The following is a 57,671-nucleotide window of genomic DNA, read 5'->3' on the forward strand; positions in this document are numbered from 1 at the left end:
CAGCGTGAGCAGCAGCACGCGGCACATGGCATCGTCCATGGCGGGATGGCTCAGGGCAGGAATACAGCGACGCACAATCCCCCCCATACCCGTCCGGGCAGAAATCTCTTCCGCCGGGCCCTTGCCCGCCGCAGCACGGGCGTCCGCACGCACCCCGGCCTCACGCGCCTCCCAGACCATCTGGTTGCCAAAGGGATACGCAAACGCCGCCACCAGCACGGGCAGCGCGCCCAGCAGCACATCCCCTGCGGGCAGCGTGCCCGCCTGCTCAAGGTTAATGAGCAGCACCCCGGCAAAAACCAGCAGCGTGAACCCTAGTGCCCGCAGCGGCACCCGCCGTCCGAACAGCAGCAGCACCACAGGCGTGGCCAGTATGGTCATCTGCCACGTTGCCGCCACCACCCAGCCGGGAGCATAGCTGGCGCTGAAGCTGATAAGCGCGTAAAACACGCCAAATCCCACGCTCCCCGCCACGGTCCAGAACACAAAATGCCTGCGGTACAGCCCAAGGGCGGCCAGACCCAGCGCACCGCGTCCCGTCACTCCCAACCACAGACAGAGCAGTGCCAGCATCCACGCGTAGCGCAGGGCAGCGGTCCACACCCAGTGGCCGCCATCCAGACTCATGGCGCGGTTGAGCACAAAGGTGGAACTGAAAAATAAGGCTGCAAGAATGCCCATCAGGATAATGCGTGCCACAAATCCTCCGCCATGCAAGGTGTCCTGCGCATTGCTCTGTGTCGGGTTGAATACACGACCAGCACCATCGCACGGGTCAGAGATGCCGTCAACATGATGGTAAAACTACACTTTTGTCCCCTGCCTCCATCTCCGTGCAACACTCTGTCGGCAAGGTACATGCACATCCGCCAGCCTGTCCCATGAAATAGATCAGGCAAATACCACAAGCATTGTTTCATCAATATTTGCGATGAGACAATCAGCCGTTCCCCGGCTATGCTCTGCGCATGTCATGCCTTCACGCCCACGCATCGCAGCCGGTCCCGCCAGCCGCATCCTCAGGCAGCCCCTACGCACCTCAGGCGCCGGATTTCCTGTGCCCTGCGGAAGCGGCTCATCCCGGAGTGTCTGCCGAATCTGCCCCCGCACGTGGCAGAAACGTGCATTCCGTCTACGAACAAGGTTCCGGCCACTGCAACGAAGATGCCCTGCTCTGCGCATCCCCTCTTTATGCCGTTTTCGACGGCGCTTCCTGCCTGTGCGGGAATATGTACAAGGGGGCTTCCGGCGCGTGGTGGGCCGCCAACACGGCCCGCAGTGTCTTCGCGGACGCGCGGTATGCAGATATGCCGCTGAATCAACTGGCAATGCGGGCAAACCGTGCCGTGGGCGCTGCCATGCGGCAACACGGGGTGGATACGGGCGATCCTTTGCGGGTCTGGTCCGCAAGCATGGCGGCCTTCCGCGTAAGGGAAGATGTGCTGGAGTATGTCCAGATAGGCGACAGCCTCATCCTGTGCATCACGGACAAGGGCTGCTTCCTGCCCGCCCCCTACCACAACCACGACAGGGAAACCCTCTGCCGGTGGCGGACTCTGGCGGAACAGGGTGTGCGCAACCTGCGCATTGCGCTGCATGACCATATCTGCGCCGTGCGGCAGGGCATGAACAGAACCTACGGAGTGCTGAACGGCGATGACCGGGCACAGGACTTTCTGCATTGGGGCACGGTTCCGCTGCACGGCGTACGTCACGTGCTCACCTTTACGGACGGTCTGCACCTGCCTGCGGAATCCCCTCAGGATGCACCGGATTTCAGTGCACTTGCCGCCTTGGTCAGCCGGCAGGGGCTGCACGGGCTCCATGCCGCCGTACGCCATGCGGAATGCGGCGACCCGCAATGCCTGCGCTACCCCCGCTTCAAAACGCACGACGACATAGCCGCCGTAGCCGTCACCCTGTAGCCCGCGGGAAATAACTTTCCTGCCTCACCGCAGAACGGCAGGGCGCGGCCCCGTACCGTCTCACGCCATGGCAGGGCAGCTATTTTCCGCCCGGCCCGCTTCAGTTGGTCCCGTCCGGCCGTGCATCATCAGCATCGTCCAGCACCGCCGCCGTCCACAGCACGGCCTCGTTACGCAGCTCGGCTGCACGCCGCATGGGAATGCCCAGCCAGTTGGCGGACGTGGCAGAGGTGTCCCACCGGGCATCCTCCAGTGCGCTCAAAAAATCCAGCACGTCGCGCACAAAGTTCTTTTTGCCGCAGTAAGCTTCCTTGATGAAGCCGTCCAGCGGCAACTCCGTCACCAACTCCGCCATAGGCTTGCCCAGCAGGTAATCAAGCCGGGAAAACAGGCCGATGAGAAACATGGTCTCCGGCCCGTAGGTACCCAGAACCCCCTCTTCCGCCATGCGGTAGAGAAACCGCGCCCGCTGCACAGACCAAAACGAAACCTCCTGCGCCCCCGGAGAAGGGTTCAGGTCCGCCAGCAGCACCACCATGAGCCATTGACGCACCATCCGCTCCCCCAGCACCACCAGCGCCTGATCAAGCGCCCGCACGGAGGAACGCAGCCCCATGGCGGCGGAGTTCACATAGCGCAGCAGCCTGTAGCTGAGCGAAACATCCTGCTTGATGAGGTCTGCAAGACGCTGCACATCATACGCGCTGTGCAGTTCCTTCAAAATCTCCAGCTTGACCATCTGGGCGGAAGAGACCTTGCGGCCGGCAAACAGCTCCGGCTTGCCGAAGTAAAATCCCTGAAACAGCGCAAAACCCATATTCCGGCACAGCGCATAGGTCTTTTTGCTCTCCACCTTTTCCGCCAGCAATTGCAGGGGCAACTTCTTAAGCTCCCCCACCAGCGGAAAAAGGTCGCTCGGCGGCACGGTCAGCACGTCCACCTTGACCAAATCCACCACTTCCAGCAGCGGCGCAAGATGCGGCTGCCCCGCATAGTCATCCAGCGCGAGCATATACCCGACGTCCTTCATGGCGCGCAGGGCGTCCAGCAGTTCGGCTGTCACCTCCCGCACCTGCCCTATCTCCGCGATGCACCGTTCCGGCGACAATGCCAGAACAGCAGCGCCCTGCAGCAGTCCCACAGGAATATTCACAAAAATGCGTGCATCCTGCGGAATACTGTCGCGCATAAGGCCATAACCGTCAGCAATGACCCGCGCAGAGGCAACCCCGGCATCGTCAAACTCCGCCCTGCCCGCATCGGCACTGTGCCGGAAGAACAACTCATAGCCCCACACACCCTGCTCCCTGTCAAAGACAGGTTGCCTCGCGGTGAATATGGGCTCGGAGCACTGAGGAGTCCCGGGCGAACACGGCAGCTTCATTTTTGCCCCCAAAGGTGACTTCGGCGTCTATGCGGTTCCGTAAAACCGAAACAATTGCTGACCTGTTCAGTCTACACGGTTTGCGGGAAAAAGAAACGGGAACCCGTCAAAGAGTCCCCGGCAGGTTCATCGAAAGCTGGAAGCGTCTATGTCCAGCCGGGCCAGAATCTTCTGCAACGCCACGCGCGAAAGACCGGATACACGCGCCGCCTCCGATATGTTGCCCCCCGTGGAGGCAAGCAGGTCACGCACGTAATTCTTGGTAAACTCGTCCGTCACCCTGCCCTTGGCTTCCTTATACGGCCCCATCCCGCCCGCAACAGATGCCCGCCCGCCCGCAGACGACACAAACGAGGGCTGCGCCCCCTGTTCCACATGGTACACCAGCCCCATGTCCACCGTGTCGCCCACGCAGAACACCACCAGCCTGCGCACGTAGCTTTGCAGTTCACGCACGTTGCCGTGCCACGGCTTCGCGGTCAGATAATCCAGCACCTCCGGCGTCACGGACTTTTCCGCAACCCCCATGTCCCGGCAGGCAAGTCGCAGAAAATGGTGCACAAGCAGCGGAATGTCCTCGGTGCGCTCCCGCAGGGGCGGCACGGAAACCGAGAGCACGTTCAGACGGTAGTACAAATCTTCACGAAACGTCTTGTCCGCGATGCGGGCTTCCAGATCCTGATTGGTAGAAGCCACCACCCGCGTGCTCACAGAGATGGAGGTGTTGGACCCCACGGGGCGTATCTCGCCGTCCTGCAGCACGCGCAGCAGCTTTATCTGTATGCTGGCGGAAATATCACCGATTTCGTCCAGCAGCAGGGTGCCCCTGTCCGCAGAGGCAAACAGCCCCTTGCGGTCCTGATCGGCTCCGGTAAAGGCCCCCTTCATATGGCCGAACAGCTCGCTCTCCAGCAGGTGCTCCGGTATGGCCGGGCAGTTCACAGCCATGAACGGCATCTCCGCCCTGTTGCTCATGCGGTGGATAAGCCGGGCCACCAGTTCCTTGCCCGTGCCCGATTCGCCGCGCACCAGCACCGTGTAGTCAGACCCCGCCACCGCCTGCACCACATAGCGCAGACGCTGCATAACGGACGACTCCCCCACCAGTTCACCCGTGGAACCGCTGTCCACCATCTGGCGCAGCCGCTTGTTTTCCACAAGCAGCGTGGCCCGCTCCATCCCTTTGCGGACAATATGAAAAAGCTGGTCCGGCTCAATGGGCTTGGTCAGAAAATCATACGCGCCCGCCTTGAGTGCCTGCACCGCCGTCTCTATGGTTCCGTGGGCGGTCAGCATGACCATGGAAATATCCGGCTGCAGCTTCAGCGCATTGGTGAGCAGCTCCATGCCCGTCATCTCCGGCATGCGCAGGTCGGTCATCATAATGTGAAAACCGCCCCCCTGCAGCATGGCAAGGGCCTGCGCGCCGCTGTGGGCCATTTCCACCCGCAGGTCTTTGAACCGGCCGGTAATGAGCCGGGCCAGACCACGGGCAAAATCCTTCTCATCGTCCACTATGAGCATGCCAAGGCTTATTCTCTGGCCTTCCGCAACAGCTACAGACATATCCGCTCCTCGCGCAAAATCACTGGTCCCCGCGTACCAGCGGCAGACGCACCTCAAACCGTGCGCCGCCCAGAACAGGGTCGTTGCCCACGTCAATGGCTCCGCCCGCCTCGGCCACTATGCCGTAGACAATGGTCAAACCAAGCCCCGTGCCCGCCCCCGGAGCCTTGGTGGTGAAAAACGGGTCAAAAATCCGCCCCATGTCGTCGCCCAGAACACCGGGCCCGTTGTCCTTGACCACCACATGCGCCATGCCGTTTCTGGCATGCAGTCCCATAAAGACCTGCCCGCCGGATTCCGGCACGGCATCCAGCGCATTCAGCACAAGGTTGGAGAGCACCTGTTCCAGCTTGCTCTCCGCCATGGCCACAATGGCTGTTCCGGGCGTGGCATCCGTCAACAGGGTAATGCCCTTCTTGGAAGCCTGCACGGAAAATACCTCTGCAATGCCAGCAGCCACGCGTCCCGCATCACATGTGGCATCGGAAGAAGGCTTGGGCCGTGCAAAATTGAGCAGGTCCGTGAGCACGCGCTGTGCCTGCCGCGTATGCCGCAGAATCACATCCACGTCCTGCAGCTGCTGTTCTTCCGCCATATTCTGGCGCAGCAGTTCCGCATAGCACAAAATCACACCCAGCGGGTTGTTAATCTCATGGGCCAGACCGGCGGCAAGCTTGCCCACGGTTATCATCTTCTCGCTCTGCTGCACCCGTGCCAGCATACGCTTCTCACGCGTGGTCTCGCGGGCGTACACAACGATGCGTCCGCCTCCGTTGGGCCTGCCGCCCGCATCATCAGGCGGCGCCGGAGAAACAATGGGATACATGTTCAGGGCAAAGCTTCTGCCCCCCTCCAGCGTCACGTTCTCCACGTGGGTTCTGCCGCTTTGCAACGCGGCAGCCATGTGGCAGTCCCCCTTGCCGCCTGTGCAGCCGAACAGGGGAAGCAGCGCGCCGTCCGTCACCACGCCGCCGGAAAGTTCGCTGGCAAGGTCACGCGCCGCCTGATTCGCCATAATCAGCCCGTAAATGGAATCCATGAGCACCAGCGGGTCGGAAATGCCTTCCACAATGGACTGCAACGTAGCCTTCTGCCGCGTCAGGTTGTCCAGTGCGGTCAGGTTCTCCGCCGCCATGCCGAGCTGCCGCCCCAAAGCCTGCAACAGGTCGTGGTCCTGCCGCTTCGCAACCCGCCGGTCCGCCCAGTGGATGCAGAGCATGCCCTCTGCCGTGCCTTCGCTGGACTCCACAGGTATGAACGCGCTGTCCTCGTCCAGACAGGTGCGGCTGTCCGTGAGCAGGTCCACCCAGTTATCGGGCAGCCGGGGCCTTTCCGCCTCGTCAGGCCATGAAAAATGCCGCTGCGAGGAAAAGGTGCAGACATACGAAACGCTGGAAGCCCGGAAACGCCTGCCTATTTCCGGCAGGGTGAGCCGCCACAGGTCCGCGCGTGAATTGCTGGAACGCATGTCCGCCAAAAGCCGCACAAACAGCTCCACGTCTGCCCTGCGTTCCTGCGCCTCGTGCATCAGGTCGCCCGTGCGTTCCTCCACCATATCGCGCAGTCGGTCCGCATACCCTTCTAGTTGCCTGCGCGCTTCCAGCAGATGGCTGTTCAGCTCCTGCATGCCCGCTTCCAGTTCCTCAATCTCGTCCCGCTCAACCAGCTTGTTCAGCAGCTCCGTGCCCCCGGTCACTTCAAGGTTGTCCCGGAACATGGTGGAGAGCCGCTTTATGTTCTTCACCACCAGCACCTTGAAAAGCAGGTTGGTCACGGAAAAAAAGACCATAGCGGCAAGGGCGAAAAAGCCGAAATACCCAAAAATGGTACGCTGCAGCCGCGCCACCCCGTTGGTAACGGAAAGCCCCACCAGATCCACTCCCCCTATGGTGTTCACCACATGGTCGAATCCGCGGTTGCCGTAGGTATTTATAATTTCCTGCGGGGCGGTCTCGGGGTGTCCGTGGCAGTACATGCACTCCTCGGTAAACACCACGGGCCGTGCCATGATATAGAATTCGGCCCCGTCCACATCCCGGTATCCCTGCCACAGCCCTGCGTCCTCGTTGGCGCGAAAATAGTCAATGAGCTCGCGTTCCAGCGTATTGGCTTCGTAGTCGGGATTACGGGCAGAGATGGCCACCCGGCGGTACAGCTGGCCTTCCACGTTGCGCATGCCGTCCATAATCTCGCGAGAGATGTAGGAGGAACTCATGGCCTCTATGATAAATTGGTCGGGCACCACGCCGTACATGCGCGGCCGCAGATTGGACCGCACATAGCGCTGTATGGAATCCACCTGCAGGAAGATAAGCCGGGCTTTATCGCGCACTTCTTCTTCAAGCACGGTGCGCATGTGCAGATAAAAGCCCCCGGCAAAGCAGACCCCCATAAGCAGGGTGGCTACGGAGAGGCCGCTGAGAAATTTGGCCTGAAGCGTGAATGGGCGGGGAAAATGCATACGGAACCTTCGGGAAAAACGTCATCCGCACTTACCGGAATGCGGCCTTGCACCGAGCGCAGAATGCCGGTCACAAGAAACGGCCCTGGGCCTATTTCCCGGAGGCTGCGCCCCCCGGCCCCGTGGGCATAAAGCGGATGGTGTTGCTGGTTTCTCGGTTGGCGTCGCTCACCACTTCAAGATCACTATAGTAGTAGGCACTGGCGTCAATCTGGTTATCGTCCAGCACAGCGGCCATGTACTCAAGCTTGTCACAGGAGCGGGTAAGGGCAGGAAGAAGCACGTTGGAGAAAAGCAGCAGTGCCCCTATCCCCAGAACAAAGCGTTTCATGCGGGCTGCACGTGTCGGTGTATTCATCTGTCTATCCCCCGTCTGGCGGCACCCTTCCGGTACCGATAAAAAAGGGGGAGGCCGTAGCCTCCCCCGTCAGTTCAGAGAGGCGCTACTAGATCTTTGCGGTGATCTCGGGGAACACCAGATAGAACATGATGTAGGCCATGGTCAAGGTCAAAGCAAGGTTGAAGCTCTGACCGCAGGCATACAACACCAGCGGCTTGCCGCCCTTGAAGTAGTGAGCCAGTTCGCGGAAGTTGGTGGCAAGACCAATGGCCGCGAAGGAGAGAGCAAAGAACCAGTCGCGGAAGATACGGGTACCGCCGCGCACCACGCCGTGGTCAACGGCAGCCGCACCAAGGTCCGCTCCAAGCGAGCCGTCGATAACTGAGAAGATGATGGATGCGGACATGAAGCCGATGACGAACTTGGGGAAGCGGTGCCAGATTTCCATCCAGCCCACAGACTTGCCCGCTTCGCACTCCACCTTGGTGCACCAGTACACGGCCACGCCGAAGGCGGTAACACCGATAAGCACGTTCTGGATCATCTTGATGGTTGCAGCAACGTACAGAGCCTTTTCGCCGAGGAACGCGCCTGCAGCAGCCACTGCGCCGGTGGCGTCAATGGTACCGCCCATCCATGCGCCGCCCAGAATTTCCGGAATGCCCACAGCCTTGATAAAGGCGGGCATGGCGATCATCATAATGGCGGTGAACACCAGAGAAAGGCCGATTGCCAGCGTCAGTTCTTCCTTCTTGGCGCGGCAGGCGGCTGCCGTGGCAATGGCGGAAGAGGTACCGCACACAGACATGTCGGCGGAGATGACGATGTTCAGGGTCTTGGAGGGCATCTTCAGCACCTTCTGGCCGAAGATGAAGGTAGACACCAGCACGACGGGGGTAACAACCCATGCCACAAAGATGCCGGGCACGCCGATGGCGATAATCTTGTTGAAGAGCACTTCGCCACCCAGCAACACAAGGCCGGTCTTGATGAAGTATTCAACCTCAAGGGCCTTCTTGGCAAAATTGGGGGTACCCACGGTGTTGGCAATGAGCATACCGATGATGATGCCCCACGCTTCCGCGCCAATCCCGTACTGCTTGGCAACAGACTGACCACCCATCATGTAGGCGAGCACTGCCACCAGATACACCATGGCGAAGCCCTTCATGAACCCGGGGGTGTCCTTGCCCATGAACTTTATGCCCACGCTGAAGAACAGGGCCAGCACGCCGCAAAAGATGATCAGCGTAAGGAAGCGGTTGTAGGGCTTGTGCGCAGTCTTTTTCTTGGCATCGCCTTCAGCCTTCTGGGCTGCGCGCCATTCGCCAATCTTCTTGCCGGCCTCATCGTTCAGTGTGGCGTCCTGGAAGCCGGCATCCGCAGCAGCGGCCTGTGCGGCCTGCGCCAGCACAAAGGAGTTGGCGGCCTTGGCCTTGGCGTCCTCAAACTTGGGCATAGCCTTCGCGTTCATAGCGTCGGCGCGCTCCTGCGACATATAGAACGCGTCAACCGGGTTTTCCTTCCAGGAACCGGGCTTGGCGGTCCACTTGCTGAAGAACTTGCCTATGGCGCTGTCGGTGGACTTCAGCTTGCCCTTGGCATCCTTGGCCTGATGCCATTCAATGGTCTTAAAGGGCGCACGGGCGGCCTCCGTTTCCATTATGGCGTTGCTCTTGGCAATCTTTTCCTTGAACTCGCCCACGGGGGTAAAGTTGAAATACAGGAAAAACGACAGGGCAATGAGGAAGAAGCCGAGCCAGATGGCCCAGTAGTCTTCCTTGGTCCACAGGTCGGACCAGGAAGACTGGGCCTTATCGACTACTACACTGGATTCTTGCTGAGACATGGATGTCATCTCCTCCTTCGAAACGGTATTTGAAAAATACAAGCAATCTGGATGGCCGGACCGCATGCATGTGGCAACCACACGCCGCACACCCATCCAGCCCCGATTTGGAACACCCCGCCTACTACAAACCATGTGCCAAGAGGCGCAATCTCGATAACCCGCTAAAATAATGCGACTACATCACCAGACCACGCTTATCAGCCCGCAAACACGGCATTGCGGTGCAAACTCGTGTTTACACCGCATCCGGCAATGCGGCTATGCACCTCACGACAAAACGCAGGGCAGGCGTTCAAAAACGGCGTGCCCACCCGCTCAATTTGTGAAACTGCACACAACGCGCTCTCATAAAAATCTGCTTGCCAAGGTCGTGTCATTTCGCTAAGAAAGCACCTCGGCACAAGGCGGAGCATTCCGCCAAACTGCCCTTCCGTGCCCAAGTGGTGGAATTGGTAGACACGCTAGGTTCAGGGTCTAGTGAGGGTTCCCTCATGGAGGTTCGAGTCCTCTCTTGGGCACCACGGAAAAAGTGAAAGGCTCCGGCGCATGCCGGAGCCTTTTTCGTTGGCCTTCTTCCACCTGCTGCTGCATGCCCCCCCCCTCAACCATACCCGCACCCGGCAAATACTGCCCCGGAATGCATTTTGCTTATTTGACGCAGGCCCATATACATACAACGATATTGGAGCAGCGTCATGAGCATTACCCTTATTACAACCCCCAACTACTGGAAAACGTCCCGGAAGAACACGTCCGCAACTCCCGCGGCCAAGGAAACGTTTGCCGCGCTGTTTGATGAAAAGCCCAACGGCACGGCAACCTCCCTTTCTGAACAGCAGGCAGCAACGGCGGGAACAGACAAGGCACCTTCCATTGAATATTACGCCGCACAGGCACGGGCGCACCGCGAAGCCCAAGTGGCGGCTGATATCTCCGGCAAAGGGGAATACACACCTTATTTCATACCGCGCACCAGCCCTCTGCCGTCCGGTGTAACCGCCGCAGAGGCGGATACCCGCCCGGAATTTTTTCAGGGCCGGGAGGTGGTGGGATACATGAACGAACTGCCGGTAACGGAAGAAAGTCCCGAAGAAGAAGCAGCCGCCGTGGCTGACCTTACAGCGCGCATGCTCGCAAGGGGGCAGCGGGAAGATGAACTTGTCTTCATCAAGGTGAACAAACCGGTCTTTGAAGAGCCTACAGGCCCCCTCATCGGACACCATGTGGCCACGGCAGTAATGCTCACAATCCCCCTCCTGCAACCCGAAAGCCTGCCCAGGGCCGCTGCCGAACTGCAGCACGCCTTCAACACAAAGCATCCCGCGTAGCTGCCAAGGTGCGGGTGGCACTCTGCCGCAGCTCCTGCGGCATCTGGGCGCACCACAGCGCTACATGGTAAACATGAGCATGTTGGGACGGGGAGAGATGTCCGGCACCACGGCAAATTCGCGCTCGGCGTTTTCCCGCATGCGCTCCATGGTCTCACCGGCTATCAGCCTGCCGAACAGGCGGTTGCCATACGTAAAGTTCGCCGCGTAATACAGAGCGAACTTCTTATACAGCTTAATGGCGCGGGTGGGTATATTCCACCGTTCCAGCGCCTCAAAAAAATCGAACAAGGTTTCGCGATATGTCTCCGGTGTGGGAACAAACCCGCGCGTCCACTCCGCGAAGACCCACGGGCGGGCAATACCCATGCGCCCCAGCGCCACACCGTCGCAGCCGGTTTCGTCCAGCATCTTCCGGCAATCGTCCACGGTAAACACGTTGCCGTTGCCAAAAACAGGCACGGTCACGGCCTCCTTCACCAGACGTATGTGGTCCATCAGCGGCGGCCTGCTGCGCCTGTCCGGGGCTACGCGCGGGTGAAAGGTCAGCGCGTCCGCCCCCGCCTGCTCCAGCATCCGGGCAAAAGCCACGGCGGGTGCCGGGTCAGGCTGCCAGCCGGTACGCAGCTTCACGGTCACGGGAATATCCACTGCGGCGCGCACCTTCTCCACCATGCGGCAGGCCCGCTCCGGGTCGCGCAGCAGGTCAGCCCCGCAGCCCTTGTAGACAATGGGAGCCACAGAGCACCCCATATTCAGGTCCACTCCCCAGAACCCTTCCGCCTGAATCCGCTCGGCCGCCAGCGCCATATCGTCAGGGTCCGCCCCGAAAATCTGACAAACCAGCGTGCCAAGCTCCTCCTGCCGCCAGCTGAACACGGGAGAAACAGACGGCTTTTCCGTAGGCACGGCACGGGCGCTGCACATGCCCGTAAACTGCAACCCCCAGCCCCCGAACCGGCCGGCCACCTCGCGGAAGGCCGCGTGTCCCAGCCCCGCCATGGGCGCAAGGCACAGGCGGCTTTCCAGTTGCCGCCCCCGTATGGTCAGGGGTTCTCGCAACCGCGCCGCAAGAGAAGCGGCGGCACCACTTGCGCCGCCGCCGGAACGGCTTTCGCCGTCAACATCCGCAGAAATTCCTGTCATGCCCGCACCCGATAATCAGGCGGTTCCCGCTTTTGGCAGGCCGCGCTCCAGCACCACTTCGCCATCCAGCGTCAGCACGCGAAACACCCCGTCCTCATACAGCCCGTACGAGGGTTCGTTGCCCTCCTTGGGCAGCGAGCACGAGCCGGGATTCCATATCCCCACCCCGCCGCGCTCACGCGCCTGCGGCACGTGGGTATGCCCGTACACCAGCACGTCACCGCCATTCAGGGGCGGCATGTTGTCTTCGTGCCACAGGTGCCCGTGGGTCAAAAACAGCCTGTGCCCGTCCACGAACAGCCACGAAAAATCGCTCCGTGCAGGAAACTCCAGCAGGGTCTGGTCCACCTCGCTGTCGCAGTTGCCGCGCACGGCGATAATCCTGTGCTTCCACAGATTCATGAACGCCGCCGTGGCTCTGGGATCATAGCCTTCCGGCAGGGGGTTACGCGGGCCGTGATACAGCACGTCGCCCAGCACAACCACGGCATCCGCCGTGTCCGCCCCGGCAGAGGCAAAAACGGTCCTTGCACGAGGCAAGGCCCCGTGTATATCTGAAATAAAAAGAATTTTCATGAAGATACGAAGATGTTCCTATATGACTTCAATGCGGATGCGGCGCGGTTCCTGCGCCTCACGCCGGGGAATGTAGATGCTAAGCACACCGTTGGCAAGCTGTGCGCCTATATGACGCGTATCCATGTTGTCCGTCAGCGCGAACTGCGCATGGTACTCCACATCGCCAAACTCCATGGCGTGCACCCGCTCTCCGTTGCACAGCCCATGATTGGACCGCCCCTGAATGGAAAGCTCGTCATCCTCCACGTGCACGGAAAGGGCTTCCCGCGAAACGCCGGGCATGTCCAGATAAAGGTAGAAGCCGTCCTCGCGCTCCACAAAATCCGCTGCGGGACGTATTCTGGGCGCTTTTCCGCAGCGCTCCGGTGTCTGGTTCTGATGCATATGGCCCCCTGAAAGACTGCTGAAAACGGCACCTGCCATGAATGGCGCAACGCCTTTGCACCGCATCGCGCACACGCCGTACGCGGCACAGCGGCACAACGTTGGCCCCCGGCATCACGCCATGTCTGCCCAGCCTGTAAAAATGGATTCTCTCAATACTCCATCAGCTAGCGCGACTCAATGCGAATAGCCTGCGGGCGCACCGCAGAGGTTTTGGGCAAAACCACCTCCAGCACGCCGTCCTTCATGGTGGCGCGCACATCCTCCGCGCTCACGGGCACATTCACCCGCACCACGCGCTGAAACGGCCCCGTAGGCCGCTCCTGCCGGTAGTACTTCCCCTGCACGGGCTTAAGCTCCCCCTTCAGCACAAGCATCTTGTCCGTAAGGGTCAGCTCCACGTCCTCAAGGCGCGCGCCGGGAATAAGCGCACGCACCACCACGGTCCCGTCGCTTTCTCCGATATACAGGGGCGGAAAGGCCACCTGCCTGCCGCCCGCCGCATAGGGCTGGCTCACCTCGCCCATCATGCGGTCCAGCAGATGCGGAAAATCATAAAAAGAACCGAAGTCCATGACCACTCCTCCTCGGCTCTCTGCCGTTCCTGTGCCGTTCCTGCACCGTTCCTGCACGGAAAAGACGCATCGCAAACCCCTGCGCCCGCCCCGCCCGCTACTCCTTCACGCTCCGCACGCCCCGCGCCCAGCCGTCCGCGGGCACGCCTTCTTCTACCAGCATCACGGGAATACCTTCCCGCACGGGATACACCACCCCGCAGACGGCGCAGGCAAGCCCTTCCACCTCGTGGTCCCGCTCAGGGGCAACCACGGGGGCAATGGCGCCCCGGCACTTGGGGCAGGCCAAAATTTCCAGCAAATCCGAATTCATGGGCACAAAAAACTCCTTGCAGCACGGTGTTCCGGGTGCGGTGCGCACTCCGCCACCGCCTCGCGGTCCACAGGGCCGGATGACGATGCTGCCGCATCATACGCGCATGGCGTCCATTCCTCAAGGGGCCACTTACCCGGGTGCTGCAAAACTCCTTTCCGCAGGCATTCAAAAACAACGGGGCACCGGGGGCAAGACAGACAGACAAGGCAGGCGCAAAGAACTGCAACATTCACGGGGCGCACGGCAGACTCCCCTTTCTCCCCCCCCTGCGCACAGGTCAGGCGGATTTGACAGAGCCAACCCTGCAACGTACAGCCAAAGAACAGCGGCTCCCCCCACGGCAACAAAGAGCATCACGGCGCAGACCCAAGGGAACACCCATGACACGCACCTACACCGACCTGCACACCCACTCCACCGCCTCCGACGGCAGCGACTCCCCCGAAGAACTCATCACCCTTGCCGCACGGTCAGGCGTAACCACCCTCGCCCTCACCGACCACGACACCACCGACGGCGTGGAAGAGGCCATGGAAGCCGGCAGACGGCACGGCGTGCGCGTCATTCCCGGCTGCGAACTCAGCGTCCGCACGGAACTGGGCGAACTGCACATTCTGGGATTGTGGGTCACGCCGCAAGCCCCCGTGCTCAGGCGCGCCATGACCGAACTGCGCAACCACCGCGATGCACGCAACACGCACATCGTGGACAAACTCCAGGAACTGGGCATGCGCATCACCTACCCGGAGGTGCTCGCCATGGCGGGAGAAGGCTCGGTGGGCCGCCCGCATATCGCGCAGGTGCTCATGCGCAAGGGGTACGTGCGTTCCATGATGGAAGCCTTCGACCGGTTTCTGGGCGAACGGGGCCTCGCCCACGTGCCCAAAAAAGTGCTCTCCCCGGCAGAGGGTATATCCCTGCTCAAGGAAGAAGGTGCCACGGTATCGCTTGCCCACATGTTCCTGCACGGCTACCCGGACCCGTGGCTGGAAGAGATGGTGGCCCAACTTGCCGCGCTGGGGCTGGACGCCATAGAAGCATACCATAGCGAGCACGACGGCAGAGCCACCCGCAAGGCTGTGGACCTTGCCGTCCGTCACGGGCTTGCCCTTACCGGCGGTTCGGACTATCACGGCGCGGTCAAGCCCAACATTATGCTCGGCAGGGGAAAGGGCGGGCTGTACGTCCCGGATTTTGTGCTGGAAAACCTGCACGCCCTGCGCAGCGCACAGGGGCTTCCGGTCTGAACATACGCCCCCGCATATCACGCCAGACACACTGCCATACCCACCGCCATAGCCACCACCATACCCACCACCATACCATGATGACTAACGGAAAGACCTCCATGCCCCATACGCCCCCGCCCCATTCCGCCCCCGCGCATCCGCAACTGCCGGAACTGCTCTGCCCCGCCGGAGACATGGACAGGCTGGACGCCGCCCTCGCCTACGGGGCAGACGCCTGCTACCTTGGCGGCACATCGCTCAGCCTGCGCGCGGGCACCGGAGGCTTCAACGCCGCCGCCCTGTCCGAGGCATGCACCAAGGCCCACGCCCGCAACGCGTCCATTTATTTCACGCTGAACATCCTGCCCCATCAGACCCACCTGCCGGATGTAGCCGCCACGCTGGACATGCTGGCGCACTCCGCCGTAGACGGCATCATCATCGCAGACCCCGGTGTCCTGCGCATGGCCCGGCGCATAGCCCCGCACAAACCCGTACACCTAAGCACGCAGGCGAACACCGCCAACAGCGAGGCCGTGGGCTTCTGGCACGATCTGGGCATCTCCCGCGTCAACCTTGCCCGCGAACTGAACGCCCCCACCATGCGCCAACTGGTACGGGCCTTTCCCGATATGGAATTCGAAGTCTTCGTACACGGAGCCATGTGCCTTGCCCTGTCGGGCCGATGCCTGCTTTCCGCGTGGCTGAACGGACGCCCCGCCAATCTGGGTGAATGCACCCATCCCTGCCGGTTCGAATACCGCGGGGTTTCCGCTGCCAATTCAGGCTATTCGGGCGGCTCAGGCGGCTCAGGCGGTTGCAGCAGTCATGGCGGGCACGGCAATTCCGGGTACTCCGGGGCTTTCCCTACCGGAAACACCGTGGAGAACGCACAGGGCATACTTCATAGCTCCTGCATGGCAACAACGGGCATCCCCACAGCAACAGCCATCCCCCCACTGGCCGTGGAAGAAAAAACCCGCAGCGGGGCCGCCATGTGGGAAATAACCCGCGAGGAGCCGTACAGCGCGTTCTGGGCACCGGAAGATCTCTGCCTCGTCAAATATCTGCCGTGGTTCGTGCGCACGGGCATAGCCTCCCTGAAAATCGAAGGGCGCATGAAAACCCCCGGATACGTGGCCCACGTGGCAGATACCTACCGCACCGCGCTTAATGATGTCGCTGCGGGCAGGTTCCGCCCGCACCTCTACCTGCACGAATTGCAGAACACGGCCTCGCGCAATCTGGGCACAGGCTTTTTCCTGCCCGGCGGCAGACGCCGCTCCCTGCCCCCCCTGCCCGCCGGGGAACGCCGCCCCATTGTGGCGCAGGTGCGGGAACGGCTGGCGGACGATGCATGGCGCATAGCAGTGCGCTCACCGTGGGATGACGACCGCCCCGTGCAGCTCATGCTCCCCGGCCTGCGCAGGCCGGAAATATCCCCCGGAACATACGCCTTCGAAAACCACCGGGGCGAGGCCTGCCATCGCCTGAACCCCGGCACCGAGGCCCTGCTCCGCTGCACCGACCCCGCCATGTCCGAGCTGGAACCGGGGCTGTTCATCCGTTAGCATCTGTGCAGCACGGCATTTTTTGCAACCATCCCGGCAGGAGAACACAGCGGAACCAACCCCGCCCCCTGTTCCGGCCTTGCCATGCCACCCTGCCAACGCTAGAGTCGCGCCATGAAAGACCAGCACAACAGCGAGGAAACCCCGCCACGCCTCTCCCCGCGTGAGGATCATGACGTCCGCAGCTTTTTTGACAACGCTGCAGAGGGCATGTTCCGCAAATCGCGCACGGGCACCTTTCTGCTGGTCAATCCCGCTCTGGCCCGCATTTTCGGGTACGCCTCTCCCGGCGACATGCTCCGCCGCTTCCCGGAAGAACGCGCAAGCATCCTGCTGGATGCTCCCCGCTTTCTCTCCATGCTGGAAACCTTGCGGGCGCACGGCAGCGTGCGCGACTTTGAAATGCAGTTCCGCCGCCGCGACGGCAGACTGGTCTGGGCACTCATAAACGCCCGCGCGGTGTACACCACAAAAGGCTCCATCCGCTATTACGAAGGCTCGCTGGTAGACATAACGCAGCGCAAAGAAGCAGAATTCCAGCGTCTCTTCATTGAGGAGCAGACGCGGCAGTCTCAGCGGCTGGAGGCCGTGAGCATCCTTGCGGGCGGCATGGCGGCAGACTTCGGCACCCTGCTCGCCCCTCTGGTGCGCAACGCAGAAGAAGCCCTGTACCGCGTGCCGGAAAACCACCCCGCGCACGGCAACCTGAACGCCGTGCTCGCCGCCGCCAATCGCGCCACCTCACTCATGCACCAGTTTCTGGCCATCAGCCGCCAGCGCGAGGGAGAAAAGCAGCCCATTCCCATTTCCCCGGTGATAACGGAAACGCTGGACGACCTGCGCCCCGCCCTGCCTCAGGGAGTGCGCCTGCACGAAGACCTTGCGGTCCAGCCCGATACCGTTCTGGCAGACGCCGCCCACATCCGGCAGGTGCTGGAAATCCTCATGAGCAACGCCGTACGGGCCGTGGACAACAACGGCGACATAACCGTAAGCCTGCGCAACGTGGAACTGGACGAACGCACGGCCGCCTTCCGCGCGGATCTCAGTCCGGGCCATTATGTGCGTATGACCGTGCAGGACACCGGCTGCGGCATGAATGAGCAGACCGCCGCCCGCATCTTCGACCCCTTTTTCACCACGGTGGAAGGGGCACAGGGACTGGGCCTTTCCGTTGCACACGGCATCGCCCGCGCCCATGACGGCGGCATCACCGTGCTTTCCGAGCAGGGACTCGGCTCCACCTTCTGCCTGTATCTGCCCTGCCACGCGCGCGAGGTGGACCAGAGCCAGCCCCTCGGCCCCGCGCCCCGGCTGGGCAGCGAACGGATTCTGGTGGTGGACCCGGACCCCGGCGAACTGCGCAAGTGGCGCGGCCTTCTGGCACCGCTGGGCTACCGTATGGATACCATTTCCGGCAGTGTAGAGGCCCTGCGGGTGTTCATGGAATCCGCCGCCACCATAGACCTTGTGGTCACGGCCTTCTCCCTGCCGCAGATGAACGGCCTTGAACTTGCCCGCACCCTGCTGGGCATCCGCCCCGAGGTGCAGGTCGCCCTGTGCCGCGACCCGGCAGACCCGGTCACGCCGGACCTCGCCCGTGAATCAGGCGTCTGCTGCGTGGCCCGCAAGCCCATGGACACGCAGTCCCGGCTGCGCCTTCTGGAAACCGCGCTGGATGCAAGGCAGGAATAACCCATGGCACGCATTCTCATCATAGACGGCGACTCCGCCTTCCGCGACACACTGGGAGCCATTGTCACGGGCCTCGGCCATCATGCAGACCACGCCGCCACGCTGGCCGAAGCAATGGCCCCCTCAACCTCACGCGGCACAGACATCATCTTTCTGAACGCCCGCCTTGAGGACGGCAGCGGACTGGACGCCCTGCCCCGCCTGCGCAACACCCCCGGCAAGCCGGAAATCATCATCGTCACAGACGCCGCCACCCCGGACGGAGCGGAACGCGCCATCCGCAACGGTGCGTGGGAGTATCTCTCCAAGCAGGGCACCGTGGACCGCATGGTTCTCCCCCTGCTCCGCGCGCTGGAATATCGGGGCCGCAAGCCCAGCAAGCGGGAGGAGGTGCGCCTCAAACGCGACTCCATCATCGGCAACGGCGCGGGCATTACCCGCTGTCTGGATATCGTGTCCGAGGCTGCCGCGTCAGACGCCTCAGCCCTGCTGTACGGAGAAACCGGGGTAGGCAAAGAGGTCTTTGCCCGCGCCATCCACGAAAACAGCCAGCGTCATAGCGGTCCCTTCGTGGCGGTAGACTGCGCCTCGCTCTCGCGTACCCTCGCGGGGTCCACCCTGTTCGGGCATCGTAAGGGCGCGTTCACCGGAGCGGACAAGGACCGCGACGGCCTTGTGGCACAGGCCCACCGGGGAACGCTCTTTCTGGACGAGGTGGGCGAACTGCCGCTGGCCATGCAAAAGATTTTCCTCCGCGTCCTGCAGGAGCACCGTTTCCGCCCCGTGGGGGGCCGCGCGGAAATCACTTCCGATTTCCGCCTCATCTGCGCCACCAACCGCAATCTGGAAGAAATGGTCTCGCGCGGAACCTTCCGCAGCGACCTGCTTTTCCGCATGCGCACCGTGGTCATGCACATCCCCCCCCTGCGGGAACGTACCGAAGACCTCCCGGAACTGGCGGAACACTATACCCGGCGCCTCTGCGGCAAGTACGGCATGCCCATGAAAAGCCTGTCCACAGACCTGCACGCCGCCCTGCGGGAATATCTCTGGCCCGGCAACGTGCGCGAACTCATCCATACGCTGGAACGGGCGGTCCTCGCCGCACAGGATGACCCCAAACTCTTCTCCCGCCACCTGCCGGACCACGTGCGCATCAGCATTGCCCGCGCCGCCGCCAGCGATGCCGAAGCACTTTCGTTGACCGCCCCCCCTGCGCTGCATGGGGAACCTCGGCCGTCTGGAGAAATCAGGCCGTCTGCGGAACTGCGGGTGCCTGTAAATGCCCATCCCTCTGCGTCGTCTGCCCCGTATGCGGAACCTCGCCCCTTTACGGAATCTGCGGCGACTGCAACAGCCGCAATGACGGGGTCACCCGCGACGACATCGACGACGGGTGCACCTGCGGCAACCCGGACAACGTGGGCACTCGGGGTGCCTGAGACGTCAGAAGCATCCCGAATTTCTGAGTCATCCCGAATTTCTGAGCCATCCCGGTCACCTGAAGCGTCCCGGACACATGAGGCATCCCGGACACACCAGACATACCGGACAGCAAGGGAAGATGCGGCATATGGGGCACCCGGACCATCCGGACCATTCGGACAATTCGAATCGCCCGAATCGCCCGGACCATCAGAACCGTCAGAACCGTCCGGACCATCAGGCGTATCAGGAATAGTGGTCGCATCCGGAGCCCCGCGCCCCGTCTCTCCGGCTGCAGCTTCCCGGCCCGCCACGCCCCACGCGCCGCATGTCCCGCATATGGCCCCCCGGCCTGACGAGGCAGACTCCTTTGCCTCGCCCCATCGTCCTTACGAGGCAAGCTCATATACTCCGCCCCGTCGCCCTGACGAGGCAAGCTCCTATACGGTGCCCCTTCGGCCCGATGATGCAGACTCCTTTACCCCGCCCCTCCGTCCCGGTGCCTCCTGCCGTTTGGGCGATGCCATGGAAGAAGAAACGGCACACGGCCACCCGCACCTGCAACACGCGGCCATCTCTTCCCATACCCGGCACGTCCCTTGGGGAACAGACACACAGTCCGGAATCCCGGACAATCACGCTGCCTCAAAATCCTCTATCCCGGACAAAAACCCTGCCGCCCTCCCGCAGCCCGCAACCGTCCCGCCGCTACACGGCCATTCCGTCCAACCTTCGTCCAGTTCTCTTCCACCTTTCTTCCAGTTTCGGGATTCCGTGTTCACGGCCTACCTTACGCAACTCATGGATACCGCTCAGGGCGACATTGCCACTGCCTGCACGCTTTCCGGCCTGTCACGCTCCCATCTGTATGATCTTCTAAAAAAACACGGCGTTGCCACCATACGCAAACGCCGTCCCTGACCGCAATTCAGGCTCCCCCTGCCCTGTCCTACCCTTGCCCTGCCTTTACCCGGCCCCTCGCCCGGACTCGTCAGCCCCTCTTCCGCCCTTCTTCCGGCCTTCGTCAGCCCTTCTTCCGGCCTTCATCCGGCCTTCATCCAAATCTCGTCCTATCCCCCCTTCGCCGCTTGAGTTCCCCCTCGCCCGCTCCCGCTCGGCTCCGGCTCTGTTCCTCGCCTGCCCACGTCAGCCCTCGCCCCGGCTCCATACAAGCCTCCGCAGGATTTCACCCCCCCCACGCCCACTCGGCGTGCCCCAAAATCCGCCATCGCGGATAATTTTATCCGCGATAGCGGACACTCTGTACTCTTGGTTCCGGTTTGACCCCGCAGATGGCAGACTGTTTGAAAAGAGGAATCACTCCTGATGAACTATCCTTTTATTTTGCATAGATAGACATCATGGTACGGTTCTTGGAGTACTGAGCGCGAAGACACCGGTCTGTCTTCGCCGCTACCTCCCCACATGGCGGACAAAGTACGGGGAAGGTATGCGGCATGCCGGAATAACGCCCGGCACATGCAGACGCCCCGCTCTCTGGACAAGGGTGGGGCAGAAACGTAGCGCGCCGCCCAAAAGGGCGGCGCGATATCTTTTCACAGAGATGAAAAAATCTGAATGATGGGGCACCGGCAGTAACCGGTGTCCGAAAAACCGCTACAGACCTCTGGCTTCCAGCAACTCCAGCATACGGTCGCTCAGCCGTTGCAAGTCCGGCTTGGCAAACTGGGCGTCCGCTCCCACAGCCTGCCCCTTGTGCTCCAGCTTTTCCGTGATCAGCGAGGAGAACAGGGCAACCGGCAACACCCGCAGAACCGTACTATCCTTAATGCGCTTGCACAGGTTGTGCCCGTCCATCTGGGGCATCTCTATGTCCGAAATGACCCCTTGAACATACTCTGTCACCGGGCATCCTTCCTCTTGCGCACGGACCATCTGCCGTTCCAGAAACTCCCAAGCATCGCGCCCGTTCGTAAACTGCACCACTTTAAAATTACATGCCTCAAGCAGGGTCTTCACCAGATTGCGCACACTGCCGGAATCATCTGCGTGCACAATGGTATACACCTTACCGCAATTGCGTACCGCCGCGTTCGGGTCCATGCGGATGGCAAGGCTGGAATCCAGATCCGCCACAATCATCTCCAGATCCAGCAAAAAGACCACCCGCCCCTCCAGCCGGACCACGCCGGTTATGGCGTTCTGCGTGGTGCGCTGCAGAAACTCGCTGGGGGCTTCCACCTCTTCCCAGCTCATGCGGTGGATACGGTTGACGCCGGAAACAAGAAACGCGGAAACGACCTCGTTGAATTCTGTTACAATAACCTTGGGTTCAGCAGACTGAATCCGATGCCGCCCCAAATAGGTGGCAAGGTCTATAAGCGCCACCAAGGTATTATCCCTGTGCTTGAAAGCCCCCATCACCGCCGGGTTCGGCATTTCGGGCATGGAAGTAACCGGCTGCTTACGCAGTATTTCCAGCACTTTTGCGACATTCACTCCGTAATGCGCCCGATAACCGTCCTCTTCATCAATGAAGAACTCTACGATTTCAAGTTCGTTGGTCCCTGACTCAAGCAGAATATTGGTTTGCGACATAGCCCCGCCGTTCAGGAAAAAGTCAAAGGAAAACGCCTAGTTCCCACCCGCGGAAAGCCAGCCTTTCCGCCGCGCGTCTTCGTGCAGTAGTCATACTACACCCAAACCGCCTGCATCGGCAATGTAGTATTAGGCGCTGTCCACACATTCTAAACGCCGCATCAGCTATCATCCTGCACTGCGACGCAAAAAACTAAGGCAGGGCGACAACGCGTCCTGCATTAACGGCGTGAACTGTAGAGATGCTCAGCATGGCTCCAGTCAACCAGACTATGCAGAAAGGTTTCCGCATAGCGGGCGCGATCGTCCCCGTAATCCTTATGGTAGGCAAGCTCCCACAGGTCCAACGCCAGCAGCGGCTGCCTGCCCGTCAGCAGGGGAGAGGTGGCAGCCATGGCATGCATGAGTGAGACGCTCGCACCATCGGAGACAAGCCATAACCAGCCTGCCCACAGACGGTTGGCGGCGCGGGCAAGAAACACATCCCGAAAGGCTTCCCATGAACCGAAGGACGCCACAATAGCATCCATGAGTTGTGCTTTGGGTCTGCCGCCCCCTCCGGGCTTCATGCTACGCCAGTACAGCGCGTGGTTGTGGAGTGTGCACAGGCATTCGGTCACGCGCCGAACCTCGGGCCGACCGGAATCAAGCCGCGCCACATGGCGGACCACGGCCTCCAGCCCCTGTCCGGCAACGGGCATATTGCTGATCAGCGCTTCCAGTTCCAGCTCCACGTCCCGTATACTGTCCGAGCCAAGGCTGCCGCAGTGCTGGCTTACGGTCCGTGCGGATAAAAACGGCTCCAGCGCAGTCACCGTGTAAGGCGGCAGTGATTCTGCCATCAGTTGCACCGCCAGCCGTCCTTCCTGTCTTCCAGCCAGACGACCTGCCCGGCTTTCCGCCTGAACAGCAGGCTGCATCCGCACCTGATGCTCTCCCCGTGCTGCCGCTCCTGAAACGGTTGCCGGTGCCAGAACATCGGCTACCACCCGCACCAGCCCTCCGGCAATTTCCTGAAGCCCTGTTGCCGGAACGGCTGAAGCGTGTCCGGGCATCGTTAAGGCGGAAGCGTTCATCGGCCCTGTAATTGTGAGTGCATGCATGTTTTCCCTCCCCTTGGGACATACCTGAGTGTGTACGGTCGGTTGAATGCCTGCCCGAACAGTAGTGAAGATTCGTGCCGTAACGAAAACGACATTGTGACTTTTACACGAACACGCTATACAGCCATGCCCGCAGCCCACAGGACGACACACCATGCGCACGCCCGACAAAACCGATAGACCCGATGTGCCAGACAGGCCAGACACAACCGACAAACCCGACGCTCATGGCAGCCCCACGCCAAACAGGCCGGAAAAGAGTGGAATGCGCAAAAAACGCGGCGCAACCTCGCTCCTGCTGCCTGTGCTCCTTTGCGGGCTGGCCCTGTGGGTCATATTCAGGCACGACCCGGCGTTGCTGGCATGGAGCAAGGCGTGGCCGGAACTGCTGCGGCCGCTTACACGCATGCTGGCCTTTCTTGGGGTGGGGCTCGTGGCGGGCCTTGCCGTGGAGGGCATGGGCTGGTCTGCGTGGCTCGCCGCTGCCGTGCGACCGCTCATGCGGTTCGGACGCCTGCGCGATGCGTCCGGAGCGGCCTTTGCCACCGCCTTCTTTTCCGGCACCGCAGCCAACGCCATGCTCATGAACGCATGGCGCGACGGCAGGCTGGGGGAGCGTGAAATGCGCCTTTCCTACCTTGTAAACACCGGCCTGCCCGTCTTTCTGCTGCACCTGCCCACCACCTTTTTTGTGGTGGTTCCCATGACCCGCTCCGCCGGAGCCATATACCTTGCCCTGAACGCCCTTGCCGCCATGCTGCGCACGCTGGGGGTTCTGGCCTGGACCCGCGCCACCCTGCACGCCGCGCCCGCCGCCGGAATATCCGCCGAGACGGATGCCAGCCCAGCCACGGCAACGGCACACCCCGCCGGGGACAGCACCAGCCAGAATACGGGCCGGAACACGGACCGCACCACGCCGCAAAAGATCCTTGCCGCGTTCCGCAACCGGTTCTGGCGCATCGTCACCATAACCGTTCCCATCTACCTGCTCATGTACGCCCTGAACCAGACCGGGGTGTTCGAAAATCTGCGCGACATGGCCGCACACTGGGTCGTCACCGGCCTGCTGCCCGTAGAGGCTGTCAGCGTGGTGGTCTTTGCCGTGGCGGCAGAATTCACATCCGGCATTGCAGCGGCAGGCGCATTGCTGGACGCAGGCTCCCTGACCACCCAGCAGGCAGTGCTGGCCCTTGTTCTGGGAACCATAGTGGCCACACCCATACGTGCCATCCGGCACCAGTTGCCCGCGCACGCAGGGGTTTTTACCCCCCGTCTGGGCCTTGTCATGCTGCTGCAAAGCCAGTTTCTGCGCGTTGCCAGCCTGCTGCTGGTCACGGCAGGCTATGTCGCACTGGCCTGAGCAGATTCCCAAAGGCTCTCCTTGATCTCCTTGATCTCCTTGACCGCCCCTTCACGCTGGCCTATTGTGCGCCTGTTCAGGTGCCCCCCCGGGGCCTAACAGGGAATCCCGTGCAAAACGGGAGCGGACCCGCCGCCGTAAGTCCCCCGCAAGCCGTTTCCCCCGCGCGCCACTGGATACAAGTCCGGGAAGGCCGGAAACGGTGGGACAAGCCGGAAGACCTGCCTGAGCATTCGGTGCGGCCCTGCCTGCGTACGCCACGTTCGTTCTCCACAGGGCCGGAGGCATCTTCCGCATGCACGGGGCTACTGCTGTGCGGAAATCCGGGACGGATAAATACGGTATCCTTCCATGCCCTATCGCATGGAAGGTTTTTTTGTTCCCCGTCCCCTCACTGCCCCAAAGACATCTTTGGAGGTTTTTTTCATGCGTTGTTCCATTGCCACGCGCCGTTTTGCCGCGCTTGCCACTGCCCTGCTTCTCGCCGTTCTGCTCACGCTGCCCGCCGCTGCCGGACACGGCAACGCCCCGCAAACGCGCAAGGGCATTCTGCTGGTAGCCTTTGGCACCACCGTGCCCGAGGCGCGCGTTGCGCTTGATAACATTGAAGAAGAAACCCGCAAGGCGTTTCCCGATACAGAAATCCGCTGGGCCTACTCCGCCAAGCAGGTGCGCCGCACCGTGCAGGAGGAAGAAGGCAAGGAAAAGCTCTCTCCCGCCTCCGCCCTTGCCCGCATGGGGGACGAAGGCTTCACCCACGTGGCAGTTCAGTCGCTGCACACCATTCCCGGTGAAGAGTTCCACGCCCTGCAAAAGACCGTTGCCGCTTTCCGCAACATGCCCAAGGGCACCCGCAAGGTCGTGCTCGGCATGCCGCTGCTCTGCACCCATGAGGATATGGAACGCGCAGCAGCCGCACTGGTTTCCACCTTCCCGGAACAGCGCAAACCCGGCGAAGCCATTGTGCTCATGGGGCACGGCACCCACCACCCGGCAAACATCTACTACCCCGGCATGCAGCACTACCTTTCCAAGGTGGACCTCAACACGTTTGTGGGCACCGTGGAGGGCGCGCCGGAACTGGATGACGTGATTGCCACGCTTAAGGCACGCAAGCTCAAGACCGTGTGGCTCATGCCGCTCATGGCGGTGGCGGGCGACCATGCCCGCAACGATATGGCAGGACCGGAAGAAGATAGCTGGAAGAGCGTGCTGGAAAAGCAGGGCTTCACCGTTCATACCGTCCTGCGTGGCACCGGGGAGTATGACGCCGTTGCCGCCCTGTGGGTGGACCACCTGAAGGACGCCTTCGGCGCGCTGGACGAAGAGTAAGAATAAGCCCGTCCCGTCCACGGACAAGGAACTTGCAATATGGCCGACACCACGGAACACACATCCGCACGACATACGGAGCGTGCCCGCCGCTTCCGGCGCACAGCCCTGTGCGCACTGGCGGCGTGCCTTGTCTCCGTGGTGTCGGCCTGTCTTTTCGGGCCCATGGACATTGCCGTGCGCGATGTGCTGACGGTGCTGGTCGTACGGCTTGCCGACCTTTTTTCCCTGAGTGCGGCAGCAGAGCCCGCCTCCCCCACCGTGAGCCTTGTGGTGTGGGATATACGGCTCGGGCGCATTGTGCTTTCCCTGTTGGTGGGCGCCTCGCTCGCCGTGACGGGCACCGTGTTTCAGGGTATTCTGCGCAACCCGCTGGCAGACCCCTTCACCCTTGGCGTATCCAGCGGCGCTGCCTTCGGAGCCTCGCTTGCCATTCTGCTGGGCTTTACGGGCGCGCTGCCGCTGCTTCCCGCCGTGGGTTTTCTGCCTGCCGCCGCCCTTGGCGGCGCGTTGCTGGCCCTGTTCGCGGTCATTATTCTGGGCCGTTCCGGGGGCAGGCTGCGGCGGGAAACGCTGGTACTGGCGGGCGTGGTGGTGGCCACCTTTCTTGCAGCCCTCATCTCGCTGGTCAAGTCGCTGGATGAAGACTCCGTGGCCTCCATCGTCTTCTGGATAATGGGCAGCATGCAAGGGCGTGGCTGGAACGAATGCGGCCTCATGCTGCCGTGGCTGGTCCCCGGCCTGCTGCTCATCTGGCGTTACTCACGCGAACTGGATATTCTGGCCCTGGGCGACACGCAGGCGCGTCAGCTGGGCATGAACGCCGATACGGTGCGCCTGCGCCTGCTCATCGGCGCGAGCATGCTCACAGCCGCAGCCGTTGCTGTTTCCGGTGTCATAGGCTTTGTGGGGCTGGTAGTGCCCCACCTTATGCGCATGCTGCAAGGAGGAGAGCACCGCCCCCTGCTGGTCAGCAGCGGGCTTTCCGGCGGGCTGCTGCTCCTGTGGTCCGATGTGGCTGCCCGCACCATCCTGCCGCAGGGCGCAGAACTGCCCGTGGGCGTGGTCACCGCGCTTCTTGGCGGCCCCTTCTTCTGCCTGCTGCTGAGGCGGCGCGCTGCGGGGGATGCCGTATGATCACCCTGCACAACGCAGTCTGCGGCTACGCCGGCATTCCCGTTCTTTCCGGGGTGAGCCTTTCCGTTCAACCCGGCGAAATGGTGGGGCTGCTCGGCCCTAACGGGAGCGGAAAAACCACCCTGCTGCTCACCTTATCCGGGGTACTGCCGCCTCTTGCGGGCGAAATGCGCATCCACGGCAACGACTGCGCCGCCATGCCGCCTGCCGTGCGCGCCCGGCATCTGGCCTCTGTGCCGCAACGCATGGGCGAGCCGCCGGACATGGAAGCCTTCTCGCTGGTACTCATGGGCCGTTACCCCCACATTTCCTTCCTTGGCGGCTACACAGAACAGGACCGGCGCATCGCCCTTGCCGCCATGGAAGAAACAGGCACCGCGCACCTGGCGCACCGTTCCGCCTGCACCCTTTCCGGCGGTGAATTCCAGCGGGTGCTCATTGCCCGCGCTCTGGCCCAGCAGACAGAATGCCTGCTGCTGGATGAGGCGACATCCGGCCTCGACATAGCCCGCAAGGTGGAAATCTTTGACCTGCTGCGTCAGCGTACCGGCCATGACATGCATAACAATGGTAATGGCCAAACCTTGCATGACCGCCAGAACGGGCATGCTGACCGCGACGGGCAGACCAAGCAACGGGTGGCCGTTATCGCCGCCATCCACGACCTGAACCTCGCCGCACTTTACTGCCACAGGCTCGTGCTGCTCAAAAACGGGCGCGTGGTCCGCGACGGCGGCGTGAACGAGGTATTCACGCAGGCCATTCTTTCCGAGGTGTATGAAACCCGCATTCATATTGTGCCGCACCCTGTCACCGGTGCGCCGCAGGCGTGCCTTGTCCCCGGACGGACCGGAAAGGCGGGCCTGCCCGTTGCTGCCGATATGGCCGACGCAACCGACACGCAGAATGCCGCCCGCAGCCTTGACCCCGCCCCCGTGCCAATGGCGGCAGGCACAGGAGGCAAGACGCATGCCTAGCCGCGCAGACCGTGTTCCGTGCCAACGTCTGTCTGCCGCGGAGTGTTTCCGGTGGCGTTTCCCGTGGCTTTTTCGGGTGGGCATCCCGCTGCCAGCCGTATTGTCAGGCCTGCTGTCCGTGCGGATTTCCGTGCGGATTTCCGTGCGGATTTCCGTGCTGCTGCCTGTTCTGCTGCCTGTGCTGCTGTCCGTGGTATTGTCCGGCCTGCTGAACGGCCTGTCGGTGTTGCCCGCCGGAGCGGAGACAACCGCCCCGGTTGCCGGACATAGCCCGCTTGACAGTACCTCCGGCAACCCCAGCAACCCCAACAACGCCAGCAATGAAGGTCGCGACAATATCGGTGAAACACCCCGCACAGCCCCTGACCGCAGCCCTGACCAGCATGCTGCTCCCCATGCGCCGGATTCGGCTGCTCCTGCACAAGGGGCAAGTCCGGTCTCCATTATCGATGACACGGGGCGCACCATCACCCTGCCCGCTCCTGCGCGACGCATCATCGCCCTGTACGGCGGCTTTAACGAAATTCTCATCCACATGGGACTGCACGACCGCATCATTGCCCGCACCAAGGCGGACACCCATCCGCCCTTTCTTGCGGCACTGCCTTCCATAGGTACCCACATGCGCCCCAACGCGGAACTGGTGGCGGGTCTTGCGCCGGACTGCATCCTGCAACTGGGGGGGCGCAGACAGGCCACGGAAATGCAGCAGATTCTGGAACGGCTGGGTTTTCCCGTGGCCTTTTTCCAGCCAGCCACCTTTGGGGAACTGTTCCATGTGATTGAACGTCTGGGCGTACTGACCGGCTCGCCTGACCGCGCAGACGCGCTGGTGAGCCACATGCAGGGCAGGCTGGACGCGGTGACGCAGGCCCTTGCGCATGTTCCGGCAACGGCTCCTACGGTCTTTTTCGAGGTCCGCTACCCCAATCTGCTGGGGGCGGGAGCGGAATCCATTGTTAACGATATCATCCTGCACGCGGGCGGCACAAACGTGCTGACCATGGGCCCCAAGCTTATCCGGCTGAACGAGGAAGAACTTGTGCGCCTTAACCCGGAAGCCTACCTTGTGCAGGTTGGCCCCATGAACCCCTCGCCTGTGCCTCCGGCGCAACGCGATCACTTTCGGACACTGCGTGCCGTAACGGCAGGCCGGGTTCTTACCGTTGATGAGCAGGTCTATTCGCGCCCCGGGCCCAGAACCGTGCTCGCCGTGGAAGAACTCGCGCGATTCCTGCACCCGCACGCCTTTGACAACACAACCGCTTCCGCCCGCATAGCCGGGCAGGAAGGAGAATGATATGTGCAGCCATGAACCAACACCCCCGCCTGCGGGGCACACTCCCGGAACCCTTTACGGCATAGGCGTGGGACCGGGCGACCCGGACCTCATCACCCTTAAGGCCACACGCATACTCGGTACGGTGGATGTGGTCTTTGCCGCCGCCTCCACCAAGAACGACTATTCCACGGCCCACGGCATTGCCGCACCGCACATGCGTCCCGGAGCCCGCACCGTCACGCTGGGCTTTCCCATGACGCGCGACAGGGCAGCCCTTACCGCCGCATGGCAGGCCAACGCCCAAACCGTGGCCGATGAACTGGATGGCGGCCGCAGCGGTGCCTTTCTCACCTTGGGCGACCCGCTCATCTATTCCACCTTCGGCTACCTTATGCGCACCCTTGCGGCCATGCGGCCCGATATTCCCGTAGAGGTGGTGCCGGGCATAACATCCTATCAGGCTTCTGCCGCGCGCACCCGTACAGTGCTGTGCGAATCGGAAGAAAACCTGCTGCTGCTTTCGGGTGTGGGCAGTGCGGAATCGCTGCGCGACATGCTGCGGCAGGCAGACAACAGTGTCATTCTTAAGGCCTACAAAAACTTTCCGGAAATCCGCCGCGTACTGGGCGAGGCAGGCAAGAACGGTGAGACGGTCTTTGTCTCGCGGCTGGGCATGGAAGGCGAACACATTGTGCGCAATATTGCCGAGGCACCGGAAAAGCCGCACTACTTTACGCACCTGCTTATTCCCAAGGAACCGCGCGACTGACCGAGATTTCGCATCCGGAAACACCGCCGGACGAATTTGCACGGGTCTGAATCGGTCTGAACGGGCCTGAACAGGTCTGAACTGGTCTGGCGGGTCTGGCGGGTCTGCACGGCCTTGCATGCACCGTGCTGCGGAAAAATTCTTCACCGCCCGCAACAAAAACGCCGGAGCCTTCTCTTTCCGAGGAAGCTCCGGCGTTGAAATAATCTTTCCGCGCCTGTTCCGGAAAATCCGGCGGCAGGGAACACCCGCTACGCCAGACTGCGTTCCCGCACCTTGTAATGCCGCACGGTCTCTTCCGGCACAATGCCGTACTTTTCATCCTCCGGGTACAGCTTGGCCACACCTATATCGTCTCCGGCAAAGACCGCCACAGCCTCCAGCGACTTCCAGTAGGTGATGAGCACAATTTCCACCATGCCCTTTCTGCCTCCGGCGTCTTCGCTCCGGCAGTCCCTGTCCATTATCTGAAAACCCATGTATCCGCTGGATGCCTTTATCTCGCGCACCCCCGTCTGGTACAGATAGTCGAGAAACCCCTCACGGTTCTCCTCCGGACACAGACATCTCCATTCGCGTGCGTACATTGCTATCCCTTCATCTCCGCCACGGCTGGCGGATAGTGCTTTGCGCCGTAAGACTCCCGGCTCTCCGGCCGGTCTCCGCCAGCATTCCTCCCGGACACATCCGGCGCGGCGGCGCCCACTGCCCGCACCGTGCACCCCGTTGGAAACACACAGGGCAGGCCCGCGTCAAGAGCGGCGATCCCATTTCGCTGAAAAAACACCCGTTCAGCGGGAAAAGCCTATGCCTTTTCCCTTCCCTTGCCCACCTTCACAAAGCCGCCGTGGCGAAACTCGTCAAAGGCCAGACGCAGTTCCTCGTCCGTATTCATGACAATGGGCCCCCGCCATGCCACAGGCTCGTTGAGGGGCGCGCCGGAAACCAGCAGAAACCGCAAAGCCTCATTTTCCGCACGCAGGGAAACGGCATCTCCATCGTCAAAAAGCACAAGGGTTTTGTCGGAGACGGCTGCGGCTTCCGGCCCGCCCTCTTCCGTTGCCACAACGCCGCTGCCGCCGATAACATAGACAAACACCGTATGCCCGCGCACGGTGGCATGTTCAAACGTCACCCCGGCGGGCACCTGCACGTCCAGATACTCCGGGCTTATGACCACATCCTGCACGGGACCGCGCACCTGCCCCACGCCGGGGCGTACATCCTGCACCGTTCCGGCAATAACCTTGACGCGCACCCCGTCCGTCAGATGAGCTTCGGGAATCTCCGCCGCCGTCACGCCACGGTATCGCGGGTCCATCATCTTCTGCGCCGCAGGCAGGTTTGCCCAGAGCTGAAAACCGTGCATGGCCCCCTTCGCATCGCCCTTGGGCATTTCCTGATGCACAATGCCGCTGCCCGCCGTCATCCACTGCACATCGCCGGAAGAGATGACGCCCGTGTTACCCAGACTGTCACCGTGTTCCACATCGCCGCGCAACACATAGGTAATGGTTTCTATGCCCCGGTGCGGATGCCACGGAAATCCGGCCACAAAATCTTCCGGCCTGTCGGAACGGAAGTCGTCCAGCAGCAGGAAGGGGTCAAACATGGGGGCCTCGTAATAGCCGAATATTCTGCGCAGACGCACGCCCGCCCCTTCGGTGACGGGCTCGCCCCGCAGTATCTCGCGGATGGGACGATACATGAAAAACTCCTGTAAGATGAGTGGTGGCAGACGGCCCGCATACAGTCTGCAGACAGCCCGCAGACTTCCGGCAGGGCAGTATCCGCCTGTAATTTCCTCACGGCCAAAGGCAACATTTTCAACCTGAACCCGCTGCCGCACGTTATTCCTGCCAGCGTACACGCATCTGCCGCCGAATGACCAGCACGAAACCATTATTTTCCGGTTCGGCTCTTCATGGCTCTTTCCGCAGGTGACGGCACTCACACGCCGCAGCAGAAACCGGAAGCAAGCCGCACATCCACCCGGTCGCCGGGGGTAATGCCGTTGTGCACGCCATATGCCGTGAGCACATGGCCGCGCACATCCAGCGTATAGCGTATGTAGTGCCCGCCAAAGGTTACCCCGCGCACAATGGCCGCCCCCTGCGGATTATGGACAAGGCACAGCGATTCCGGGCGCACGTACACCGCCTCCCCGTTCTGCGGTGCTTCCATGCCCAGCAGGGAACACAATTCGGCATCCAGCGTGTTCACGGGGCCCAGAAACCGCGCCGCTTCACGCGTGGCAGGGGCGTGGTACACCTCGCCCGGCGTGGCGTACTGCACCAGCCTGCCCTCCAGCATAATGCCTATGCGGTCTGACATGGCAAAGGCTTCTTCAAGGTCGTGGGTCACGCTCACCGTGGTGACCCCAAAGGTTTTCTGCGTATGGCGGATGAATTCCGCCGTCTCCATCTTCAGGTTGCGGTCCAGATTGGCGAACGGTTCATCCAGCAGAAGGAGGGTGGGGTTCACCACCATGGCGCGGGCAATGGCCACCCGCTGCCGCTGCCCTGCGGAAAGCTGAACGGGATAGGCAGCCGCCTTGTCAGCAAGATGAAACATATCCAGCATGTCGCGCACGCGTTCATCCACCGCACGCCTGCCCATTCTGCGGGCACGCAGCGCAAAGGCCACGTTCTCGTACACGCTGAGGTTAGGAAACAGCAGATAATCCTGAAAGACCATGATCACGGGATGGCTCAGCGAAGGCTCCACCGCGTAGCGCACCGTGCCCGCGTCCGCCGTTTCCAGTCCGGCGAGGATGCGCAGCAGCGTGGTCTTGCCCACGCCGGAAGGACCCACCAGCGAAACAATCTCTCCGGATTCCACGGCAAAGGCGATATCGCGCAGCACGGTTCCGCCTTCATATTCCTTGCACAAACCCTCTACCGCAACAGCCATTCCACACCGTCCAGATACCGTTCTATGGTTGCTAACGTGTGCGCATGGGTGAGCGCGCGCCCTGCCTGCCCGTTTTTTACGCTATGCCCGCTTTCTATGCTATGCCCGCTTTGCTCTGGCCGCGTGTATTCATACCACGCCATATAGCACCACGAAAGCCCCCGCAGCAGAATGGTGCGCTCCAGCACCCGGGTCTGCGCATCCAGCATATCCCATGGCGGAACCGCAGCCCCTGCCGCGTACAGGGCATGGCAATACTCCCGCAGAAACCCGGCCCGCGCCTGCGCATCGAACACATAATCCGTTTTCCACAGCGTGGTGGTAGCTGCAAGAAAGTGCCCCAGATCCTGATGGCGGCATGAGAGCACGGCCTTTTCCCAATCAACCAGCGCGGCCCTTTGGTCACTTATCAGAAAGTTCCCGGAATTCACTTCCGTGTTCACAATACACAGCGGTTCTCCGGCGAAGAGGGGGCGTGTGTCCTCACCCATGCGCGCCACCTCATCCCGGTAGCGCAAAAGCCGCGCCAGCACCTCTTTTCGCGGATGGTCGGAAAAACGGGCCAGCATGCCTTCACATTCACGCACAATGTCGCCCACGGGGTCTGCCTGCACCACCAATCCGCAGGGGGCTGCATGGTCGTGCAGCCCCGGAATCTTGTGCGTCTCTTCGCCACAGGGAACAGGCAGGCTGTGCACCGCCGCGAAAATGCGCGCCGCCCTGCCCGCATCACGCGTGTAGTCCAGCGGTGCGCCGGGTATGTACTCCATAAGCAGCACCCCGCCGGGCAGGGCTGGCTCCACCGCCTGCGGGTGCGGGTCCACACCGTAGGGCAGCGGGGTTACACCGGAGGCACCCACAAGCTCCAGCACCCTGTGTTCGTAGGCTATCTGGCTTTCTCCCAGCCCGAGCTGGCTGCCGTGGTTAATGCGGAACACCCGCAGCCCCTGCCCGGTTTCCACCAGCCAGTTCTCATTGTACTCCCCCGCTGCCAGAAACGAAACCCCGCCGGGAAAACGCATCCATCCCGCGTGCAGGCAGTAGTTGCGTATGGCTTCCTGCCGGGCTTCATCCATGCTGCGTCCTCCACGTAGTTGTTGCAAAGCATCCTCCGGCAACTCGTTCCACGGCGGTTCGCTGCCGGGTGCGGGCAGTGTGCCGTCTCAATGCACGCACGCAGACGGGCATGCAGAAACGCAACGCAGCACCACAGCCTGACGATCTGCCGGCAAAGGCGTGATTCTACGGAAAAGCACAGCTATCCACAAGCGACCGGCGCAGGAAGACGGGTTGGCGGATAGGCGATTTTGATGTATATACTGACCTTTCGGGTTTGCCCCGCACCCCATAACCATAACAGCGCAGGACGCCGCATGACGGAAGCAGACAGAACCGCCATCCGCCGCAAGATTCAGGACGAGATGGAACGGCTCAGGCCGGAAATTGAACGCCTCAGGGAAGTCACCCGCCCCGTTGCCCCCGACGACTCCATAGGGAGACTGTCGCGCATGGACAACATAGTGAATATAGGCGTGAACAAGGCCGCACTGGGCAAGGCTGCGGCCCGTCTGGCAGGGTTGGAATACGCGCTCACGCAATTAGACTCACCGGATTTCGGCACCTGCGCCGAATGCGGCACCAGCATACCCCTTGCCCGCCTGCTTGCCATGCCGGAATCGGACCTATGCGTGCGTTGCGCCGAATAGAAGCCGCTTGCCCCCAGAGAAATACATGCCCCCGCCCGCGTTGCTCTGCCTACCCATCAGCATTGCCAATCGATCCATGCCGATGATATAGATACCGCCTATACAAGACGCATCGGAGGTACGAATGCAGGTACTCATCACCATTTCCAGCAGTGAGCCGGAAATCAAATGGAATGCCGTCCGGTTCGGCAATTTTCTTCTGGAACAGGGGGAAGATGTTACCATCTTCCTGAACGGCCCGGGAGTTGCCCTCACCGCAGGCGAAAGCGAGCAGTATCCCATAGGCCAGCAGGCCAAGGTGTTCTCTCTGAACGAAGGCACCCTTGTCGGCTGAGGCAAGTGCATGACCGCCCACGGTGTGGGCGAAAATCCCTTTGTCTCGGTTTCCAATATGCCGTTCCTGTACGAGGCCATGAAAAAGGCCGACAAGATTCTGAATTTCTGATTCCGGTTCCGCAGTATGCACACAACAGGGGCCGCTCCGGAGAACTTTCCGGAGCGGCCCCTTCCGTTGCCTACGGGGTTAGGCACCGGGTAAGAAAGAGCCCGCCATCAGAAAAATGGCGGGGCGTGCCCGCTCGCCCCGCCGCCTCACATTTGGACCGGACGGCAGGCCGTCCGCCGCTCTGCGGCACCACGGGCGGTCTGCCCGCAGCCATTGCCGCCCTGCGCCGCAAGAGAGCATGGCACTGTTCACTGTACACGCCGCCACGGTGCCCGCAACCGCTTTTCGGTGAACGGAAGCGGCAAGGCGGCAAACGGTGAATGGCTGCAGTTCAACCCTGCAAACGCGAAAACGGCTCAGGAGCCACCCTGAGCCGTTTTCGGAAATTTGTTGTAAAAGAAAGAAGGTAATCAGGTACTAGCAATAGGCGTGCCAACAGCGCCAACCTTTTTCATAAAATCATAACACACTAAAATATAACGCAAAAACAACAGTGGCTTCCGTCCCGCTGTATACTCCGTCTCTTTTTCCCGTGCAAAATTTTAAACCTCCGTGGGGGATTGCTCCCGCCCATGCCTGTTCCGGCAAGGGCAGTTCAAAATCCTGCACGCGCAGCACAATATTTAAAACATTGATAATAATGGATTATTTAAGCTCAAACACTTCGTCCGGCCCAAACGAACAGGCCGGGAAAGGTCTGCGCCTCTCTCCGGCCTGCTTGGTGCAAAATGTTGAACCGGCTGAATCGGTACTTGCTGTAAAACCTGCTGAGCGGGCTTTACTCCACGTACAGATACCGCTTTATCTTGTGGGTGGGCGTCTTCTCAAAAGGCTCGGTCTGCTCAATCATCCTGTGCAGCCGCGCAAAGGTGGAAACCTTGCCGTTCGCCTCCTGCCGGAGCGATTCCAGCAATTCGTCCACCTTGGCCTGCATTTTGGCCACGGGCAGCTTGCCGAATTCCTCGTCCGCCTTGGCGTAGTCAATATGCACCCGCGCCGCCAGCTTGCCATCCAGTTGATAGACTATGCACTCCAGCACCCATGACGATTGGAGCAGCACACCCTCAATTTCTTCCGGATAGATATTCTCTCCGCTTGCGCCCACGATAACGTTCTTCAGCCGCCCCTTGATGACCAGATGCCCGTCCCGGTCCAGCTTTCCAAAATCACCTGTCCGGAACCAGCCGTCTTCCGTGAAGGTGCTGCGGGTAATCTCCGGTCCCTTGTAATACTCGCGCATTACGTTGGGCCCCTTTACAGCTATCTCACCCTCACCCGTCACGGGGTCTTTATCCAGAATGGTAATCTGCACCCCGTGCAGCGGCTTGCCGATGGAATACAGATTGGCCTTGCCGGGGGCATCTCCCGCACACAGGGGGCTGGTTTCCGTCAATCCGTAGCCCAGACCGTAGGGAAAGCCCGCCTCGCGCAGAAAAAGCTCCACATCCGGGGCAAGGGGCGCGCCGCCGATACAGAACATGCGCAGGCACCCGCCGAAGGTTTCCCTAAGCTTCTTCCCGGCAACGGCGTTCAGCTTTTTGCGCACAGCGGCTATGCCGTAAAGGCGGCGCTTCAGCCAGCTGCCCGTAAGCTTGGGCAGAATGGCGGTCTTAAAAATCTTTTCTATGACCAGCGGAACGGAGAGCATAATAGTGGGCCGCACCTGCGCCAGGGCGGGCAGCAGTGCGCGCGCCGTGGGCGGTTTGTCCAGATAGTGCACATGCGCGCCGTGTGCCAGCGGCAGCACCATGCCCAACGTGCATTCATAGGTGTGCGAAAGCGGCAGGATGGAAAGCAGCCTGTCTCCGGGACCAACCTGTATGATGGTTTCCACCACCGCTATGGCGTTGGAAACAATATTGCCGTGCGTGAGCACCACGCCCTTGGAGTGTCCCGTGGTGCCTGATGTGTAGATAATGGCGGCCACATCGTCCGGCTTTACCTCGTGCGGAGGCACATCGTACCACGCCTCGCCGGGCGTCTCCGCGGCATCATCGCCCGTGCTGCGCACCTTATCGGAAAACCGCTCCGCCATGCGCAGCGCCTTTTCCTTAAACTTGCGAAATTCGCGCAGTCCGGCCTTCTTCATCTCCTTCAGCCGGTCCTTGCCGTCATCCAGCCCCACAGGCACAAAGGATTCCATGAGAATAAGCAGCGGTTCCTCATCATACTGCCCGTCTTCCAGCTTGGGAAAGAGCTTTTCGGAGACAAACACCGCGCGGGACTCCGAATGCCGTATGATGTGGTGAATGGCGTCCGGGTGAAAGTCCGGCAGAATGGGCACCGCCACCGCCCCCATGGCGGTGATGGCAAAGTAGGCCACTGCCCAGTGCGGACAGCTCTCGCTGAGAATGGCAACCCTGTCCCCCCGCGCTATGCCGTTGTTCGCAAGCATGCGGCTCAGGCTGTGCACGTTTTCGCCGAACTCGGCGTAGGTTACAGGCTCTTCTCCTACATTCGAAACAGCAGGATGCGCCGCAAAGCACCGTACGCTGCGCTCCAGCACGGCCTGCAACGTCTGCCTTTCCAATTTTTCCATGCTCCGCTCCCTTAAAAAAAATCCGCCGACCTCCTCGTCGGCACACCATCACCGATGTACGGTAATATGCCGTATCGCGCAATATAGCACAGCCGCCGCCCGCGCCACTCCAAATCCAAAGCTGTGCCGGCATTCCCGCACTTGACCCGGACCGTCCCATGCCGCATACCGGAACGGCAGGCACGGCACAGTGGCCGTGCTCCCGTCACACACGCCAGCAAGACAAGGAACACGACATGATCAGACATCTCGTATGGTGGACGCTTAAGGAAGAGGCCCTCGGGGCAACAGCCAAGGAAAACTGCGCCAAGATGGTCGCCATGCTCAGAGGCATGGAGGGGCGCATCCCCTCGCTTAAAAGCATAGAAGTTTCCACCGAGTTTCTGGAAACCTCTACGGAGACCGTTCAGGTCATTCTGCAGTCCACCCATGACGATGCGGAAGGGCTTAAGGCGTATGCCGTGCACCCGGAACACCTCAAGTGCGTGGAGTTCATCAAGCAGATTGTGGCCACCCGCAAGGTTATGGACTACGTGGTGTAGCTCCAGCCCGTTTTCGCCGGAATCAGGCCGCTGCCTGCCCGGTAACGCCGGGCAACCACACGCGAATCTTTGCGATCACCCGAACCGCCACCGGACACCCTTCCGGTGGCGGTTTCGTTTTTTATCTCTCAATTCCGGCGTGTTAGCACAGAGCATTCTCCCCGAAACAAAAAAAGTGCAGCCCCGGTGCAAAAAAGACTTGATGCTGAAAATGAATTTCAATATCAGATTTGAAACTACCCGGATGCAGCCGGGAAGACAACCTCATCCGCACCGGCCCCTCCGGCGCGCCAACCCGCAATAAAAGGATTCCATCATGGCCAAAGCTCTCATCGTCTACGGTTCCACCACCGGCAACACGGAAAACACCGCACGCTACATAGCCAGCGCCTTTGCCGCAAAAAGCATAGACACACAGGTCATGAGCGCGGCAGACGTGAATGCCCCTGACCTTGGCGGAAACTACGACATCGTCCTTCTGGGCTGCTCCACGTGGGGTGACGAGGAGATCGAACTGCAGGACGACTTTATCCCCCTGTACGACGAGCTGGAAAATTCCGGCCTCTCCGGCAAGAAGGTGGCCGTGTTCGGGTGCGGCGACTCATCCTACACCTATTTCTGCGGCGCGGTGGATGCCATTGAAGAAAAAATGGAAGCCGTCGGGGCTACTATTGTCGTGGACTCCCTGAAAATTGACGGCGACCCCGTGCGCGACGACGTGTGCGCATGGGCGGAAGAAGTCGCCGCCAAGCTGTAAAACGCGGCCACGCCGCCTGCCGCCGCCACCGCCGCACGGAGAACGGATGCCTCCGGGGTTCTTCACCCGCTCCGTACGCGCGGCGCAGCGGCACAGGGCTTTGTCCGCAAACCGGGGCCGCGTGGGGATGCGGCCCCGTTACTTTGCCCGGAACGGTCTGCGCGCCGTCCGGGCCTTCCCATGCACCCTTCTATGCGGCCATTTCCGATACTGCCCTGACAATCCCCTGAGCATGTGCCTTTCTGCCTGCGGTCCCTCCCCGCTCCTTGCAGACAACGGCAGCCCCCCGTGCCCGGCCTGTTACACCATGCCTTCCCTTCCGCCCCGGTCTGGGCTAGAAGCGTCTGCGGAACGCGCGACAAGCAGCCCTTGCGCACCGTCAGTGCCCCACTGGCCGTACTGCACATGCCGCGCAGCACGGCCCATGCAGCATGGTCCGCCAAACTTTTTTTCGGAGATACCCTTGCCCGTACCCGCCCAAACCATCTCATCCGGCCGCGTTGCGGCAGCCCCCCGGCTGTCTGACGAGCAGTTGCGCGAACGCATGGAGTCGCTGCTCCGCCAACACCCCTGCGACTACGATTACCCGGCCATACGCGCCTTCCTCATGGGAGAGGCTGTGGCTCCCGTTGCCATGGACCCCATGGAATTGTGTACGGTCTTCTGGGATGAGCAGGCCCTGGTCTTTGCCGATGCCGCCGCCCGCAATGCTTTTCACCAAACCTTCGCCCTGCTGTGGAACCGGTTGCAGGAACACACCCGCAAAAAATCTCCGTTCCGCCTCACCCCCCTTGCCCTGCCCGGCACGGGCGCACAACTGGAGCACTACCTGAACGTGCGCGGCAGCGAATTTTCCTCCCTGCACGCAGGCTTCCTGCAAGGACGCGATTCCTCAGAACTGGACGATGCGCGCAACGCGCTGGTGGCCACGCTTTCCGCCGGTTCCTTTGTGGTGCAGCGGCTGTGGGGCGAGGTGTACGTGGCTGCGGAAGACGACATCCTTCCGCGCGATGTGGTGCTTACCGTGCGCCGATTCGAAACCACCGCCAACCGCGATGTGGCCGAATTTGTCTGGAAGGCCGCACGCCTGCGGCAATCTGTGCGTTCCTGATTCACTATACGCCCATGCTGTTTCCCTTGCTCATAAACCACGGCGCACCGCCGGATGAAACACATCCCGCCTACAACCACGCCGCCTCCTGCGCCGGCTTCTGCTCTGCGTGCGGCAGGGAACATACTCTGGCGGCGGGCTTAGCGCATGCGGAATGCACCGCCCTGATGAACCTTCTGCATGCGCACGACACCGTGGACATGCTCTCCGCAGAGCCGGACCCCCTCCTTTCGCTGGACTACCTGCGGGGCGAGGCACGCGGGCAGATGTTCGGGGTGCTGGTCTGCCGCACGCCTCAGGGCGCATACGGCACCCTGCGCGCCTTTTCCGGCCAGTACAACGGCATATGGAGCGTCCCGGGCTGGGTGCCTCCCATCCCGGACGTGCAGGAGTTTGATGCGCTGGTCCGGCAGGACGACCCGCCCATACGGGAACTGAGCAGGCGCATTGCAGATCTGGACGCCGCCCCGCACCCCGCCTGTGCCTGTACGGACGGACATGGGACCGAAGCGTCCGGCAACTCCGCGCACGAAACCCGCAAGCAGCTCACCGACCAGCGCAAAGCCCTGTCGCAACAGGCCATGCGCCGCGTGTTTTCGCTCTACCGCCTGCGCAACTTCCGGGGCCAATGCGCCGTCCTGCACGACATTCTGCCCACAGGCAAAGGCGCGCCCACAGGCACGGGCGACTGCTGCGCCCCCAAGCTGCTGCACTATGCCGCCCTGCACGGCTTTACGCCGCTGGGGCTGGCGGAATTCTACTGGGGCCGGAAAAACCGTTCCGGCACACGGCAACACGGCAGCTTTTATACCGCCTGCACGGAAAAGTGCGGACTCATTCTCGGCTTCATGCTCTGCGGGCTTGCATCCCCCGCAGGGCCAAAAAGCGTCACACAAGGAACCAACGATGCAGATACTCCATAGCGATTCCCATGTCGTCGTGATCATTAAACCGGGAGGAATGCTCTCCGTGCCCGGAAAAGGCCCGGACATGCAGGATTGCGCCATGCAGCGCGTGCGCGATCTGTTTCCCGGCTGCATAAACTATCCCGCCGCGCACAGGCTGGATATGGATACCTCCGGCCTGCTGGCGTTCGGACTTACGGACGAAGCCTACAAAGGGCTCAGCCGCCAGTTTGCGGAACGCTCGGTGGACAAACGCTACATTGCGCTGCTGCAGGGCGACGTGCAGGGGCGGGAAGGCGAGATACGGCTTCCTTTCCGGCTGGATACGGACAACCGCCCCCGGCAGATATACGACCCGGAACACGGCAAGACGGGCATAACCCGCTGGGGAGTGCTGGAGCGGGAAGATGGGCTTACCCGCGTGGAATTCTGCCCTGTGACCGGGCGCACCCATCAGTTGCGCGTACATGCGGCGCACCCGCTGGGGCTGGGCTGCCCCATTGTGGGGGACAGGCTCTACGGCACCGGACGCCAAGGCGATGCCCTGCTGCTGCACGCGGCCTACCTGTGTTTCCGGCATCCGGTCACGGGCGAGGAACTGGCCTTCTGCTCCGTGCCAGATTTCTAGCGGACACTAGGGCGACACCAGAGCGGACACTAGGCCGGCGCATCAGAGCAAGGGCGGCACACGCACAGCGCGGGCTGGCGCGAACAATCACCGGCAGGCCCGGACACAATGCGGGGCTGACGCGCCCCCGAAAATATGTGAAGCTCTGCATACAGGAGAAAGGCTCCATGCCAGATACCCCCCGCACTGCCCATGCGCCCGCCGCGCCTGAACACGCAGCAGGCACCATGCCTGCCCATACCGTTGGGCCTGCATCCGGTTCTGCGTCAGATATTCCGCATTCCATCTGCTTTCTTGTCCGCAACCCGCACGACAACCCGGAAAACGGCGTTGCGCTGGCCCGCGCAGCCCTCGGCATGGGCCTTGCCGTAGCCTTTGGCGCAGCGGCTACCCTTGCTCTGCACGGCGGAGACGTTACCTGCTCGGTCCACACGGTTACGCAGGCGGCTCGGCAGGAAACGGCTCAGGCGGCCTCTTGTGCTGATACGAATACCGGGGGTGCTGCCAGCGGAACACAAGCCGCCCGGCCCAACCATTCTACGCGGCCCGACCATTGCGCACAGCCCAACAATCCCGCCTGCTTCCACGATCTCCACGTTGCCCCGCAGGGCCGCACGGTTCCTCTTGCCTCTTTCGGGCATGTGCAGGTGCTCAGCTTCGGCCCCCGCGCCAGCTTTCTGGATTATTTGCAACTGCTGCGTCTGCTGGCGGAAGGCGTGCCCGTTACCAACTCCCCGGACGCGCTCATGCACCTGAACAGCAAATATCTGATGGCAGGCATGGGCCGCCTGTTTCCCACGCCGCTCACCCACGCCTCCACCGATGCGGACACCCTGTGGTCCGTGGTGAGCCAGTCGGATGAACCGTGGATCGTCAAGCCTCCGGCAGAGGCGTTCGGGCGCGATGTGTTTCTCATCTCCCGCGCAGATACCAACGCCCGCGCCATCCTGCAAAGCATGACCGGACACGGTACGGGACGCTACTGCCTGTTGCAGCAATACGTGCCGCAGATCCGGCAGGGCGAGGTGCGCGTTCTGCTGGCAGGCGGCAGGGTTGTCGGCCAGTACCGCCGCCGCGCCGCGCAGGACCACCGCACCAATCTGGCGCAGGGCGCGGTGAGCGAACCCTGCGAGCTTACGCCGGAAGAACGCGCCCTGTGCGACAGGCTGGGAACATGGCTGCTGGAGCGGGGAGTGGTCTTTGCCGGGGTGGACCTCGCCTACCCGTACATCATCGAATGCAACGTGCTCAGCCCCGGCGGCATTGCCACCATTGCGGAACTGACAGGGCACGACCTTTCCGGCACAGTGCTGCGCGGCATTCTGGGCATACCCTGAGACATTGCCCCGCATACACGCTGCTACGCTGGCAGAATGCCACACCGGCTACGGAAGCCCTGCAGAACTGTCCTGCAGCCTGACTGCCTGACTGCCTGACTGCCCGACTGGCCCGACTGGCCCGACTGCCTGTACAGGCGCACTACCTACCACTACCTACCCCTACCTAAAAAAAACGCCTTGGCAGGCACCACGCCCCTGCCGTACCCGGTCCGCGCTCCACATCCCGGACCAGCCACGCACATTGCAGCCACGCACCGGCTGGGGTATCCTTGTATCCATGCTCATCGTCAAATGCGCGGCCTGTCGCCGCAAACTTTGGAAATACCTGAAGATAGGCAAAGGCGAAGTGCTGCGCTGCCACAAGGACAGGATAACCCGCCTGTACGAGGCAGAGGAGCGCGAAGGCAAAATATACTGTCTGTGCGGCAAGCCTGTGGGCATAGACAAAGGCGGGCACTACAGCATGATACGCAACGCCTTTACCTACGCAGGCACCAAAGAACCCAAATGAACGCGCGGCAGGCTTCCTTTTCCGCAGGTGGCCCGCTTTTCGTGGGGTACTTGAAATCTTGCCGTAAAAGGCGCAATGGGATGGTGGCGTTGCACCGTTCAGGCGTTCCCCGTGCATCACGCAACGCCGCGCCACGCTCCTCAAACGCAAGCACAGGGTCACACGGCCATGCAGCATATTCTGGTAGCCACAGATAATCAGGCAGCCGCCAAAGCCATCTCCCGCAGCTTTTCCACGCAGGTGCAGCTCAGCGTGGTGCGCCACCCGGACGAGCTTAAGCCCGCCCTCGGCAAACGTACCCACGATGTCATCTTCGCAGACATAGCATGGCTGGACCCTTCGCCGGAGCGCAGCTTTGAGAGCATCCGCACAGCCCTGCGCGCGCTGTGGGTCATTGCGCCCAATCTGGAGGTTATCATCCTCACCCCGCAGGAGAATATCCGCGAAGCCGTAAAGTCTGTTCGCGCCGGGGCAGACAACTACCTCACCTACCCCGTCTCGCCGGAAGAGGCGGCCTATGTGCTGGAAAGCCTGCGCGAATCGCACATGATGCAGACCGAACTGGAATACCTGCGCTCGGCAGACAGCGGCTCTTCGCTCGCCCCCCTGCAGCAGGTGGCCAGCCCGGTCATGCAGGCCGTGTTCGATAAGGTTCGCCGCGTGGCGCAGGCAAATACCACCGTGCTGTTGCAAGGGGAAACTGGAACCGGCAAAGGTGTGCTCGCCAAGCTCATCCACGCCCAGAGCAACCGCGCCAGCGGGCCGTTCATGGGCGTGCACTGCGGTGCCATTCCCGAAACGCTGGTAGAAAGCGAACTCTTCGGCCATGAAAAAGGCGCGTTCACCGGCGCCAGCCGCCGCAAGGCAGGCCGGTTTGAGGTCGCCGCCAAGGGCACCATCTTTCTGGACGAGGTGGGCACCATCTCGCAGCCCACGCAGGTGCGCCTGCTGCAGGTATTGCAGGACAAGGTGTTCCAGCGCGTGGGCGGCGTGGCCGACATTCCCATGGAGGCACGCATCATCGCCGCCAGCAACGTGGATCTGGAAGATATGGTGCGCCGGGGCGAATTCCGCGCCGACCTGCTCTTCCGGCTTAATGTTTTTCCCATCCGCGTCCCTTCCCTGCGCGACCGGCGGGAAGATATCCCCCTGCTGGCAGAAATGTTCCTCCAGCGGCTGCGCCAGCAGCACATGAAAAAAATAGACGGCATCCACCCGGAGGTGCTGGAGGCCTTCAGCCGCTATCCGTGGCCCGGCAACATACGGGAACTGGAAAACCTGCTGGAGCGCGCCTACATTCTGGAAACCTCGCACATGCTCTCGCCGGACAACTTTCCCCCGGACCTCTTCGTGGGCGGCGCCCCCCTTGCCAACGTTTCGCTGGACCTTTCCCTGCCCCTTTCAGAGGTGCGCGACAGGGCCAAGGAGCACGCCCAGCGGCGCTACATAGAAGAAATGCTCGCCGCCTGCCGCGGGCGGGTTACCCTCACCGCGGAACGCGCGGGCATAAGCACCCGCCAGCTCAGAAAACTGCTGGGCCGCTACGGCATAGACAAGTCGCACTACAAACCGGCCAAAAGCGGAACAAAAAATGCCTCTTTATAAGAAGCGGAACAAAATATTCCGCATGGATTCCTAGACCGAATCTAGACTTCACGCCCCGTTTACGCCCCCGCCTGCCGCCTCGCCCGGAAAAGCGGAACACCATGTTCCGCACCCCTCTTTCTTACCACATAAAAAAGCACGTTATATAAACATGTTACACCCATGGCACGCCCATTGCTCATTGCGAAAATGATTGCCCGCCGCCGCTGCGCATGGCGCGGAACACGGGCCACCCGGCATACATGCGCACAAAATACAGGAGCAACCCGTGACCAGCAGCTTGGCCGAACTCGAACAGCCTCCTCTGGAGCCTCCCTCTCTATTCGGAAACACCGTTTCCGGCACCCTGCATGACCTGTCCATCCCCATCGGCGTCATGCCTCCGCTTGTCCGCGAATCCGCTCCCGCCTTTGCCGTAAGTGAGCGCTCGGAAGCCTTCCGCAGGCGCTTTTATCCCGATACAAATCTGAAGACCTGGTGCGACTGGCACTGGCAGTATGCCAACCGCATCACGTCACTGGACCAGCTTGGCCGCATGCTGCGCCTCTCGCCCGAAGAACTCGCGGCGGGAACGGGTCTTGCCGCATTGCCGCTGGCCATAACGCCCTATTTTGCAGCCCAGTTCAATCCCGATGACCCGGCAGACCCTCTGCGCCGCACCATGGTTCCCACCGTGGCCGAGCGCACCCTGAACCCCGGGGAATCGGCAGACCCCCTCGGCGAAGACGGGCACAGCCCCGTGCCCGGTCTGGTACACCGCTACCCGGACCGCGTGCTCTTTCTCGCCACAGACACCTGCGCCGCCTACTGCCGCTACTGCACCCGTTCGCGCTGCGTGGGCAAGCCCCACACGGCGGGCACGGCAGGTGCCACGCGCAAACGCTGGCCCGCTGCCATCGAATATATCAAAAATCATCCGGAAGTGCGCGATGTGCTCATCTCCGGCGGCGACCCCCTCACCATGTCGGACGCAGCGCTCGACCATCTGCTCTCGCGCCTGCGCAGCATCCCGCATGTGGAAATCATCCGCATAGGCTCCAAAGCGCCCATCGTCATGCCGCAGCGCGTTACCCCCTCGCTGCTGCGCGTGCTGCGCCGGTATCATCCGCTGCTCATGAGCATACACTGCACACACCCGGACGAGCTTACGCCCGAATCCACAGAAGCCCTGCGCCGCCTTGCCGATGCGGGCATACCGCTGGGCAGCCAGACCGTGCTGCTCAAGGGCATAAACGACAACGTCGCAGACATGAAATCGCTGCTCCACGGCCTGCTCAAAAGCCGGGTGCGCCCCTATTACCTGTACCACTGCGACCCCGTGCAGGGCACGGCGCACTTCCGCACGCCCATCTTCAAGGGTGTGGACATCATCCGCGGCCTGCGCGGTCACACCTCCGGCTACGCGGTGCCCACCTATGTGGTCGATGCCCCCGGAGGCGGCGGCAAAATCCCCCTCATGCCCGACTACGTTCAGGGCTATGACGGCGAAGACCTTGTGCTGCGCAACTATGAAGGCGGGCTTTACCGCTCCTACGACCCTGCCGCCCCCGCCGTGTGCGAACCGCACGCGGGCACGGCACAGGGAGGCGAGCCGTGCTGGTAGGCATCACCTACGACCTGAAGGCCGACTACATAGCCATGGGCTTTTCGGAAGAGGACGCGGCAGAGTTCGACAGCCCCGTGACCATTCAGGCCATTGATGACGCGCTCTGCGCCCTCGGCTTCCGCACCGAGCGCGTGGGCGCGCTGCCCATGCTGGCAGGTGCCCTGCTGCAGGGCCGCCGCTGGGACATGGTCTTCAACATCGCAGAGGGCCTTAACGGCTTCGGGCGCGAAAGTCAGGTGCCCGCCCTGCTGGACTACTACGGCATACCCTACGTGTTTTCAGACCCCATGACGCTGGGTGTATGCCTGCACAAGGGTGTGACCAAGCACGTGGTACGCGACAAGGGCGTGCCCACGGCCGATTTTGCCGTGGTGGAAACCGCAGAGGACGCAGCCCATGTGCGCCTGCCCTTCCCCCTGTTCGTCAAGCCCGTGGCAGAAGGCACGGGACTGGGCATAGGGGCCGCCTCCAAGGTGCGCAACCACGAGGAGCTTGCCGCTGCCTGCGCCCGCCTCATCGCCCGCCACAACCAGCCCGTACTGGTGGAAACCTACCTTCCGGGACGCGAGCTTACCGTGGGCATAACCGGCACGGGCAAAAACGCCCGCGCCGTTGCCGCGCTGGAAGTGGTTTTCGCGCAGACGGCAGAATCGCAGGCATACGGTTACGTGAACAAGCAGGAATTCGAAGACCGCATGGAATACCGCCTTGCCCACGATGCGGTGGGTGAGCACGCCTGCCGTGTGGCACTGGAGGCGTGGCGCGCCCTCGGCTGCCGCGATGGCGGCCGCGTGGACGTGCGGCTGGACGCGCAGGGCGTGCCCAACTTCATAGAGGTGAATCCCCTCGCGGGGCTGAATCCCGAAACCTCCGACCTGCCCATCCTGTGCTACAAAACGGGCATGACATACCGGCAGCTCATCCGTGAGATCATGGATTCGGCCCTTGCGCGCAACGGCATAGGCCACGCCATGCCTGCCGACCCCGGCCCCGGCTCGCCGCTGTGGCCCGCAGAGAATACTCCCGTGTCCGGAGCGGTGTGCGGCACGGTGCACGGCGCACAGGCCGCCACCGGCATAGCGGGCTAGCCATGCGCGTTACCGTCATACACAATGCGCTGAACGGGAACAGACCCGATCAGGAAGATACCCTCGTGCAGGCGCACGCCGTGCACGGGGCGCTGGAATCACTGGGCGTGGCATCATCCGTGCTGCCCGTTACCCTGAATCTGGAAGACGCGCGGCGGCAGCTCGCCGCCGCGCGTCCCGATGTGGTCTTCAACCTTGTGGAAGAACTGGCGGACGACATCCGCCTTGCCCCCATGGCCCCCGCACTGCTGGCGCACATGGGCCTGCCCTTTACCGGCTCGGACGCAGCCTCCCTCACCCTTTCGGGCGACAAGGTGCTGTGCAAGCGCGTGCTTGCCGCCGCAGGCGTGCCCAGCCCCGCGTGGATACTGCCCGACGGTACCGGTGACCTTACTGGTGACCTTACTGGCGGCATTAGCGGTGCCGGCAAAGGCATGGGCACCGGCGCGGCAACCGGACCGGGCAGTGCCTTCACCCCCGCCCGTTACATCTGCAAATCCGTGCATGAACACGCCTCGCTGGGGCTGGATGACGACTGCGTGGTACACGCCCGTTCGCCGGAGGAGGTAACCGCACGCCTTGCCCTGTTCACGCGGCGGCACGGCGGACAATGGTTCGCGGAACGGTTCGTGGACGGTCGGGAGTTCAACGTGGCCATGCTGGAGAGCGAAACAGGCGGCGACCCGCAGGTTCTTTCTCCTGCGGAGATGGAATTTTGCGACTTCGGCCCGGACCGTCCAAAGATCGTCGGCTACGCGGCCAAGTGGGACGAATCCGCCTTTGAATACGCCCATACGGTGCGCGCCTTCCCCTTTGCCGGAACGGACGCCGCCCACCCGCAGCACGCCACCCATCCCCTGCACACCGTGTTGCGCGAGGCGGCAACCGCCTGCTGGCATGCCTTCGGCCTTTCCGGGTACGCCCGCGTGGACTTCCGCGTGGATGGCACGGGCACGCCGGGCGATCCCTACGTCCCCTACGCCATAGACGTAAACACCAATCCCTGCATCGCGCCGGACGCAGGCCTTGCCGCCGCCGCTGCCATGGACGGGCTTCCCTACCCGGGCCTTGTGCTGCGCGTGGTGCACGCCGCCCTGCGCAGGCACGCCGGAATTTCGCAGCCGCACACGGCAGCGTGATTCTGCGGCCTCGTATCCGCCAGTCTGCACACCCCGTTGCCGTTTGCCACCCGCACACTTCTGTGAAATAGTGCCGCCATGCTGGAATCCCTCTCCATCTTCGCCACCGCTGCCACCGCCATTTTTATGGAGGCAGCCCCCTTCCTGCTGCTGGGTTCGCTCATCGGCGCACTTCTGGAAGTTTTTGTCCCGCCGGACACCCTTGCCCGCTTCATCCCCCGCAGCGCGGCGGGGCAAGTGTTCACGGGCGTGTTCGCGGGCATGGTGCTCCCCACCTGCGAATGCGGCATTGTGCCCGTGGTACGGCGGCTGCTGCTCAAAGGCGTGCCGCCACGGGTGGCCATTCCGTTCATGATGGCGGCCCCGGTCATCAATCCGGTGGTCATTGCCTCCACCCTGTTCGCCTTTCAGGGCAGTATAGAGGTTGTCTTCCTGCGTTGCCTGTTCGTACTGGTTCCGGCAGTGGGTCTGGGCCTTGCCCTCGGCAACGCGCCCGCCGCGCAGGTGCTGCGGCACGCCCCTGCAACAACTGCAGCACTGCCTGCAGCCATGCCGGGCAGTCACGCGGCGGCAACATTCGCCGCTCCGCATCCCGTGGAACAGGAGCACGCCTGCGGCTGCGGTTGCGGGCACGCCCACGGCGGCAAGCTCACTTCCGTCCTCTTCCATACGGTGGCGGAATTTGTCTCCATGGCCCGTTTTCTGGTGCTGGGCGCGGTGGTGGCTTCCGCCTTCAAGACCTTTCTGCCGCCCGAGGTGCTGGGCTACTTCGCAGACAACGCCTACCTCGCCATCGCGGGCCTTATGCTGCTGGCGGTTCTGCTCTCCATCTGCTCAGAGGCAGACGCCTTTGTTGCCAATTCCTTTGCCAGCTTTCCGCTCACCTCCAAGGTGGCGTTCATGGCCATAGGCCCCATGGTGGACCTCAAGCTCATCCCGCTCTTCCTCATGGTCTTCCAGCGCAGGGTGGCCCTCTGCCTCATCATCGTGCCCACGGTCATCATCTATTTCATGGCTGCGCTCACAGCCGCCATGGGAGGCTAGGCACATGGCAGCGTTCACCCGTTTTCTGGAATCCTGCCTGCTCATCTGGTCCGGTGCGTTCATGCTGGTGCTGGCGCATTCGACCGCGTACTGGCGCTTTCTGAACCCCAAATACGACTGGCTGACCATTGTCGCCGGAACCGCACTTATCCTGCTGGGCTTCGCCAGCCTGTTCCACCGCAGCCGCAGGCCGCGCGCGGACGAGCTGGCGGCACTTATGGTCTTTGCGGCACTGGCGGGCGCGGCCTTTGCCCTGCCCAACCCCTTTTACGACGAACCGCCTGCCACCTTTACAGGTGCGGAGGCACGCGAAGAGATAACGCCCCGCGTCACACTGGGCGGCAGGGAATACGTGCGCATAAACATTGCGGAACTGCTGGCCCACGAGGGGCGCAACACCCTCTCCGCCGGGGGCCGCTACGCCCTGCGGGGCCGCGTGGCGCGTACTCCGGAACTGGATGCGGCGGGATACATTGCCGTAAACCGCCTGCTCATTGCCTGCTGCTTTGCAGATGCCTCCGGCGTGGGCTATCTGGTGCGGGTGGATACCCCGCAGAACTTCACCCCCGGCCAGTGGGTCCGCGTGGCGGGAACGCTCCGCCTGCTGGCAGAAAGCCACGATACGGCGGGTGACAACGGTAGCGACAACGGCAGCAAGGGAGCACGCAGTCTGGCATCGTTTTTCGCGGCAGCGCAAAACCCGCAGGCTGATGGCCAGAGCGGGACCGATGCCGGAACAGGCTTCGAAACAGGCCCCGGAACAGATTCAACAGACAGGGACACAGGAACGGATGACGCTTCCGTGCTGCCGGACAGCCCGCCCGGCAGCCTGCCCGAACCGGCTCCCGGCCTGCCCTCCCCGGCCCCCGGCCAACCCTCCGCTGAAGGACATATTTCCCCCGGCGAGGCCATTCCCGGCCTGCCGCCCACCCCCGGCAAAGCCATCCGGGTGCAGGGCGCACTGTCTGCCATTCTCAGCGATGTATTCATACTCCACGCAGACCATGCGGAGATTGTTCCCGTCCCGGACATCCCCTTCATCTTCGATATCCGCGAACAGGAACCCTACTCCTACTAACCCCGAACACCGGTAATGGCTGTTACCGACCGACAAGACATTACGGACACACCAGCATGGAAAACACACCCACCGCCCCTCTGCCGCAAGTCACCTTCCGCGAGACCGTACGGGAACAGGACGCCGCCGACATACGGCGCATAGTGCAGGACACAGGATTCTTCACCCCCGAAGAGGTGGACGTGGCCGAAGAACTGGTGCGAGAGCACCTCGCCCATGGCGATGCCAGCGGCTACCACTTTATCATGGCAGAACAGCAGGATGAACTGGTGGGCTACGCCTGCTACGGCCCCACCCCGGCAGCGGAGGGCACCTACGACCTGTACTGGATAGCCGTGGACCCCGCGCGGCGGAACATGGGGCTGGGCAAGCAGCTCATCGCCGCCACCGCGCACAAGGTGCGCGCCCGAAACGGCAGGCTGCTTTTTGCGGAAACTTCAGGTATGGAGAAATACGGGTCCACACGGGCATTCTACACACGCACCGGATTCACGGCGGAAGCCGTGCTTAAGGATTTTTACCGCCCCGGCGACGACAAGGTCATCTACCGGCTGGAAGTGTAACCGCCGCTCCACGGGAGTTGTCATGTTCCGCATCCGCCCCATCTACGACACCCGGCTGCCCATAGACCAGCACGCCGTGCGTCATGCACAGGAAATTCTGCGCGAACGGTTCCCCCTGCTTGCAGAGGAAGATGTGGAGCAACTGCCCGCCCAGCTCGCAAACCCCTTCCTCAAACACTACCGCTCCATCCTTTTCGTGGCGGAAGACGGGCGGGCAAATGTGCGCGGCTTCGCGCTGCTGTGCCACTTCCCGGACCTGCATTTCTGTTATCTGGACTTCGTGTCCGTAAGCCACCGTCACGGAGGCGGCGGCATAGGGTCTGCCCTCTATGACCGGGTGCGCGAAGAAGCCCGTGCCCTTGGCGATACGGCCCTGTTCTTTGAATGCCTGCCCGACGACCCCGCCCTGTGCCGCTTCCCGGAAATCCTCAAAGAGAACATAGCCCGGCTGCGCTTCTATGAACGCTACGGCGCGCGCCCCGTCATCGGCACCGCGTATGAAACCCCGCTCAATGAAGGGGACGACTGCCCGCCCTATCTGGTGGCAGACCCTCTGGGCAAGCCCCTGCGCATTTCCCGTGCGCGCATCCGCAAAATCGTCACTGCCATTCTCACCCGCAAGTACAAGGGCACCTGCTCCCCGGAGTACACCCGCATGGTGGTGGAATCGTTCACCGACCCTGTTGTGCGCCTGCGCCCGCCGCGCTATGTGCTGCCCGATGCGTCCCCTTCCTCACTGGCTTCACTGGCAGAATTGCCGGTGTCTCCTGAAGGGCAACAAGCACCCCATACGCCCTCCCCTCGTACCGGGAACGGCCAGCCGCCGCAGTGGCCCGATACAGCGGCAAAGAACGGCCCATATGCCCTGGTGCCCGCCAGAATCAGCAGCGACATGCGCATTGCACTGGTGGTCAACGACAAGCACGATATCCATCATGTGCGCGAACGGGGCTACGTGGAAGCTCCGGTGCGCATTGCAAGCATCCGTAAAGCACTGGAAAAGACCGGACTTTTTGAAGAAGTCCCCGTACGTCATTACGCAGAGAGCCACATCACCGCCGTGCACGACAAGGGCTATGTTTCCTACCTCAAAACCGTGTGCGCCAAGCTGCCGCCGGACAAATCGCTCTACCCCTACGTGTTTCCCATCCGCAACGCCTCGCGGCCGCCGCGCGAACTGCCCGTGCGGGCGGGCTACTACTGCATAGACACCTTCACCCCGCTGAACGCAAACGCATACAAGGCCGCCAAGCGCGCCGTGGACTGCGGGCTGACAGCGGCGGAAACCCTGCTCTCCGGCAGACGCATGGCCTACGCACTGGTGCGCCCGCCCGGTCACCATGCAGAACGCAAATCCTTCGGCGGCTTCTGCTACTTCAACACCGCCGCCGTTGCCGCACAACGTCTCTGCGCTCTGGGCAAGGTTGCCGTGCTGGACATAGACTACCACCACGGCAACGGCACGCAGAATATCTTCTACGCCCGCGACGACGTGCTCACGGTGTCCATCCACGGGCATCCGCGTTTCGCGTATCCCTATTTCAGCGGATTTTCAGAGGAAACCGGCGAAGGAGCGGGAGAGGGCTTTAACCGGAACTTCCCCCTGCTGGAAAAAGTGGAAGGCCACCAGTATGCAAACGTGCTGCTGCGCGCCCTGCAACGCGTGCGCGACTTTTCCCCCACCTTTCTGGTGGTGGGGCTGGGGCTGGACCCAGCCAAGGGGGACCCCACAGGCACGTGGAGCCTTACCGCAAAGGATTTCGCCCACAACGGCAGACTTATAGGCAGACTGGGACTGCACACGCTGGTGGTGCAGGAGGGGGGCTACCGCATCCGCTCACTGGGCGTAAACGCACGCAATTTCTTTATCGGGCTGTACGAGGGCATGAAAGAGGCCGTTCGCCGCTGAGTGCGGCTATTCCGGCGTGCTGCCGTTGCTGCCCAGCATATCACGAATGGCCTGCAGGGTCTGACCGCGTTCCTGCGCCAGCCGCTGCCATTTCTTTTTTTCCTTCTTCATGGCTTCCACGGTGTTCAGCAGGTCGCGGATGGTATGCGCGGGATATCCGTAGGTGGCAAACTGCCCCTTGCGGAGTTCCTCGTCATTGTGCTGCCGTATGGCGTTAAGCTGGCTTGCGTTCAGTATCATGTGCTTCTGCGCTTACGATTATGGAGTGCGGGAGGCAATCATCACCCTTTGGACACCATGATGTCCAGAATCACCTTGTCCGTTTCCGCCATGCCGCTGCTGCCCAGCCGCCCCAGATTGCGGATGCTGGTTTCCAGATCGTCGTCCACAATGCCCTCGCGTCCGCTCACCGTGGTGCCCCTGCGGGCCAGCAGCGCGGCCTGAATGGCTGCCTCCACGGCAGACGCCACCTTCAGGGCGCAGGAATTCTTGGCTCCGTCGCAGATCATGCCCGCAATGTTGCCCACCATGTTTTTCACCGTAAAGCCTATCTCGCGCATGCCGCCGCCCATCAGCATGGCAATGCCGCAACCGGAGCCTGTGGCCGCAAGAATAGCCCCGCACAGCGCGGAAAGACGCCCCAGATGATGCTTGAGATGAATGGCCGTAAGATGGCTCATGATCAGCGCACGGGCCAGAGCTTCTTCATCGCTGCCCAGCCTGCTGGCAAAGGCCACCACGGGCACGGTGGCGGTTATGCCCTGATTACCGCTGCCGGAGTTGCTCATTACCGGCAGCATAATGCCGTCCATGCGGGCATCGGATGCGGCGGCAGCCATCTTGATGGCAAACGACGCCATGTCGTCCGCCCGCAGCCCCTGCCGGATATCTTCGTCCATGGAACGCCCGACGCGCATGCCCCATTCGCGTGACATGCCCTCACCCGCTATGGCCTCGTTCATGCGTGCCGCCTCCAGAATAAAGGCGATTTCCGCAAACGGCGCATACACGGCAAATTCATGGATGCGTTCCATAGTCAGGGGCCATTCCGCATCCCCCGCCGCTTCGCCGGGAAGCGGCGCGCGCAGAACGGTTTCGCCGTTGCGCTCCACCAGCACCACCGCCCCGTGCTCGCGGGCAATAACGCACCGGGCAGTGTGCCCGCCCGCATTCACGGTAACATCTGCAAGCAGCAGCTCATCCGTCTGCGCAATGCCCACGCTCACACGCTTTTCCTCAAGCATGCGTTTACCCGCCGCAATCTGCTCCGGGGTAAGATCGCGCAGCACCTCCAGCACCAATGCCGGATTCCCGCCTGCGGCACCCACGGCAGCGGCAATATCCAGCCCGGTCATGCCCGTGCCGGGCACCCCCACCCCCATGCCGTTCTTCAGCAGGTTGCCGCTCACCAGTACCTGTACGGCATCCGGCTGCCCTTCCAACCGGCGGGCGGCGTGCGCGGCGGCAAGGGCCACGGTCACAGGCTCGGTGCAGCCAAGGGCGGGCACCACCTCGCGCCGCAGCAGGGCTATGTACTCATTCCATTGGGGCTTCATCATGCGTATCCATTCTCCATGGCGGGCAGCTTGGCTCAGCGTTCCGCCACCGCTTCCACTTCCACCAGCGCATCCTTGGGCAGCCGGGCCACCTCAACGCAACTGCGTGCCGGGAAGGGTTCTGCAAAATAGGCGGTGTACACGGCGTTCACGGCGGCAAAATTATTCATGTCGCTCAAAAACACGGTGGTTTTGACCACGCGCCCCATGGATGTTCCGGCCTCTTCCAGCACGGCCTTCAGGTTCTCCAGCGCAAGGCGGGCCTGCTCCTCCACGGTTCCGGGCATCTGCCCCGTGGCGGGGTCTATCCCCAACTGGCCGGAGGTAAACACCAACCCGGTGCTGATCATTCCCTGCGAATACGGGCCTATGGCGGCCGGAGCCTTATCCGTGCGTACGGGTGCAGACATGAAAACCTCCCACTTGTGCAGTTCGCCGGGCAGGCCGATTCCTGCCGTAAGCCGTTCTTCTAGTGCGAAACAGGCAATGCGGCAATCACAAAACGCTGCACGCAAAAAACCGCTTTCCCCCCTCCCCATTGTCTCCGGTATCGTATATGGTATGTCTCAAAATCCGGAGGTACCTGATGAGCTTCAAACTGACAGACAGCGTAACATGGGTCGGCAAGATAGACTGGGAACTGCAAAAATTCCATGGCGAAGAGTATTCCACATTCCGGGGCTCCTCCTACAACTCGTATTTGGTGCGCGATGAAAAGACCGTGCTCATAGACACGGTATACGGACCCTATGCCGGAGAGTTTGTTGAGAATCTTGCAAGGGAAATCGACCTCTCCTCCATAGACTACATCATCGCCAACCATGCGGAGGTGGATCACAGCGGCGCCCTGCCCGAACTTATGCGCCACATCCCGGATGTTCCCATCTACTGCACCCCGCAGGCAGTAAAATCGCTCAAGGGCTACTACCACAAAGACTGGAATTTCCGCACCGTAAAAACCGGCGACACGCTGTCTCTGGGCAAAAAGACCCTCACCTTCATTTCCGCCCCCATGCTCCATTGGCCCGACAGCATGTTCTGCTACATGAACGGCGAAAATATTCTGTTCAGCAACGATGCGTTCGGCCATCACTACGCCTCCAACCTCATGTTCAATGATCTGGTGGATCAGGGCGAGCTTATGCACGAATGCATCAAGTACTACGCGAACATCCTCACCCCTTTCAGCAAACTGGTGGAAAAGAAGATTCAGGAGGTGGTGGGCTTCGGCCTGCCTGTGGACTACATCATGCCCAGCCATGGCCTTATCTGGCGCGACAATCCGTTACAGATAGTGCACAAGTATCTGCAATGGGCTGCCGATTATCAGGAAAATCAGGTCACCATCCTGTACGACACCATGTGGAACAGCACCCGCGACATGGCAGAAGCCATTGCACAAGGCATACGCCGCGCCAAGCCCGATACAACGGTAAAACTGTTCAACGTGGGGCAGCGCGATAAAAACGAGGTGGTCACCGAGGTTTTCAAGGCAAAAATGGTTGTGGCGGGCTCGTCCACCATCAACAAGGGCATCCTTTCCGGCATGGCGGGCGTGCTGGAAATGATCAAGGGGCTGGGCTTCAAAAACAAACTCGGTGCCGCGTTCGGCTCTTACGGATGGTCCGGCGAGAGCGTGGGCATTGTCTCCAAGTGGCTTGAAGAATCGGGCTTTGAGATGGTAGGCAACGGCCAGAAAGCCCTCTGGAAGCCCGACGAAACCGCCCGCAAGGAATGCGAGGCCTTTGGCGCAATGCTGGCAGAAAAGCTCTGATAGGCGACTGCCAAAAACGGCTGGCGCACGTGTCAAAACCTGTTGGCGCGTTACAGCAGATCGGAACAGGAGGCCGCAAATGCAAAAAGCCCTCGCGTTGTGCAAGGGCTTTTGCTTTCATGGCGGAGCGGACGGGACTCGAACCCGCGGCCTCCGGCGTGACAGGCCGGCGTTATAACCGACTTAACTACCGCTCCGCAGAGGCGGCCCGAAAAGGGCCAAAATCGTTGCGACAATGTCGCGTATCATAAAAACGGATGTGCTCTTTCGAACACATCCGATGCTATCGTGGCGGAGCGGACGGGACTCGAACCCGCGGCCTCCGGCGTGACAGGCCGGCGTTATAACCGACTTAACTACCGCTCCGCACGTGGTAGGCGGTACAGGGCTTGAACCTGTGACCCTCGGCTTGTAAGGCCGATGCTCTCCCAACTGAGCTAACCGCCCGTGAAGGAAACACCTTGTAGTGAATCCGTGCCCTGCTGTCAACACCTTTCTTCCGCGCTGCTCTCTATCCATTTCTGCAATAAAGCAGGTGGGTTAAGCCTCAACAATCAGGGAGAGGGCGTTTGTACGCAAGCCGCGCGTCCTTGGCAAGCCTTTTCACGCACTAC

Annotated in this window: 51 protein-coding genes, 4 tRNA genes and 1 riboswitch (1 of these 56 cut by a window edge); of the genes, 31 read left to right on the plus strand and 24 right to left on the minus strand. The window is 61.9% G+C overall.

Going from position 1 to position 57,671, the window contains the following annotated elements:
- Window positions 1–699 carry the 5' portion of a DMT family transporter gene (locus tag HUV26_RS07150; RefSeq protein WP_174409428.1) on the minus strand. Its footprint begins 321 nt before the window's first position, so only the first 699 of its 1,020 coding nucleotides appear in the window; the start codon lies at window positions 697–699; its stop codon lies beyond the left edge, outside the window.
- A gap of 386 nt (window positions 700–1,085) precedes the next feature.
- On the opposite strand from HUV26_RS07150, the gene HUV26_RS07155 reads away from it, so the two are divergent.
- Window positions 1,086–1,925: a protein phosphatase 2C domain-containing protein gene (locus tag HUV26_RS07155; protein ID WP_174409429.1), complete on the plus strand. Its 840-nt coding sequence runs from the start codon at window positions 1,086–1,088 to the stop codon at window positions 1,923–1,925.
- Window positions 1,926–2,025: 100 nt separating this feature from the next.
- Here the strand turns inward: HUV26_RS07155 and HUV26_RS07160 are convergent, their stop codons facing one another.
- The 5 genes from HUV26_RS07160 to HUV26_RS07180 all read right to left on the minus strand — a co-directional run bounded on the left by HUV26_RS07160 (window position 2,026) and on the right by HUV26_RS07180 (window position 9,525).
- Window positions 2,026–3,222, minus strand: a complete 1,197-nt coding sequence (locus HUV26_RS07160; RefSeq protein ID WP_174409430.1) for an EAL and HDOD domain-containing protein — start codon at window positions 3,220–3,222, stop codon at window positions 2,026–2,028.
- A 213-nt stretch (window positions 3,223–3,435) separates the two neighbouring features.
- On the minus strand, window positions 3,436–4,875 hold the full coding sequence (locus tag HUV26_RS07165; RefSeq protein ID WP_174409431.1) for a sigma-54-dependent transcriptional regulator: 1,440 nt from the start codon (window positions 4,873–4,875) through the stop codon (window positions 3,436–3,438).
- A 19-nt stretch (window positions 4,876–4,894) separates the two neighbouring features.
- Window positions 4,895–7,336, minus strand: a complete 2,442-nt coding sequence (locus HUV26_RS07170; protein ID WP_174409432.1) for an ATP-binding protein — start codon at window positions 7,334–7,336, stop codon at window positions 4,895–4,897.
- Between the two features lie 91 nt (window positions 7,337–7,427).
- The gene (locus HUV26_RS07175) at window positions 7,428–7,694 is read right to left on the minus strand and encodes a hypothetical protein (protein WP_174409433.1); all 267 of its coding nucleotides are present in this window, start codon (window positions 7,692–7,694) and stop codon (window positions 7,428–7,430) included.
- A gap of 88 nt (window positions 7,695–7,782) precedes the next feature.
- Window positions 7,783–9,525, minus strand: coding sequence for a YeiH family protein (locus tag HUV26_RS07180; protein WP_174409434.1), 1,743 nt, complete (start codon window positions 9,523–9,525; stop codon window positions 7,783–7,785).
- Between the two features lie 437 nt (window positions 9,526–9,962).
- On the opposite strand from HUV26_RS07180, the gene HUV26_RS07185 reads away from it, so the two are divergent.
- Window positions 9,963–10,049: transfer RNA gene (locus tag HUV26_RS07185), tRNA-Leu, on the plus strand.
- Window positions 10,050–10,223: 174 nt separating this feature from the next.
- The gene (locus HUV26_RS07190; RefSeq protein ID WP_174409435.1) at window positions 10,224–10,856 is read left to right on the plus strand and encodes a hypothetical protein; all 633 of its coding nucleotides are present in this window, start codon (window positions 10,224–10,226) and stop codon (window positions 10,854–10,856) included.
- Window positions 10,857–10,916: 60 nt separating this feature from the next.
- On the opposite strand, the gene HUV26_RS07195 is transcribed toward HUV26_RS07190, so the two are convergent.
- From HUV26_RS07195 to HUV26_RS07215, 5 genes are all read right to left on the minus strand, one after another.
- Window positions 10,917–12,002, minus strand: a complete 1,086-nt coding sequence (locus HUV26_RS07195; protein ID WP_174409436.1) for a tRNA dihydrouridine synthase — start codon at window positions 12,000–12,002, stop codon at window positions 10,917–10,919.
- 15 nt (window positions 12,003–12,017) lie between these two features.
- Window positions 12,018–12,578, minus strand: a complete 561-nt coding sequence (gene yfcE / locus HUV26_RS07200) for a phosphodiesterase (protein WP_174409437.1) — start codon at window positions 12,576–12,578, stop codon at window positions 12,018–12,020.
- Between the two features lie 18 nt (window positions 12,579–12,596).
- Window positions 12,597–12,965, minus strand: coding sequence for an Hsp20/alpha crystallin family protein (locus HUV26_RS07205; protein WP_174409438.1), 369 nt, complete (start codon window positions 12,963–12,965; stop codon window positions 12,597–12,599).
- Window positions 12,966–13,132: 167 nt separating this feature from the next.
- Window positions 13,133–13,540, minus strand: coding sequence for an Hsp20/alpha crystallin family protein (locus HUV26_RS07210; RefSeq protein ID WP_308483152.1), 408 nt, complete (start codon window positions 13,538–13,540; stop codon window positions 13,133–13,135).
- Between the two features lie 97 nt (window positions 13,541–13,637).
- Window positions 13,638–13,859 (minus strand): Trm112 family protein, encoded by a 222-nt coding sequence (locus HUV26_RS07215; RefSeq protein WP_174409440.1) that lies wholly within the window; start codon window positions 13,857–13,859, stop codon window positions 13,638–13,640.
- A gap of 377 nt (window positions 13,860–14,236) precedes the next feature.
- On the opposite strand from HUV26_RS07215, the gene HUV26_RS07220 reads away from it, so the two are divergent.
- From HUV26_RS07220 to HUV26_RS16810, 4 genes are all read left to right on the plus strand, one after another.
- Window positions 14,237–15,103 carry a PHP domain-containing protein gene (locus HUV26_RS07220; protein WP_174409441.1) on the plus strand — a complete coding sequence of 289 codons (867 nt, stop codon included), beginning with the start codon at window positions 14,237–14,239 and terminating at the stop codon, window positions 15,101–15,103.
- 101 nt (window positions 15,104–15,204) lie between these two features.
- Complete coding sequence (locus tag HUV26_RS07225) at window positions 15,205–16,656, plus strand: peptidase U32 family protein (RefSeq protein WP_174409442.1); 1,452 nt, start codon at window positions 15,205–15,207, stop codon at window positions 16,654–16,656.
- Between the two features lie 114 nt (window positions 16,657–16,770).
- On the plus strand, window positions 16,771–18,351 hold the full coding sequence (locus HUV26_RS07230) for an ATP-binding protein (RefSeq protein ID WP_174409443.1): 1,581 nt from the start codon (window positions 16,771–16,773) through the stop codon (window positions 18,349–18,351).
- A 3-nt stretch (window positions 18,352–18,354) separates the two neighbouring features.
- Window positions 18,355–20,697 (plus strand): sigma-54-dependent transcriptional regulator, encoded by a 2,343-nt coding sequence (locus HUV26_RS16810; RefSeq protein ID WP_243451301.1) that lies wholly within the window; start codon window positions 18,355–18,357, stop codon window positions 20,695–20,697.
- A 696-nt stretch (window positions 20,698–21,393) separates the two neighbouring features.
- On the opposite strand, the gene HUV26_RS07240 is transcribed toward HUV26_RS16810, so the two are convergent.
- Complete coding sequence (locus HUV26_RS07240; protein WP_174409444.1) at window positions 21,394–22,335, minus strand: chemotaxis protein; 942 nt, start codon at window positions 22,333–22,335, stop codon at window positions 21,394–21,396.
- Window positions 22,336–22,556: 221 nt separating this feature from the next.
- Entirely contained in the window at window positions 22,557–23,438 is an 882-nt protein-coding gene (locus tag HUV26_RS07245) for a superoxide dismutase (RefSeq protein ID WP_174409445.1), read from the minus strand.
- 265 nt (window positions 23,439–23,703) lie between these two features.
- On the opposite strand from HUV26_RS07245, the gene HUV26_RS07250 reads away from it, so the two are divergent.
- The 6 genes from HUV26_RS07250 to cobI all read left to right on the plus strand — a co-directional run bounded on the left by HUV26_RS07250 (window position 23,704) and on the right by cobI (window position 30,298).
- Window positions 23,704–24,801, plus strand: coding sequence for a nucleoside recognition domain-containing protein (locus HUV26_RS07250; protein ID WP_174409446.1), 1,098 nt, complete (start codon window positions 23,704–23,706; stop codon window positions 24,799–24,801).
- A gap of 61 nt (window positions 24,802–24,862) precedes the next feature.
- Window positions 24,863–25,044: riboswitch (cobalamin riboswitch) on the plus strand.
- Window positions 25,045–25,227: 183 nt separating this feature from the next.
- Window positions 25,228–26,133, plus strand: coding sequence for a sirohydrochlorin cobaltochelatase (locus HUV26_RS07255; RefSeq protein ID WP_174409447.1), 906 nt, complete (start codon window positions 25,228–25,230; stop codon window positions 26,131–26,133).
- Window positions 26,134–26,172: 39 nt separating this feature from the next.
- Window positions 26,173–27,270, plus strand: coding sequence for a FecCD family ABC transporter permease (locus HUV26_RS07260; RefSeq protein ID WP_174409448.1), 1,098 nt, complete (start codon window positions 26,173–26,175; stop codon window positions 27,268–27,270).
- On the plus strand, window positions 27,267–28,247 hold the full coding sequence (locus HUV26_RS07265) for an ABC transporter ATP-binding protein (RefSeq protein WP_174409449.1): 981 nt from the start codon (window positions 27,267–27,269) through the stop codon (window positions 28,245–28,247). Before HUV26_RS07260 ends, HUV26_RS07265 begins: the two co-directional genes overlap by 4 nt.
- 142 nt (window positions 28,248–28,389) lie before the next feature.
- Complete coding sequence (locus HUV26_RS16815; RefSeq protein WP_308483153.1) at window positions 28,390–29,547, plus strand: ABC transporter substrate-binding protein; 1,158 nt, start codon at window positions 28,390–28,392, stop codon at window positions 29,545–29,547.
- A 1-nt stretch (window position 29,548) separates the two neighbouring features.
- Window positions 29,549–30,298 carry a precorrin-2 C(20)-methyltransferase gene (cobI, locus tag HUV26_RS07275; protein ID WP_174409451.1) on the plus strand — a complete coding sequence of 250 codons (750 nt, stop codon included), beginning with the start codon at window positions 29,549–29,551 and terminating at the stop codon, window positions 30,296–30,298.
- Between the two features lie 251 nt (window positions 30,299–30,549).
- Here cobI and HUV26_RS07280 read toward each other — a convergent pair whose 3' ends face one another.
- The 4 genes from HUV26_RS07280 to HUV26_RS07295 form a co-directional block, all read right to left on the minus strand.
- Complete coding sequence (locus HUV26_RS07280; protein WP_174409452.1) at window positions 30,550–30,885, minus strand: antibiotic biosynthesis monooxygenase family protein; 336 nt, start codon at window positions 30,883–30,885, stop codon at window positions 30,550–30,552.
- Window positions 30,886–31,103: 218 nt separating this feature from the next.
- The gene (locus tag HUV26_RS07285) at window positions 31,104–32,006 is read right to left on the minus strand and encodes a pirin family protein (protein ID WP_174409453.1); all 903 of its coding nucleotides are present in this window, start codon (window positions 32,004–32,006) and stop codon (window positions 31,104–31,106) included.
- Between the two features lie 242 nt (window positions 32,007–32,248).
- The gene (locus tag HUV26_RS07290; RefSeq protein WP_174409454.1) at window positions 32,249–33,211 is read right to left on the minus strand and encodes an ABC transporter ATP-binding protein; all 963 of its coding nucleotides are present in this window, start codon (window positions 33,209–33,211) and stop codon (window positions 32,249–32,251) included.
- Window positions 33,196–34,287, minus strand: a complete 1,092-nt coding sequence (locus HUV26_RS07295; RefSeq protein WP_174409455.1) for an aminoglycoside phosphotransferase family protein — start codon at window positions 34,285–34,287, stop codon at window positions 33,196–33,198. The genes HUV26_RS07290 and HUV26_RS07295 overlap by 16 nt, the downstream gene beginning before the upstream one ends.
- A gap of 297 nt (window positions 34,288–34,584) precedes the next feature.
- Between HUV26_RS07295 and HUV26_RS07300 the strand changes: the two genes are divergently transcribed.
- Together HUV26_RS07300 and HUV26_RS07305 are read left to right on the plus strand one after the other, a co-directional pair.
- Window positions 34,585–34,917 (plus strand): TraR/DksA family transcriptional regulator, encoded by a 333-nt coding sequence (locus tag HUV26_RS07300; protein WP_174409456.1) that lies wholly within the window; start codon window positions 34,585–34,587, stop codon window positions 34,915–34,917.
- 124 nt (window positions 34,918–35,041) lie between these two features.
- Window positions 35,042–35,362, plus strand: a complete 321-nt coding sequence (locus HUV26_RS07305) for a DsrE family protein (protein ID WP_243451302.1) — start codon at window positions 35,042–35,044, stop codon at window positions 35,360–35,362.
- 778 nt (window positions 35,363–36,140) lie between these two features.
- On the opposite strand, the gene HUV26_RS07310 is transcribed toward HUV26_RS07305, so the two are convergent.
- On the minus strand, window positions 36,141–37,901 hold the full coding sequence (locus HUV26_RS07310; protein ID WP_174409458.1) for an AMP-binding protein: 1,761 nt from the start codon (window positions 37,899–37,901) through the stop codon (window positions 36,141–36,143).
- A 236-nt stretch (window positions 37,902–38,137) separates the two neighbouring features.
- On the opposite strand from HUV26_RS07310, the gene HUV26_RS07315 reads away from it, so the two are divergent.
- The 15 genes from HUV26_RS07315 (at window position 38,138) to HUV26_RS16680 (ending at window position 53,727) form a co-directional block, all read left to right on the plus strand.
- Window positions 38,138–38,443, plus strand: a complete 306-nt coding sequence (locus tag HUV26_RS07315; RefSeq protein ID WP_174409459.1) for a Dabb family protein — start codon at window positions 38,138–38,140, stop codon at window positions 38,441–38,443.
- Between the two features lie 316 nt (window positions 38,444–38,759).
- Complete coding sequence (locus HUV26_RS07320; protein WP_174409460.1) at window positions 38,760–39,200, plus strand: flavodoxin; 441 nt, start codon at window positions 38,760–38,762, stop codon at window positions 39,198–39,200.
- Window positions 39,201–39,663: 463 nt separating this feature from the next.
- The gene (locus tag HUV26_RS07325; protein ID WP_174409461.1) at window positions 39,664–40,311 is read left to right on the plus strand and encodes a UPF0149 family protein; all 648 of its coding nucleotides are present in this window, start codon (window positions 39,664–39,666) and stop codon (window positions 40,309–40,311) included.
- 167 nt (window positions 40,312–40,478) lie between these two features.
- Entirely contained in the window at window positions 40,479–41,234 is a 756-nt protein-coding gene (locus HUV26_RS07330) for a hypothetical protein (protein WP_243451303.1), read from the plus strand.
- On the plus strand, window positions 41,218–41,844 hold the full coding sequence (locus HUV26_RS07335) for an RluA family pseudouridine synthase (RefSeq protein ID WP_174409462.1): 627 nt from the start codon (window positions 41,218–41,220) through the stop codon (window positions 41,842–41,844). Before HUV26_RS07330 ends, HUV26_RS07335 begins: the two co-directional genes overlap by 17 nt.
- A gap of 167 nt (window positions 41,845–42,011) precedes the next feature.
- Window positions 42,012–43,181, plus strand: a complete 1,170-nt coding sequence (locus tag HUV26_RS07340; protein WP_174409463.1) for an ATP-grasp domain-containing protein — start codon at window positions 42,012–42,014, stop codon at window positions 43,179–43,181.
- A gap of 280 nt (window positions 43,182–43,461) precedes the next feature.
- Window positions 43,462–43,695, plus strand: a complete 234-nt coding sequence (locus tag HUV26_RS07345; RefSeq protein WP_174409554.1) for a hypothetical protein — start codon at window positions 43,462–43,464, stop codon at window positions 43,693–43,695.
- A 168-nt stretch (window positions 43,696–43,863) separates the two neighbouring features.
- Window positions 43,864–45,300 carry a sigma-54 dependent transcriptional regulator gene (locus HUV26_RS07350; RefSeq protein WP_174409464.1) on the plus strand — a complete coding sequence of 479 codons (1,437 nt, stop codon included), beginning with the start codon at window positions 43,864–43,866 and terminating at the stop codon, window positions 45,298–45,300.
- A 268-nt stretch (window positions 45,301–45,568) separates the two neighbouring features.
- Window positions 45,569–46,903: a KamA family radical SAM protein gene (locus HUV26_RS07355; protein ID WP_243451304.1), complete on the plus strand. Its 1,335-nt coding sequence runs from the start codon at window positions 45,569–45,571 to the stop codon at window positions 46,901–46,903.
- Entirely contained in the window at window positions 46,894–47,994 is a 1,101-nt protein-coding gene (locus HUV26_RS07360) for a D-alanine--D-alanine ligase family protein (protein ID WP_174409465.1), read from the plus strand. Before HUV26_RS07355 ends, HUV26_RS07360 begins: the two co-directional genes overlap by 10 nt.
- Window positions 47,995–47,996: 2 nt before the next feature.
- Window positions 47,997–49,133 carry a D-alanine--D-alanine ligase family protein gene (locus HUV26_RS07365; protein ID WP_174409466.1) on the plus strand — a complete coding sequence of 379 codons (1,137 nt, stop codon included), beginning with the start codon at window positions 47,997–47,999 and terminating at the stop codon, window positions 49,131–49,133.
- Window positions 49,134–49,211: 78 nt separating this feature from the next.
- Window positions 49,212–50,177, plus strand: a complete 966-nt coding sequence (locus tag HUV26_RS07370) for a permease (RefSeq protein ID WP_174409467.1) — start codon at window positions 49,212–49,214, stop codon at window positions 50,175–50,177.
- A 4-nt stretch (window positions 50,178–50,181) separates the two neighbouring features.
- A complete protein-coding gene (locus HUV26_RS07375) occupies window positions 50,182–51,255 on the plus strand; it encodes a TIGR03943 family putative permease subunit (protein ID WP_174409468.1) in 1,074 nt (357 codons plus the stop codon).
- 56 nt (window positions 51,256–51,311) lie between these two features.
- Complete coding sequence (locus HUV26_RS07380; protein WP_174409469.1) at window positions 51,312–51,818, plus strand: GNAT family N-acetyltransferase; 507 nt, start codon at window positions 51,312–51,314, stop codon at window positions 51,816–51,818.
- 22 nt (window positions 51,819–51,840) lie between these two features.
- Window positions 51,841–53,727: a histone deacetylase family protein gene (locus HUV26_RS16680; protein WP_243451305.1), complete on the plus strand. Its 1,887-nt coding sequence runs from the start codon at window positions 51,841–51,843 to the stop codon at window positions 53,725–53,727.
- 6 nt (window positions 53,728–53,733) lie between these two features.
- Here the strand turns inward: HUV26_RS16680 and HUV26_RS07390 are convergent, their stop codons facing one another.
- The 3 genes from HUV26_RS07390 to HUV26_RS07400 are packed head-to-tail and all read right to left on the minus strand — an operon-like array spanning window position 53,734 to window position 55,693.
- Window positions 53,734–53,967, minus strand: coding sequence for a hypothetical protein (locus tag HUV26_RS07390; protein WP_174409470.1), 234 nt, complete (start codon window positions 53,965–53,967; stop codon window positions 53,734–53,736).
- A 41-nt stretch (window positions 53,968–54,008) separates the two neighbouring features.
- Window positions 54,009–55,283 (minus strand): L-cysteine desulfidase family protein, encoded by a 1,275-nt coding sequence (locus tag HUV26_RS07395; RefSeq protein WP_373869055.1) that lies wholly within the window; start codon window positions 55,281–55,283, stop codon window positions 54,009–54,011.
- A 35-nt stretch (window positions 55,284–55,318) separates the two neighbouring features.
- Entirely contained in the window at window positions 55,319–55,693 is a 375-nt protein-coding gene (locus HUV26_RS07400) for a RidA family protein (protein ID WP_174409472.1), read from the minus strand.
- 176 nt (window positions 55,694–55,869) lie between these two features.
- Between HUV26_RS07400 and HUV26_RS07405 the strand changes: the two genes are divergently transcribed.
- Complete coding sequence (locus HUV26_RS07405) at window positions 55,870–57,057, plus strand: anaerobic nitric oxide reductase flavorubredoxin (protein WP_174409473.1); 1,188 nt, start codon at window positions 55,870–55,872, stop codon at window positions 57,055–57,057.
- Between the two features lie 120 nt (window positions 57,058–57,177).
- On the opposite strand, the gene HUV26_RS07410 is transcribed toward HUV26_RS07405, so the two are convergent.
- The 3 genes from HUV26_RS07410 to HUV26_RS07420 all read right to left on the minus strand — a co-directional run bounded on the left by HUV26_RS07410 (window position 57,178) and on the right by HUV26_RS07420 (window position 57,504).
- Window positions 57,178–57,254: transfer RNA gene (locus HUV26_RS07410), tRNA-Asp, on the minus strand.
- Window positions 57,255–57,346: 92 nt separating this feature from the next.
- Window positions 57,347–57,423: transfer RNA gene (locus HUV26_RS07415), tRNA-Asp, on the minus strand.
- Window positions 57,424–57,428: 5 nt separating this feature from the next.
- A tRNA-Val gene (locus HUV26_RS07420) sits at window positions 57,429–57,504 on the minus strand.
- Window positions 57,505–57,671 lie beyond the last annotated feature (167 nt).

The sequence above is a fragment of the Desulfovibrio psychrotolerans genome (assembly GCF_013340305.1).
Classification (GTDB): domain Bacteria; phylum Desulfobacterota; class Desulfovibrionia; order Desulfovibrionales; family Desulfovibrionaceae; genus Halodesulfovibrio; species Halodesulfovibrio psychrotolerans.

Bases quoted from the DNA above. Each gene is read 5' to 3' on its own strand.
- HUV26_RS07165 (WP_174409431.1), bottom strand. From the start codon at position 4,875: ATGTCTGTAGCTGTTGCGGAAGGCCAGAGAATAAGCCTTGGCATGCTC.
- HUV26_RS07170 (WP_174409432.1), bottom strand. From the start codon at position 7,336: ATGCATTTTCCCCGCCCATTCACGCTTCAGGCCAAATTTCTCAGCGGC.
- HUV26_RS07175 (WP_174409433.1), bottom strand. From the start codon at position 7,694: ATGAATACACCGACACGTGCAGCCCGCATGAAACGCTTTGTTCTGGGG.
- HUV26_RS07180 (WP_174409434.1), bottom strand. From the start codon at position 9,525: ATGTCTCAGCAAGAATCCAGTGTAGTAGTCGATAAGGCCCAGTCTTCC.
- HUV26_RS07190 (WP_174409435.1), top strand. From the start codon at position 10,224: ATGAGCATTACCCTTATTACAACCCCCAACTACTGGAAAACGTCCCGG.
- HUV26_RS07195 (WP_174409436.1), bottom strand. From the start codon at position 12,002: ATGACAGGAATTTCTGCGGATGTTGACGGCGAAAGCCGTTCCGGCGGC.
- yfcE (WP_174409437.1), bottom strand. From the start codon at position 12,578: ATGAAAATTCTTTTTATTTCAGATATACACGGGGCCTTGCCTCGTGCA.
- HUV26_RS07205 (WP_174409438.1), bottom strand. From the start codon at position 12,965: ATGCATCAGAACCAGACACCGGAGCGCTGCGGAAAAGCGCCCAGAATA.
- HUV26_RS07210 (WP_308483152.1), bottom strand. From the start codon at position 13,540: ATGGACTTCGGTTCTTTTTATGATTTTCCGCATCTGCTGGACCGCATG.
- HUV26_RS07220 (WP_174409441.1), top strand. From the start codon at position 14,237: ATGACACGCACCTACACCGACCTGCACACCCACTCCACCGCCTCCGAC.
- HUV26_RS07225 (WP_174409442.1), top strand. From the start codon at position 15,205: ATGCCCCATACGCCCCCGCCCCATTCCGCCCCCGCGCATCCGCAACTG.
- HUV26_RS07230 (WP_174409443.1), top strand. From the start codon at position 16,771: ATGAAAGACCAGCACAACAGCGAGGAAACCCCGCCACGCCTCTCCCCG.
- HUV26_RS16810 (WP_243451301.1), top strand. From the start codon at position 18,355: ATGGCACGCATTCTCATCATAGACGGCGACTCCGCCTTCCGCGACACA.
- HUV26_RS07240 (WP_174409444.1), bottom strand. From the start codon at position 22,335: ATGTCGCAAACCAATATTCTGCTTGAGTCAGGGACCAACGAACTTGAA.
- HUV26_RS07245 (WP_174409445.1), bottom strand. From the start codon at position 23,438: ATGCATGCACTCACAATTACAGGGCCGATGAACGCTTCCGCCTTAACG.
- HUV26_RS07250 (WP_174409446.1), top strand. From the start codon at position 23,704: ATGCGCAAAAAACGCGGCGCAACCTCGCTCCTGCTGCCTGTGCTCCTT.
- HUV26_RS07255 (WP_174409447.1), top strand. From the start codon at position 25,228: ATGCGTTGTTCCATTGCCACGCGCCGTTTTGCCGCGCTTGCCACTGCC.
- HUV26_RS07260 (WP_174409448.1), top strand. From the start codon at position 26,173: ATGGCCGACACCACGGAACACACATCCGCACGACATACGGAGCGTGCC.
- HUV26_RS07265 (WP_174409449.1), top strand. From the start codon at position 27,267: ATGATCACCCTGCACAACGCAGTCTGCGGCTACGCCGGCATTCCCGTT.
- cobI (WP_174409451.1), top strand. From the start codon at position 29,549: ATGTGCAGCCATGAACCAACACCCCCGCCTGCGGGGCACACTCCCGGA.
- HUV26_RS07280 (WP_174409452.1), bottom strand. From the start codon at position 30,885: ATGTACGCACGCGAATGGAGATGTCTGTGTCCGGAGGAGAACCGTGAG.
- HUV26_RS07285 (WP_174409453.1), bottom strand. From the start codon at position 32,006: ATGTATCGTCCCATCCGCGAGATACTGCGGGGCGAGCCCGTCACCGAA.
- HUV26_RS07290 (WP_174409454.1), bottom strand. From the start codon at position 33,211: ATGGCTGTTGCGGTAGAGGGTTTGTGCAAGGAATATGAAGGCGGAACC.
- HUV26_RS07295 (WP_174409455.1), bottom strand. From the start codon at position 34,287: ATGGATGAAGCCCGGCAGGAAGCCATACGCAACTACTGCCTGCACGCG.
- HUV26_RS07300 (WP_174409456.1), top strand. From the start codon at position 34,585: ATGACGGAAGCAGACAGAACCGCCATCCGCCGCAAGATTCAGGACGAG.
- HUV26_RS07310 (WP_174409458.1), bottom strand. From the start codon at position 37,901: ATGGAAAAATTGGAAAGGCAGACGTTGCAGGCCGTGCTGGAGCGCAGC.
- HUV26_RS07315 (WP_174409459.1), top strand. From the start codon at position 38,138: ATGATCAGACATCTCGTATGGTGGACGCTTAAGGAAGAGGCCCTCGGG.
- HUV26_RS07320 (WP_174409460.1), top strand. From the start codon at position 38,760: ATGGCCAAAGCTCTCATCGTCTACGGTTCCACCACCGGCAACACGGAA.
- HUV26_RS07330 (WP_243451303.1), top strand. From the start codon at position 40,479: ATGAACCTTCTGCATGCGCACGACACCGTGGACATGCTCTCCGCAGAG.
- HUV26_RS07335 (WP_174409462.1), top strand. From the start codon at position 41,218: ATGCAGATACTCCATAGCGATTCCCATGTCGTCGTGATCATTAAACCG.
- HUV26_RS07340 (WP_174409463.1), top strand. From the start codon at position 42,012: ATGCCAGATACCCCCCGCACTGCCCATGCGCCCGCCGCGCCTGAACAC.
- HUV26_RS07345 (WP_174409554.1), top strand. From the start codon at position 43,462: ATGCTCATCGTCAAATGCGCGGCCTGTCGCCGCAAACTTTGGAAATAC.
- HUV26_RS07350 (WP_174409464.1), top strand. From the start codon at position 43,864: ATGCAGCATATTCTGGTAGCCACAGATAATCAGGCAGCCGCCAAAGCC.
- HUV26_RS07365 (WP_174409466.1), top strand. From the start codon at position 47,997: ATGCGCGTTACCGTCATACACAATGCGCTGAACGGGAACAGACCCGAT.
- HUV26_RS07370 (WP_174409467.1), top strand. From the start codon at position 49,212: ATGCTGGAATCCCTCTCCATCTTCGCCACCGCTGCCACCGCCATTTTT.
- HUV26_RS07375 (WP_174409468.1), top strand. From the start codon at position 50,182: ATGGCAGCGTTCACCCGTTTTCTGGAATCCTGCCTGCTCATCTGGTCC.
- HUV26_RS07380 (WP_174409469.1), top strand. From the start codon at position 51,312: ATGGAAAACACACCCACCGCCCCTCTGCCGCAAGTCACCTTCCGCGAG.
- HUV26_RS16680 (WP_243451305.1), top strand. From the start codon at position 51,841: ATGTTCCGCATCCGCCCCATCTACGACACCCGGCTGCCCATAGACCAG.
- HUV26_RS07390 (WP_174409470.1), bottom strand. From the start codon at position 53,967: ATGATACTGAACGCAAGCCAGCTTAACGCCATACGGCAGCACAATGAC.
- HUV26_RS07395 (WP_373869055.1), bottom strand. From the start codon at position 55,283: ATGAAGCCCCAATGGAATGAGTACATAGCCCTGCTGCGGCGCGAGGTG.
- HUV26_RS07400 (WP_174409472.1), bottom strand. From the start codon at position 55,693: ATGTCTGCACCCGTACGCACGGATAAGGCTCCGGCCGCCATAGGCCCG.
- HUV26_RS07405 (WP_174409473.1), top strand. From the start codon at position 55,870: ATGAGCTTCAAACTGACAGACAGCGTAACATGGGTCGGCAAGATAGAC.